The organism is Myxococcus sp. AB056, from assembly GCF_006547365.1.
GTDB classification, from domain to species: domain Bacteria; phylum Myxococcota; class Myxococcia; order Myxococcales; family Myxococcaceae; genus Myxococcus; species Myxococcus virescens.
The window spans coordinates 56,591-112,955 of the sequence record NZ_VHLB01000019.1 but is presented as its reverse complement, the minus strand read 5'-3'; the positions used below and the strand labels follow the sequence as shown (position 1 = coordinate 112,955).

General features: G+C 66.5%; 51 protein-coding genes and 1 pseudogene (2 of these 52 cut by a window edge). 30 read left to right on the top strand and 22 right to left on the bottom strand.

From position 1 onward, the window contains the following. On the top strand, positions 1-1,987 hold the 3' portion of the coding sequence (locus tag FMP39_RS11660; protein WP_194858360.1) for a kelch repeat-containing protein. It extends 593 nt beyond the left edge of the window; 1,987 of the gene's 2,580 nt are visible here — the last part of the coding sequence; the start codon falls outside the window, past its left edge; it ends in the stop codon at positions 1,985-1,987. 700 nt (positions 1,988-2,687) lie between these two features. After that, positions 2,688-3,245 (top strand): dihydrofolate reductase family protein, encoded by a 558-nt coding sequence (locus FMP39_RS11655; protein ID WP_141589980.1) that lies wholly within the window; start codon positions 2,688-2,690, stop codon positions 3,243-3,245. Between the two features lie 374 nt (positions 3,246-3,619). Here FMP39_RS11655 and FMP39_RS11650 read toward each other — a convergent pair whose 3' ends face one another. From FMP39_RS11650 to FMP39_RS11640, 3 genes are all read right to left on the bottom strand, one after another. Continuing rightward, positions 3,620-4,870, bottom strand: coding sequence for an MFS transporter (locus FMP39_RS11650; RefSeq protein ID WP_141589979.1), 1,251 nt, complete (start codon positions 4,868-4,870; stop codon positions 3,620-3,622). After that, on the bottom strand, positions 4,860-5,051 hold the full coding sequence (locus FMP39_RS11645) for a hypothetical protein (protein WP_141589978.1): 192 nt from the start codon (positions 5,049-5,051) through the stop codon (positions 4,860-4,862). Before FMP39_RS11645 ends, FMP39_RS11650 begins: the two co-directional genes overlap by 11 nt. Positions 5,052-5,241: 190 nt before the next feature. Then, positions 5,242-6,756, bottom strand: a complete 1,515-nt coding sequence (locus FMP39_RS11640; RefSeq protein ID WP_141589977.1) for an FAD-dependent oxidoreductase — start codon at positions 6,754-6,756, stop codon at positions 5,242-5,244. Between the two features lie 44 nt (positions 6,757-6,800). Here FMP39_RS11640 and FMP39_RS11635 point away from each other — a divergent pair, with 44 nt between their 5' ends. The 4 genes from FMP39_RS11635 (at position 6,801) to FMP39_RS11620 (ending at position 10,587) form a co-directional block, all read left to right on the top strand. Then, positions 6,801-7,289 (top strand): MarR family winged helix-turn-helix transcriptional regulator, encoded by a 489-nt coding sequence (locus FMP39_RS11635; protein ID WP_141589976.1) that lies wholly within the window; start codon positions 6,801-6,803, stop codon positions 7,287-7,289. A 413-nt stretch (positions 7,290-7,702) separates the two neighbouring features. Next, the gene (locus FMP39_RS11630) at positions 7,703-7,849 is read left to right on the top strand and encodes a hypothetical protein (RefSeq protein ID WP_194858359.1); all 147 of its coding nucleotides are present in this window, start codon (positions 7,703-7,705) and stop codon (positions 7,847-7,849) included. 83 nt (positions 7,850-7,932) lie between these two features. Then, a complete protein-coding gene (locus tag FMP39_RS11625) occupies positions 7,933-8,628 on the top strand; it encodes a hypothetical protein (protein ID WP_141589975.1) in 696 nt (231 codons plus the stop codon). A 516-nt stretch (positions 8,629-9,144) separates the two neighbouring features. Then, positions 9,145-10,587 (top strand): DUF2079 domain-containing protein, encoded by a 1,443-nt coding sequence (locus FMP39_RS11620; RefSeq protein ID WP_194858358.1) that lies wholly within the window; start codon positions 9,145-9,147, stop codon positions 10,585-10,587. Positions 10,588-10,965: 378 nt separating this feature from the next. Here the strand turns inward: FMP39_RS11620 and FMP39_RS11615 are convergent, their stop codons facing one another. After that, on the bottom strand, positions 10,966-11,907 hold the full coding sequence (locus tag FMP39_RS11615) for a hypothetical protein (protein WP_141589973.1): 942 nt from the start codon (positions 11,905-11,907) through the stop codon (positions 10,966-10,968). Between the two features lie 945 nt (positions 11,908-12,852). On the opposite strand from FMP39_RS11615, the gene FMP39_RS11610 reads away from it, so the two are divergent. Continuing rightward, positions 12,853-14,106, top strand: coding sequence for a hypothetical protein (locus FMP39_RS11610; protein WP_228557899.1), 1,254 nt, complete (start codon positions 12,853-12,855; stop codon positions 14,104-14,106). Between the two features lie 18 nt (positions 14,107-14,124). On the opposite strand, the gene FMP39_RS38410 is transcribed toward FMP39_RS11610, so the two are convergent. From FMP39_RS38410 to FMP39_RS11595, 4 genes are all read right to left on the bottom strand, one after another. Beyond that, the gene (locus FMP39_RS38410; RefSeq protein WP_255508478.1) at positions 14,125-14,259 is read right to left on the bottom strand and encodes a hypothetical protein; all 135 of its coding nucleotides are present in this window, start codon (positions 14,257-14,259) and stop codon (positions 14,125-14,127) included. Between the two features lie 135 nt (positions 14,260-14,394). Beyond that, the gene (locus tag FMP39_RS11605) at positions 14,395-15,420 is read right to left on the bottom strand and encodes a zinc-dependent alcohol dehydrogenase family protein (protein ID WP_141589972.1); all 1,026 of its coding nucleotides are present in this window, start codon (positions 15,418-15,420) and stop codon (positions 14,395-14,397) included. A gap of 43 nt (positions 15,421-15,463) precedes the next feature. Continuing rightward, entirely contained in the window at positions 15,464-16,546 is a 1,083-nt protein-coding gene (locus FMP39_RS11600) for an alpha/beta hydrolase (RefSeq protein WP_194858357.1), read from the bottom strand. Between the two features lie 110 nt (positions 16,547-16,656). Further along, positions 16,657-17,913 (bottom strand): MFS transporter, encoded by a 1,257-nt coding sequence (locus FMP39_RS11595; RefSeq protein ID WP_141589970.1) that lies wholly within the window; start codon positions 17,911-17,913, stop codon positions 16,657-16,659. A 193-nt stretch (positions 17,914-18,106) separates the two neighbouring features. Between FMP39_RS11595 and FMP39_RS11590 the strand changes: the two genes are divergently transcribed. Further along, positions 18,107-19,012 carry a LysR family transcriptional regulator gene (locus FMP39_RS11590; protein WP_141589969.1) on the top strand — a complete coding sequence of 302 codons (906 nt, stop codon included), beginning with the start codon at positions 18,107-18,109 and terminating at the stop codon, positions 19,010-19,012. A 42-nt stretch (positions 19,013-19,054) separates the two neighbouring features. Then, on the top strand, positions 19,055-19,231 hold the full coding sequence (locus tag FMP39_RS37915) for a hypothetical protein (protein WP_228557898.1): 177 nt from the start codon (positions 19,055-19,057) through the stop codon (positions 19,229-19,231). On the opposite strand, the gene FMP39_RS11580 is transcribed toward FMP39_RS37915, so the two are convergent. Together FMP39_RS11580 and FMP39_RS11575 are read right to left on the bottom strand one after the other, a co-directional pair. Next, on the bottom strand, positions 19,216-19,734 hold the full coding sequence (locus FMP39_RS11580; protein ID WP_141589968.1) for a hypothetical protein: 519 nt from the start codon (positions 19,732-19,734) through the stop codon (positions 19,216-19,218). The genes FMP39_RS37915 and FMP39_RS11580 overlap by 16 nt on opposite strands. A gap of 503 nt (positions 19,735-20,237) precedes the next feature. Further along, positions 20,238-21,200, bottom strand: a complete 963-nt coding sequence (locus FMP39_RS11575; RefSeq protein ID WP_141589967.1) for a WD40 repeat domain-containing protein — start codon at positions 21,198-21,200, stop codon at positions 20,238-20,240. Between the two features lie 636 nt (positions 21,201-21,836). Between FMP39_RS11575 and FMP39_RS11570 the strand changes: the two genes are divergently transcribed. Continuing rightward, positions 21,837-23,192, top strand: coding sequence for an SH3 domain-containing protein (locus FMP39_RS11570; RefSeq protein ID WP_228557897.1), 1,356 nt, complete (start codon positions 21,837-21,839; stop codon positions 23,190-23,192). 452 nt (positions 23,193-23,644) lie between these two features. On the opposite strand, the gene FMP39_RS11565 is transcribed toward FMP39_RS11570, so the two are convergent. Next, a complete protein-coding gene (locus FMP39_RS11565) occupies positions 23,645-25,390 on the bottom strand; it encodes a collagenase (RefSeq protein WP_228557896.1) in 1,746 nt (581 codons plus the stop codon). Positions 25,391-26,195: 805 nt separating this feature from the next. Here FMP39_RS11565 and FMP39_RS11560 point away from each other — a divergent pair. After that, the gene (locus FMP39_RS11560; protein WP_141589966.1) at positions 26,196-27,644 is read left to right on the top strand and encodes an FAD-binding protein; all 1,449 of its coding nucleotides are present in this window, start codon (positions 26,196-26,198) and stop codon (positions 27,642-27,644) included. A 70-nt stretch (positions 27,645-27,714) separates the two neighbouring features. Continuing rightward, a pseudogene (locus FMP39_RS37910) lies at positions 27,715-28,049 on the top strand (hypothetical protein); the annotation flags it as partial. A 33-nt stretch (positions 28,050-28,082) separates the two neighbouring features. Here the strand turns inward: FMP39_RS37910 and FMP39_RS11555 are convergent. Next, complete coding sequence (locus FMP39_RS11555; RefSeq protein ID WP_228557895.1) at positions 28,083-28,931, bottom strand: LppY/LpqO family protein; 849 nt, start codon at positions 28,929-28,931, stop codon at positions 28,083-28,085. Positions 28,932-29,264: 333 nt separating this feature from the next. Continuing rightward, complete coding sequence (locus FMP39_RS11550) at positions 29,265-29,906, bottom strand: TetR/AcrR family transcriptional regulator C-terminal domain-containing protein (protein WP_141589965.1); 642 nt, start codon at positions 29,904-29,906, stop codon at positions 29,265-29,267. Between the two features lie 87 nt (positions 29,907-29,993). Here FMP39_RS11550 and FMP39_RS11545 point away from each other — a divergent pair, with 87 nt between their 5' ends. After that, on the top strand, positions 29,994-31,475 hold the full coding sequence (locus tag FMP39_RS11545) for an FAD-dependent monooxygenase (RefSeq protein WP_141589964.1): 1,482 nt from the start codon (positions 29,994-29,996) through the stop codon (positions 31,473-31,475). 334 nt (positions 31,476-31,809) lie between these two features. On the opposite strand, the gene FMP39_RS11540 is transcribed toward FMP39_RS11545, so the two are convergent. After that, the gene (locus tag FMP39_RS11540) at positions 31,810-32,121 is read right to left on the bottom strand and encodes a DUF378 domain-containing protein (RefSeq protein ID WP_141589963.1); all 312 of its coding nucleotides are present in this window, start codon (positions 32,119-32,121) and stop codon (positions 31,810-31,812) included. 187 nt (positions 32,122-32,308) lie between these two features. Between FMP39_RS11540 and FMP39_RS11535 the strand changes: the two genes are divergently transcribed. The 3 genes from FMP39_RS11535 (at position 32,309) to FMP39_RS11530 (ending at position 35,377) form a co-directional block, all read left to right on the top strand. Continuing rightward, complete coding sequence (locus FMP39_RS11535; protein ID WP_255508476.1) at positions 32,309-33,124, top strand: YihY/virulence factor BrkB family protein; 816 nt, start codon at positions 32,309-32,311, stop codon at positions 33,122-33,124. Beyond that, on the top strand, positions 33,124-33,216 hold the full coding sequence (locus FMP39_RS38405; protein ID WP_255508475.1) for a YihY/virulence factor BrkB family protein: 93 nt from the start codon (positions 33,124-33,126) through the stop codon (positions 33,214-33,216). The genes FMP39_RS11535 and FMP39_RS38405 overlap by 1 nt, the downstream gene beginning before the upstream one ends. Before the next feature lie 154 nt (positions 33,217-33,370). After that, the gene (locus tag FMP39_RS11530; protein ID WP_141589962.1) at positions 33,371-35,377 is read left to right on the top strand and encodes an AsmA-like C-terminal region-containing protein; all 2,007 of its coding nucleotides are present in this window, start codon (positions 33,371-33,373) and stop codon (positions 35,375-35,377) included. A 62-nt stretch (positions 35,378-35,439) separates the two neighbouring features. Here the strand turns inward: FMP39_RS11530 and FMP39_RS11525 are convergent, their stop codons facing one another. Both FMP39_RS11525 and FMP39_RS11520 read right to left on the bottom strand, forming a co-directional pair. Next, positions 35,440-35,877 carry a phosphate-starvation-inducible PsiE family protein gene (locus FMP39_RS11525; RefSeq protein WP_141589961.1) on the bottom strand — a complete coding sequence of 146 codons (438 nt, stop codon included), beginning with the start codon at positions 35,875-35,877 and terminating at the stop codon, positions 35,440-35,442. A gap of 261 nt (positions 35,878-36,138) precedes the next feature. Next, positions 36,139-36,363 (bottom strand): hypothetical protein, encoded by a 225-nt coding sequence (locus FMP39_RS11520; RefSeq protein ID WP_141589960.1) that lies wholly within the window; start codon positions 36,361-36,363, stop codon positions 36,139-36,141. Positions 36,364-36,657: 294 nt separating this feature from the next. On the opposite strand from FMP39_RS11520, the gene FMP39_RS11515 reads away from it, so the two are divergent. From FMP39_RS11515 to FMP39_RS37905, 3 genes are all read left to right on the top strand, one after another. Further along, complete coding sequence (locus tag FMP39_RS11515) at positions 36,658-38,370, top strand: GAF domain-containing sensor histidine kinase (RefSeq protein ID WP_228557894.1); 1,713 nt, start codon at positions 36,658-36,660, stop codon at positions 38,368-38,370. 68 nt (positions 38,371-38,438) lie between these two features. Then, on the top strand, positions 38,439-39,311 hold the full coding sequence (locus tag FMP39_RS11510) for an acyl-CoA desaturase (RefSeq protein WP_228557893.1): 873 nt from the start codon (positions 38,439-38,441) through the stop codon (positions 39,309-39,311). A 710-nt stretch (positions 39,312-40,021) separates the two neighbouring features. Next, the gene (locus FMP39_RS37905; protein ID WP_228557892.1) at positions 40,022-40,600 is read left to right on the top strand and encodes a transposase; all 579 of its coding nucleotides are present in this window, start codon (positions 40,022-40,024) and stop codon (positions 40,598-40,600) included. Positions 40,601-41,228: 628 nt separating this feature from the next. Here the strand turns inward: FMP39_RS37905 and FMP39_RS11500 are convergent. Continuing rightward, complete coding sequence (locus FMP39_RS11500) at positions 41,229-42,713, bottom strand: hypothetical protein (protein ID WP_141589958.1); 1,485 nt, start codon at positions 42,711-42,713, stop codon at positions 41,229-41,231. A gap of 337 nt (positions 42,714-43,050) precedes the next feature. On the opposite strand from FMP39_RS11500, the gene FMP39_RS11495 reads away from it, so the two are divergent. Then, positions 43,051-44,097, top strand: a complete 1,047-nt coding sequence (locus FMP39_RS11495) for a hypothetical protein (RefSeq protein WP_141589957.1) — start codon at positions 43,051-43,053, stop codon at positions 44,095-44,097. A gap of 194 nt (positions 44,098-44,291) precedes the next feature. After that, entirely contained in the window at positions 44,292-45,311 is a 1,020-nt protein-coding gene (locus FMP39_RS11490) for a peptidylprolyl isomerase (RefSeq protein ID WP_228557891.1), read from the top strand. 25 nt (positions 45,312-45,336) lie between these two features. Here the strand turns inward: FMP39_RS11490 and FMP39_RS11485 are convergent, their stop codons facing one another. Together FMP39_RS11485 and FMP39_RS11480 are read right to left on the bottom strand one after the other, a co-directional pair. Beyond that, positions 45,337-45,738: a hypothetical protein gene (locus tag FMP39_RS11485; protein WP_141589956.1), complete on the bottom strand. Its 402-nt coding sequence runs from the start codon at positions 45,736-45,738 to the stop codon at positions 45,337-45,339. Positions 45,739-45,849: 111 nt separating this feature from the next. Continuing rightward, positions 45,850-46,191: a zinc ribbon domain-containing protein YjdM gene (locus FMP39_RS11480; protein ID WP_141589955.1), complete on the bottom strand. Its 342-nt coding sequence runs from the start codon at positions 46,189-46,191 to the stop codon at positions 45,850-45,852. Positions 46,192-46,532: 341 nt separating this feature from the next. Between FMP39_RS11480 and FMP39_RS11475 the strand changes: the two genes are divergently transcribed. Next, positions 46,533-47,036, top strand: coding sequence for a TlpA disulfide reductase family protein (locus FMP39_RS11475; RefSeq protein ID WP_141589954.1), 504 nt, complete (start codon positions 46,533-46,535; stop codon positions 47,034-47,036). Positions 47,037-47,046: 10 nt separating this feature from the next. On the opposite strand, the gene FMP39_RS11470 is transcribed toward FMP39_RS11475, so the two are convergent. Together FMP39_RS11470 and gcvA are read right to left on the bottom strand one after the other, a co-directional pair. Beyond that, complete coding sequence (locus FMP39_RS11470) at positions 47,047-48,213, bottom strand: cytochrome c biogenesis protein CcdA (RefSeq protein WP_141589953.1); 1,167 nt, start codon at positions 48,211-48,213, stop codon at positions 47,047-47,049. A 165-nt stretch (positions 48,214-48,378) separates the two neighbouring features. Beyond that, positions 48,379-49,287, bottom strand: coding sequence for a transcriptional regulator GcvA (gene gcvA, locus FMP39_RS11465; protein WP_141589952.1), 909 nt, complete (start codon positions 49,285-49,287; stop codon positions 48,379-48,381). Between the two features lie 209 nt (positions 49,288-49,496). On the opposite strand from gcvA, the gene FMP39_RS11460 reads away from it, so the two are divergent. The 7 genes from FMP39_RS11460 (at position 49,497) to FMP39_RS11430 (ending at position 54,158) form a co-directional block, all read left to right on the top strand. Continuing rightward, positions 49,497-49,778, top strand: coding sequence for a hypothetical protein (locus FMP39_RS11460; RefSeq protein ID WP_194858356.1), 282 nt, complete (start codon positions 49,497-49,499; stop codon positions 49,776-49,778). 75 nt (positions 49,779-49,853) lie between these two features. Continuing rightward, entirely contained in the window at positions 49,854-50,636 is a 783-nt protein-coding gene (locus FMP39_RS11455; RefSeq protein ID WP_141589950.1) for an SDR family NAD(P)-dependent oxidoreductase, read from the top strand. A gap of 99 nt (positions 50,637-50,735) precedes the next feature. Beyond that, on the top strand, positions 50,736-50,963 hold the full coding sequence (locus tag FMP39_RS11450) for a cupin domain-containing protein (RefSeq protein ID WP_368667062.1): 228 nt from the start codon (positions 50,736-50,738) through the stop codon (positions 50,961-50,963). Positions 50,964-51,015: 52 nt separating this feature from the next. After that, positions 51,016-51,996, top strand: coding sequence for a homocysteine S-methyltransferase family protein (locus FMP39_RS11445; protein ID WP_141589948.1), 981 nt, complete (start codon positions 51,016-51,018; stop codon positions 51,994-51,996). A 219-nt stretch (positions 51,997-52,215) separates the two neighbouring features. Next, the gene (locus FMP39_RS11440; protein WP_228557890.1) at positions 52,216-52,962 is read left to right on the top strand and encodes a GntR family transcriptional regulator; all 747 of its coding nucleotides are present in this window, start codon (positions 52,216-52,218) and stop codon (positions 52,960-52,962) included. A gap of 15 nt (positions 52,963-52,977) precedes the next feature. Beyond that, positions 52,978-53,844: a sulfite exporter TauE/SafE family protein gene (locus FMP39_RS11435; RefSeq protein ID WP_141589947.1), complete on the top strand. Its 867-nt coding sequence runs from the start codon at positions 52,978-52,980 to the stop codon at positions 53,842-53,844. Continuing rightward, complete coding sequence (locus FMP39_RS11430; RefSeq protein ID WP_141589946.1) at positions 53,841-54,158, top strand: DUF1634 domain-containing protein; 318 nt, start codon at positions 53,841-53,843, stop codon at positions 54,156-54,158. The genes FMP39_RS11435 and FMP39_RS11430 overlap by 4 nt, the downstream gene beginning before the upstream one ends. A 93-nt stretch (positions 54,159-54,251) precedes the next feature. Here FMP39_RS11430 and FMP39_RS11425 read toward each other — a convergent pair whose 3' ends face one another. Beyond that, positions 54,252-54,827, bottom strand: coding sequence for a class I SAM-dependent methyltransferase (locus FMP39_RS11425; protein WP_141589945.1), 576 nt, complete (start codon positions 54,825-54,827; stop codon positions 54,252-54,254). A gap of 487 nt (positions 54,828-55,314) precedes the next feature. Here FMP39_RS11425 and FMP39_RS11420 point away from each other — a divergent pair, with 487 nt between their 5' ends. Beyond that, on the top strand, positions 55,315-56,365 hold the 5' portion of the coding sequence (locus FMP39_RS11420; protein WP_228557889.1) for a hypothetical protein. It continues 125 nt past the right edge of the window; only the first 1,051 of its 1,176 coding nucleotides appear in the window; the start codon lies at positions 55,315-55,317; its stop codon lies off the right edge, out of view.

Here is a 56,365-nt window from a genome sequence, read left to right as displayed (position 1 = left end):
GACCGCCAACGGCGCGGGGCTCTCCAACGCCACGATGGCGCGGGTGAATGCCTCGCTGGTGACGCTGCTCGTCCCCAGCTACCCGGTGCCCCTGCCGCGCGGCAGCGCGAGCGCCACCTGGGATGCGCAAGCGGGAGGCTTCATCATGACAGGCGGACGGGGCTCGGGTGTAAACCAGCCCATGGGGTGTCTCAATGACACGGTGGCGCTCACCTCCGTCGCGACCGGGACCTGGGAGGAGTGGGGTGTCCCGGGACTCTCGGCGCCCGCGGCGCCTCCGGCGCGGGTCGGTGGCGCCTTCCAGTATCGGGAGAGCGGCATCAGCGTGCTCTTCGGTGGAGAGAGCTGCACGGGGTCGAAGCTGTCGGACACGTGGCAGTTCAACTCGGCCACTCGGACCTGGCAGCAAGTGGGGGCGCCGGGGCCCTCCGCGCGTTCGGGCGCAGCGGTGACGGCCTCCCCGGTCTCGGGCAGCATCTTGCTGTTCGGAGGTACCTCCGGGACGGGCTCGCAGGGAGGCCTGTTCGTCAACAACGAGCTTTGGAGCTATGCCCAGGGGTGGGCCAAGTTGTCTCCCACCGGGACGTTGCCGGCCGCCCGCGCCTTCGCCGCCGCCGCGCTCGACACGAGCTCCGGGCTCATGTGGATCTGCGGCGGTGCGAGCGGCGCGCCCATCGGCGCCGACCTGGCGACGTGCTCCACGTACAACCGCTCGACCAATGCCTGGGCGAGCGCGCCCTCGCTGCCGGCGGTCCGTCGCGGTGGATTGATGGCTTATCGGCCCGGCGCGGGGATGTACCTCTTCGGAGGAACGTCCAACGGTGCCGCGCGCAACGATCTGCTCCGGTTCAGCGCGGGGGCGTGGACCACGGTCACCGCGCAGGGCGCAGCGGGGAGTCCTCCGAGCAGTGGTGGGGTGAAGCTCGAGACGGACCCCACGACAGGCGACCTCGTCCTCCTCACGGGGACCGGGGCGGTGTGGACCTTCGACGGAACGGCGTGGCAGCGGGCCACTCCGTCGTCCGCGGCGGAGACCGTCACGCTGTCGGGGACGATTTCGGGCGGAGTGACGAGCGGCTTCAGTGGCGCCACCATCTGGGTGGTCGCGCCCACCGGCTTCAGCGCGACCACGTTCTACGTCGGTCTGACGGGTGGGGTCGCCAGCTACAAGCTCGCGGGGGTGCCGGCGGGCGTTCCGCTCTCCGTCTATGCCTACTACGAGTCGGGAGGCCTTTATTCTCACAAGGACGTGGGGGATGTGGGGCCGCTGGTCGCGGACACGACGTTGGACATCGCGCTGGAACCAGGCCCCCTGGCGACCACGACGACGACAGGCACCCTCGTGCCTCCCGCGGATTGGCCCGCCTTCATCAATGCCCGCTATGCGCGAGGGGTTCGCCTCCAGTCAGGACTTCCCGCGCAGCCCAATGGCCCCCCAGAGAGCACGGGCGGCACGTCGAGGACGTTCTCCGCGACCTACATCCCTGCGTCCGCACCCGCCACTCAGGCCGTCTCGCTCGAGGCGACGGTCGTGGAGGCAGCGCTCTGCGAGACGTTGACGACCCGGGTCTACAATCCTCCCGCGGGTGCTGTCGGCGCGGTGGCGCTACCGGATGGCGTCCGGGGCGTGGCGCCGGGGCTGAGTGAATGCAGCACCGGGACGGTGCCGACGGTCGCGGAGGGGGCGTATCAGCTCACCGCGCCCGCGGGCACGGAGTTGCTCTCCGTGCGTCGAGGCGCGCGAGGGATGTCGTGGGACTGGGTGTATCTTTCGCAGGCACAGGCGGGCGCGCAGGCCTTCGACTTCCCGCAGCCCAGCACGCTGGCTCCGAGCAGGCCCGCCCCCAGCGGTCAAGGCACGGCCTGGGAGGTAACCGCCAACGTCTTCGAGCCGGGCTCCGGCTTCCGCTACGAGCAGTTCGAGTCCGCGAATCTGCGGCCCACGAGCACCGCGCGCAGCCACCCGCGCGGCTTCGTGCGTCAGTAGCCGACGCGTCTATCATGCGGTTCATGGCCTACGAGGACTGGGGAACGAGACGCAGCGTCATCGCACAGCGTGGCAACGAGTGGGAACGCACCATCACCTCACGTTCGCTGTTCGCCAGCACGCCAGCGTGTTCGCGACTTCAATACCCGGCGCACCTGGGCCCGTAGCTGGTCAGGCGCAACGCATTGCGAGAGACGCTCGTAGAGGAACGCGCGGGGCTTGTTACGCACGCCCCGCGCGGCTCCGGATTTCGCGCTGCGAACCGATGGGCTTCGACACGCATCGCACATCCCCCAACTGAGTGCGCGATACTCAATCCCCACCACTCTGGCACTCGAGTTTGCCCACAAGCTCGCGGCACTCGACGCGCTCAACCAGCAGCTCGGACAGCCCGCTGCGTCCGCGCCGGCGGATCCAACCGAGACGGGCCGGGCGCGCCCGCCTGGCGGCAAGCGCAAGCCGACTGGGCGTCGCGACCTACGCGAGGCCGACCTCCCGGAGGAACGCATCGAGCTGAACGCCCCGCTGCTTGAGGGCTCCGCCCCGAGGATCGGCGCCGACGATTGTGACCGCACCGCTGCCGCCGCAGATCCTTCCGCGCGCGCTCGCGACACCTTCGCTCCTGGCGCACATCCTCAGCGACAAGTTCTGCGACGGCCTGCCGTTCCATCGCCAGGAGTGAATGGCTTAGACTCGCCGCATGGGACTCTTGACCTTCAGCATCAACGTCACCTTGGACGGCTGCGTCGACCACCAGGAGGGAATCGCCGACAACGAGACACACGCCTTCTTCACCCGCCTCATGGACGAGTGCGGGGCGATGCTGTGGGGCCGCGTCACCTACGAGATGATGGAGAGAGACTGGCCAGCGGTCGCCCGCGGCGACCAGGAGGCGCCGCCGGCGATGCGCGAGTGGGCGGTCAGGCTGGAGGCCAAGCCGAAGTACGTCGTGTCGTCGACGCGAAAGGACTTCCCGTGGACCAACAGCCACCACATCGCCGGCGACCTGCGCACGGGCGTGCAGAAGCTCAAGGACGCGACCCCGGCCGGCGTGCTCCTCGGTAGCGGAAAGCTCGCGACCGAGCTGGACCGGCTGGATCTGATCGACGAGTACAAGTTCCTCGTCCACCCCAGGATCGTCGGCCACGGCCCGACCCTGTACCAGAGCGGGCTTCCCAGCACGCGACGGCTCGAGCTGGTCTCGGCGAAGCCGCTCCGCAGCGGCGCGGTCGCCATGCACTACCGGCCCGCGCGCTGAGACGCCTGGCCCCGTCCGCCGGGAGCAGATCTTGACGAACGGCTCTCGGACTGTCTCGGCCGCGCTTCTCGACCGGCACAGCCCTTTGCCCTCGTCTCTCTGCTCATGCCGGCTCGGGTCATCTGGGTAGGGAAGACAGCGCCCCGGAGCCCCCCAAATCCTCGGCAGGGCGCGGGCGTTCGCCCACGTCGGTCTCCTCCCGCTTCAAGCGCCAGGGCCCCAGGAGCGCGGAAGGCTGCCGCCTGGCGCTCCGCGGCAGCCGCTCCACTCGGGCGAATGATTCGCCTGACAACCAGCCGAACATCTTGGGCGCATCGCCAAGCTGCCGCACCAAGTAGTGGATGTCGAAAGCAATAGGAACATCACCGCCTTTCCTACGGCGCTTCGGGCTTCGCTATCAACTCCGGATCGCTCTTCGGGAGTCGGGCAATGGTCACCGCAACTCCGGCAAGGGCGACAGCCATGGCGACGCCGATCCAGACGCCGTAAAGCGCATACCCCAGAATGAAGCCACCGAGGACGGGGGACAAGATGTCCGTTACCGCGATCAGTGCTTGTGCCGCTCCCATGACGACGCCTTGCCGCTCGGGAGGGACTTGGACGGAGAGCGCCGCAAGGTAGGTGGGCTTTGCAAGGGCGTCGCCGGTGCTGACGCAAAGCACTGCAAAAGCGAGAACGGGCAAGGTGTTGGCCAGGCCAGCGGTCAGGAATCCGGCGCAGACAAGGGCGAAGATCAAGATGATCAAGTTCCGCTCGGTGAAATACTTGCCCAGCCAACCCAATAGGAAAAGTTGGACAAGGACATTGATCACACCATCGGCCATCATGATGTAGCTCAGTTCCTTCGGTCCGAAAGCATGGCCGTTCCAGATGAATGTATCCGCCAGAAATACGGGCATCTGCGAGGTGTACATGCCATAGGCGAAGAAATGGCACACCATCACGATGACAAGTATTCGGAGCACGGGTGCTCCCAGGATCGCGCGGAACGAGCGCTTCTCTCCGTTGGCTTGACCCTCAAGGCGAGGCGTCGCCTGTCCGTCTTCCAGCCGGAAGAAGGTCACGGCGACGGTAAGGAGCGTCAACACGAGGGCGGCGTAAATCGGCGCGGTCAATGAGGTGTCGGACAAAAGGCCAGAAAGGCCCGCGCCGACAATCCCTCCCAAACCTACCCCGCCTGTCAAAATGCCGATGGATTGCCGTCGACTCTTGGCGTCCGAATGATCCGCGACGTAGGCTGCGGCGGCCGAGAGGTTCCCCGCAGTCATTCCGAAAAGCGCTCGGGCAAGCAGTATGAAGAAGATGTTCGGCGCGCTTGCGAGCAACAGCAGGCTCACTGCTGCGGCGAACTGGCTCGCAAGGAGAATCCGTTTCCGGCCGAATCGGTCGGAAAGCTGGCCGAGGACTGGGGCGGAGGAGAACTGGCTGAAAGCCTCCGTCGCAACGACGATGCCCAGGACCAGCGGAGAACCCCCCATCTCCCGTATATAGAAGGGCAGCACGGGCATAACAGCAGCCATACCGGCGGCATACATGCTGACGATCACAAAGACCGGCAGGAGCAACCGCCAGTCAAGCGTCTTCGGACTACCGGTCGCATCTTTCGGTAAGGAATCAGTTGTCATTTCCCATTCCTCCGGCATTCATGACAAAGACTGTGCGGCGGGTGCCGTCATCCTGCGGCCATGCTTTGTCGCAAGCGGCGAAAGGCACCCGCTTGAAGACGCTCTCCAGGCCGCTGCCCATCAGCTCGATCGCCGAGGCGCTCAGGACGGGGCTTGGCAGGGTGATGTCCTGCGCAGACACCAAGCCCACCTGGCCCCCCCCAACGGGAACGACTCGTCCGCGCTGTCATGTGCGTCCGGCGCACGGGCCTTGACGACATGGCTGATGGCGGCGGTGCTTACCCGAATCAGCTTCTCGCCTTCGGATGCCACAGGGGAGCCAAGCACGCCCAGCGCAGGTACCAGTCCCGCAGCGGTAACGGTCGCGGCTTTCATTTCGATTCTTCTTCAAGTCGAGCCACGCCCATGCGGGCCAAATAGACCTCAAGCTCCGCGGTCTGGTCCGCGTTCAGGATTGCGCCGACATATCCGTCCGGACGAATCAGCACGCACTCGCCTGGTGCCAATGCGTAGGCGTCACGGATGTGCTCCCACGCGTCGACGACCTCGCTCTGCGCGCCGACGTGGTGGACATGCAGGCCCGGACGTGCCTCGATCAATGCACCGTCGGCCTCATGGACCAGCAGTGTCCAGTGCGGCCCCTGGAACAGTTGGAACAGCCTTGCAGGCTGGCCTGCCGCGCCACGAATCGGAGCGTCCGGCGCGCGGTCTCCCGCACGCAGGCCGCCCTTGCGTTCGGGCAGTTCCTTGGCGAGCGGTGAGCCCGGATAACCGATATCGAGCTGACGCACCTCGCGTCCTCGCCGCATCCCGCCTTGTTTCTGGGCATCGAGCAACCGGGTCGAGAGGCCGAGCATGGCCTCGGCCACCGGGCGCCGTTCGACCTCATAGCTGTCGAGAAGGTCTTCCCGCGCACCCCGTAGCGAGGCCGCGAGCTTCCAGCCCAGGTTGTAGGCATCCTGTACGCTGGTGTTCAGCCCCTGTCCGCCGGTCGGCGGATGCACGTGGGCGGCGTCACCCACGAGGAACACTCGGCCCACGCGGTAGCGCTCGGCCAGCCGCGCGTTCATCTGGTAATCCGAGGCCCAGGACACCGAGCGCACGATGATGTCTGCGCGCCCCGTGCGTCCGGCGATCAGGGCGTTCAGCCCGTCGGCCGAGAGGTCGGCCTGTGCATCCGGCGGGATCGGCGCCTGGATCTGGAAGAGATCGGTTCCGGCCAGCGAGCAGATCGCGACCATCCGCTCCATGTCGCCGTCGTTGAATTGGTGCCACGCATCGGGGGCCAGCCCCGTCAGCACGACATCCGCCACCAGGGCGTGCACGCCCAGCGTCTTGCCGGGGAAGTCCACGCCGAGCGTTTTCCTCACGAAGCTGCGCCCGCCATCTGCGCCGACCAGATAGCGGGCGTGAAGGGTTTCCTCGCCGTTCGGTCCCGCAAAGCGCGCAATGACGCCACTGCCATCCTGCTCGAAGCCGAGCAACTCGCAGCCGAATTCCACCCGATGGCCCAGCTCGTTCAGCCGCTCGCGCATGATGCGTTCGGTCACGAACTGCGGGACCATCAAGGGCAAGTGGTAAGGCTCGGCAGGGGTCGGATCGGCGTCCTCGGCCATGTCCGTATCGAGATAGCTGCCGTCATCGCGATAGATACGCTGCCGCGGATAGAGTCCGCCGGCCGCCACCGCCCTGTCGAGGATGCCAAGGTCCTCGAAGATTTCCTGCGTTCGCGGCTGGATGCCCTTACCGCGCGAACCCGGGAACGGCCTGGACATCTTCTCGATCAGCCGGAACGCGACGCCGCGGCGCGCCAGCTCGATGGCGAGGGTGAGGCCAGCCGCGCCGGCACCGCAGATTAGAACGTCGGTCGTCGAATGGTTTGCCATGCCAACTCCAATATGTGCAATATGCACCCAATAGGAGCCACGCTATGCCCATCAGAAAAAATGTGCAAGATGCACACATTTCCGAACAGATGAAGGTGCTACACGGGGCGCTGGTCAGCATCGTCAGTGCGCTGAATCGGCCGCGGAACGACGAGAAGATGATCGAGGAAGCCGGCATCCGGCTCGATCGGGCACTGTTCTCCGTGCTCGTGGGCATCGAGCGGCTGGGGCCCATTGGTGTGGTGGACCTGGCCGAGCGTGCGGGACGCGACTACACCACTGTCAGCCGGCAGGTGGCCAAGCTCGAAAGCCTCGGCTTGGTGAAGCGCCGCGAGAATCCCCTTGATCGCCGCGTGCGTGAGGCGGTCATATCGGTGAGGGGGAAGGCGATGACGGACCGCATCGACGCGGCGCGCGAGCGGATGGGCCACGCTATTTTCAAAGACTGGGACAAGGACGAAATAGAAGTTTTCGTGAGACTGATGCGGAAGTTTGCCGATGCCCTGGAGAAAGAGCCGCCGGTTGGTTCGTAGGCGAGATCGTCAACCGCAAACCCGCGTCCCGGTTTCGGCCGAGGCGAGGGATTTCAAGGAGCGCCCGCGCATAGCGGCAGTCTAGCCACCACGCGCCAGCGCTGGTACGGCAATGTCATCCAATGACATTCAGCTTGTTAGACCAAGGAGCCGGATTCTCCGGGCCTGTCTGCCCATGCACGGGCTGGGGGCGCTCGCCGTCAGGCGCGGGGGCGATGGGCCTCGAAAATGCTGCTGGGAGGGCTGATGCTCGTCCTGCTTCAGGCGCTTCACATCCAACCTTCTGCCCTCTCCACCGGGGGGCCAAGCCCATCGGTTTCAACCTTGGGGCGAGGAACACCGTAAACGCCGCCTTCGCCCGGCTCACCCGCAAGCCCCTGCCCACCAATGTCCTCCAGGATGCCTTCTCCCGCATGGAGCCCAGCCTGGCCCCGGTGCCCTCCGCGCTCGCCACCGCCGCGGCCCACGCGAAGGCGCCGGGCTTCATCCCCGACGCCGGCCTCCAGGACCTGGTCGACCTGAGCGTCCTGGACGAGGTGCGCGGCGCGGCGAAGCAATAGGCGCGTGCTACCATTGGTGGATGACAAGCCACCACGCCTGCATCGGACTCCGCCCCAAAGACAAGGCGGCCTTTGGGCACGTCATGGATTCCCTGCTGGAGCACACCACGACCGCGGGCACGACGCGCGACCACGAGTTGAAGGTGTGGTCCGACGATTCGGGTGCGAGTTACAGCTTCGTCTTCAACCACGCGGGCAAGGTGCAGTGCGCCACCCCGGGCTTCCGGGCGGAGTCGCGCCTGCGGGTCCGCGCCACCGGATTTGCCGCCGACAAGAGCTGCCGCTTCTGCGACTCGCTGGCGGCCGAGTTGGTGGACCTCGAAGGCGACGTCCTCTACCCATTCGCCACGCAGCTCGATGACCTCGTGCTGGTGCGCGAGCGCATCCAGACCGACATCGTGCTGGAGCTGGCCCAGTGCGCCTTCGCCGAGTCGCTGCAGGCTTGGCCGGACAAGGCGGCCTACGAGGCCTCGCGCAAGCCGGGGAAGGCGCTGCTGGGCTCGCAGTTCTTCATCCCCGACCCTGCCTCGCTCATGTCGAAGGGCAGCCCTCCTCGGCCCGTCGAGCCCCGAGCCCACTTCACCGGGCACGTCGAGGCCGCGGACGTGCGCACCAACGGCGTCACCGGCCACCCGTTCCAGCACGCCCTCGTGCGGACCTATGGAGGCACTTATGACGTCCTCGCGGCGGCCGACGAGGCGACACCCCGGCTGCGGCCCGGCAACATCGTGAGGGGGACCTTCTGGCTGGTGGCGCGCGTGACGGCGGGGCTGGGCTGAACCCGGCCGCGAGAGCGGCCATGACCTTGCGCAGGAAGGGCACCAGTCCCTTGTCGATGGGAAGCAGGTCCCGCCTGGCAGCCCCTGGTCATGTCGCTCGCGTGAAACCGAACCGCCACGAGGGTGCCCGCAGTGAGGTCCACGTCCGACTTGGGGAGCTGTGCCTACCCGAAATTCAGTGGCTGCGCGAAGTTCGCGGTGAGCGTCAAGGTAGTTGTCGCGTGAGAGGGTTCAGCCGATGCGCGTCATCTCCTGCTCAGTCGACGTTCATTTCACCCAACTTCAATTTTTGGGCCCCGCGACTATCACTGGACGCACCGCGGAGTCGCCAAACGCCCAGTCCGGGTTCTGCTGTTGCGCAACAACGTCCCGCGCAGTTTGACAAGGACGCATGGCTCTGTTCCGGCGGCCCCCTTCGTCCAAAGCCGTGACACGGCCTGTAGGACCTGACACCGTAGGAGAGCGATAATCGGCACGAGCCCACGACCGTTGCCAGCATCGCCTCGACTTGGCGCCATGGTTCCTTCCATTAGTGATTCGAGCCCCGAACGCATGCGGCACGGGTTGGGGGCCTTGGCCCTGCTTCTCGTGGTCCTCATCTGGGGGGTGTTCGTCGTAGTCCCTGTCTGGCTTCAAGCCGCGCAGGCATGCTTCCCAAACTTCGACCTGGGTATCTATTCCCAGGCAGTGGCGCGCTTGTCGTTGGCGGAGCCCAACCCGTGGATCAGCGCGCGGCAGGTCTTCATCTTCAACGACCACTTCGACCCCATCCTCTGGGTGGCACATCCTCTGGCGCGGATAATCCCACCCATGTGGGCCGCGTTGGTCGTCGAGGCACTCTTCGTGCTGCTCACTGTGGCCCCCCTGCTTTGGCTCCACTTGAAGGGGTTGCTGAGCCGCAATGCCTTGGTTCTGCTCGCGGCACTCCTGCTGCTGAGTCCCAGCATGGTGGAGGCCATGAAGTTCCCCGTCCACCCGACGACGTGGTCCGTGCTGCCCTGGGTGCTGACGGGATTGGCCTTCCATCTGCGCCGCCAAGGATTTCTCCTAGCGTCACTGGTCCTCCTGTTTGCCTGCAAGGAGGAGTTCGCTTTCGGAGGCGTCATGCTGACCCTCGCGCTGTTCCTGCGTGGGGAGCGACGCCTGGCGACATTCGTGGGGGCGCTGTCCCTCGCCTGGCTCACATGGGTCTATGGGCTGCGCCCTTGGCTCCTGGGCTCCACCGTGGACTACACCTTCCGCCTCCGACAGGGGATGGAGGGAGGCTGGTTCCACTATCTCTCGCTCCGTCTGGCTCCGCCTCATGTGTCGCGCATCGGCACCTTGACGCTGCTGTTCGTCCCACTGGGGGTCTGGGCATGGCGTGAACGGCTGCGGCCCGACTGGACCTGGCTGCTGGTCCTGCTCCCGATGCTGGGCATCCGCTTCCTCGCCATGGCCTGGCGGTTTCACTATGGCGTATCGGTTGTCGCCGCGGCGCTCGTGGGCTTCCTGCCTGTCCTCCGCACCCGGAGCCCGCCCTGGTGGGTCATCGCCTCCACCAGCGTGGTGCTCCTCGCCAGCAACGAGCCGAACCTGCGGAAGCTCACGAGCACGCTTGTCTCTCCCCAGACCTCCCCGCGTCATTGTCCCAGGACACCGGAGCGACTGGCGAGCCTCTCTCGGGGCGTGGACATGCTCACCCAGCACAGCGAGGGCTCGGCGCTGCTGAGCAGCAACCTTGTCGCCTTGCTGGCGGACCGCAGCGAAGTCTACGCCGTGGGTGGCCCACAGCCGGACGAGGGGCGCGTCCATGAGTGGGTGCTCGTCGAGAAGCCTCCGCATGGTGACGTCTGGCCCCTCACCTCCACGCGAGTGCAGGAACTCATCGACATCTGGCGCACAGATGCAAGCACGCAAGTCATTATCGATGACGAGAACGTTTTCATGGCGCGAGGGCGCTTTACTGCGCACCGCTGACCCTACAAATCATTGAGCGTCGTTCCACTGACCGCAGGGGCATGCCCTGCGATGCCGAGGCTCCAGTCCTCTGACCGGGAGAAGATTGGTGAGTTGTAGCCGAACTTCGCCCGGGCCTTTGGGACAGTGAACCGCCAGCGGATTCGCAGCCTCTGGCGGTTGGCCCACCGCTCCCATGCGCCCGTTTCCTGGTCGAGCTTGTCGAGGGTGCGGCCGTCCCCCGCGCAGAACGTCCATCGGGCGCTTCCCGAGGACGGCGTCGCGACCGGCTTGGACGGGCCCGTCATGGATCACCGGAGGGCTCCACCCAAGGCGGTCGTCTCGAAGGCGGCCCGTCCTCGAGGGGCCTCGGCATGGTGAGCGGCGCCTTCCTCCAGTTCACTGCCGGGAGGAGCACTCGCTCGCGGGCTGCTCGGCGACGTATCGCTGCTTGACCCAACCCTCCCGTCCATTGAATTTCACCCGGACCCACCCCTTCAGCTCCTGAGCCCTGGAGGGAGGAGTGAAAACCAATGGAACACAGGTCGCCGTCGCTGGCAGCTTGTCGAGCTTCGCGCCCAGAGCACTTGACTGAGGCCTCCCGCGCAGCCAGAGCACATCGTCTGCCGCCACATCGACAACCTTGAGGAAGTGCCTGAATCGAGCCTCATCGACCAAGGGTGCTCGCTTTCGACCTTCCGCGTCGAGCAGGTAGCTCCAGCCACTGTGAGTGCCTGCCACGCCCACGACCCCCGTCTCCCGGAATGGCTTGCCCACCTTCAGGAGCTCCGACCTCACGGACTGAAGCGCCTTTACGTGCGGAAGGCTGATGTCACATCCGTACCAGAGTGAGAACACCACCTCCTCCGTCCAGGACACATCCAGGAAACACCAGCTGATCGCCCCCTCGGATAGAGAGGCATTTTCACCGCCGTACCGCTCGAGAGCCGTGTCCTTGGCGGACTGGCCTCGTTCCGTCGAAGTGAACCTCCGCACCTCGAGGTTCGCGCTGACGCGCTGCCCGCCATCCGCACGGAGGTTCTGCAACGTCCACCGCCCGACCAGCGTGGTCGCGTCGCAGAGGAAGTCCCGGTTCCAAGCTCCCGGCTCTCGCGGGGTCGCACTGCAGAGGGTACCTCCCATCCTCTCGGTCGACGACCGGCTCGCGTCCACACGCCTGGCCCCGGCTGGGGCAAGAACCGCGTCGATTGCGGCAAGGGTGGTCGCGACTTCGTCCGGAGTCTCGGCGTGCGCGCCCCCCGCCACGGGCTGACTCACGAGCATCACGAAGCCAAGGAGACCCACCCGACGGAACGCCCTCGGCCCAAGACTCCGCATCATCACGACCTCCCCTTTTCACCCAGGTACGCCCTGACACCGCAAAGCCCACTCGGGAGAATCAAGCACGGGGGATGACGCGGCTTCAACGTCTGCCTCTCTGCCTTGATGCGGATGCTCCCTGATGCAACCAGACAAAGGCAGCTGCCTGCCCTTCGTCGCCAGAGCCAGTGGGTGTCACCGTCGGCGCCTTGATGTCCATTGTCAGGGTTTGTCCATGGTGGAAATGGGCAAACGGCCCGTGGCCCCGAAAGGACAGACAATGCGAATGGCGTCCAAGGCTCTCGTTGGCCGTGTGTTCCTGAGGTGTGGTGGCTCCCTCGAGGAGGAGAACCTTCCGGTGGAGACGAGCGAGGAGGTCGAGCAGTCCGTGGTGAGCTGCGCGGCCGGCGACTCGCCTTCCACTCACTGGGAATGCGAGTGGGGGCGCGGGGCGCGCCAACGTCGCGTACCTGTGGTGCACTTCAACTACGAAACCCCTCGAGGGCAACCTGGATGAGTTCTTCGGTGCTTCCCTCGTCGCCATGTTCTGGACGACTCATGATGTCCCTGTGTACTCCGAGACCGCTGAACACGCACGCCAGCGCCGCATCACCCACGGCTGGGCTACCACATGCGCTCGCCCAATCGGCTCCTTGGGTCATGAGCGCGTCAAGGCCACCATCGCCAGTGCGGCATTGCGAGCGAGGTGCGCACGTAGGAGAACACCTCGTCTCCCAGCCGAGCGGCGCGGCCTTCCCAGGAGCCGCGACTGCGTGGCGCAAGTCCGCGCGGTGCTGGGGCAGATGCTCCTCGTGGGTTGCAGCAGAGGCCAGGTCCTATACTGTCGACCCAACAATGGAGGGCGGATTGAGACTCGTTCGACGGGTGAGACTCGCGCGGGTGGCTGTGGCGGCGACTATCTTCTCAAGCTTCGGCTCGGCCGCGGCCGAGCCCGAGGTGAAAACAGTGCCCGAGGTTCTGGAGGTGGGGGCACTCACCTCGACCTTCGCCGAATTCCAACGGACGTGTGACGCCGAGGGACGGCGACTGTGGGGCCAGTCGCTGTGTGCCCCTCTCCTCGTCGTCCATCCCGTCACGCGCGTCTTCGTCGCGAGCACCTGGCCGAAGGGGGCGGGGACAGGGCCCTGGGTGGGAGTGCTCCCCTCGGAACTCACCATCGCCAACACGGCCCTGACTTGGGCGGGAACCACCTGGGTCCAGCTCCAAGCTCCGTTGCCCGACGCCCCCGCGCGTCGCCGTGCTCTGCTTGCCCACGAGGCTTTTCATCGGCTCCGCACCACCTTGGGCCACCCTGGGCGGGAGAAGGACAATGCCCACCTCGATGGCCTCGAGGGCCGCACGCTGCTGCAACTCGAGTGGCGTGCCCTCGAGGCCGCCCTGCGCGCGACGACACCCTCGGTCCGCAGCCGCGCCGTCGAGGACGCACTGGTGTTCCGTCGCGAGCGCCGAGCGCTCTTCCCTGAATCAGCGGTTGCGGAAAGGCTCCTCGAGGAGCACGAAGGCCTCGCCGAATACACGGGCGTGGCGCTGGCGGTGGCCGACGCACGTGGCAGGCGAGCCCTAGCGCTGGAGAACCTCGCCAATGCCGTCAAGCGAAGCTCCTTCGTGCGCTCCTTCGCATATGCATCAGGTCCCGCCTACGGCCTCCTGCTGGACGAGGCGGGCCCCCGCGCCCAGGGGTGGCGTGCCCGAGCGCTCGCCGGAGCGGACCTGGGAACGCTGCTCCAGGACGCACTGCGGCTGGGCACGCCCGAGCCCTCACCCGAGCGCGAAGCACGCTACGGAGGCGCCGCTTTGCGAGAGACCGAACGCGAGCGGGCTCGCCTCGCCCAAGCCCGGGCCGAGGCGCTGCGCAAGAAGTTGGTGGAGGGCCCAGTGCTACACCTTCCCCTGGTTCGCATGCGCATCCAATTCAACCCCGGTGAGCTCATCCCGCTCGCCGAGCACGGCACGGTGTATCCCGGCGCTCGCATCGTCGATGCATGGGGCTCGCTCACTGCGACCTCCGACGTGCTCCTCTCCTCGGACTGGAAGACGGCCACGGTGAACGCCCCCCACTCGGAGCCCCGAGATGCTCGCTGGGAAGGCGAGGGCTGGGTGTTGGAGTTGGCCCCCGGCTGGCGCGCCAACGCGGGGCCCCGACCAGGAGACCTGGTTCTCCAGGCCCCCGAGGCTCGCGCACCGACACCTCAACCCTGAGAGGGTGTTGTCGAACCCTCATGCAGGAGCGAGTCGGCGCAGCAGGAGCGCTGTCATGGCCAGCCCGATGAAGGCCTCGCTGGAAGCGGGCTTCTGCTCGTAGTCTTTGCCGAGGCGGCGAAAGAGGTTCACCCAGCGGCGCTCCACCACCATGAATCCGCGAGGAAGCGGTGGCCGCTCAATCTCGGGAGGCAGGCCGTACCAACGCTGCCGCCCCTCGTTGGGGCGATGGGTAGCGCTTCCCCATGTTCTCCCGGTGCTCACCGCGCCGAGGTTCGACAACACCCTCTAAAGGGTGAGCAGCACCTTGATGGCGCGGCGCTCGTGCATCGCCTTGTAGCCCTCGCTCGCTTCCGCGAGCGGCAAGGTGAGGTCGAAGACCTTGCCAGGGTTGATCTTCCGGTCCCAGATGAGCTGGATGAGTTCGGGCAGGAACCGGCGCACCGGGGCAGGGCCTCCGTGCAGGTGCACCTCGGAAAAGAACAACTCGTCCGCCGGGAGGGAGACGCCCTCGTGGGAGACGCCGACGTAGCCGATGTGCCCGCCGGGGCGGGTGGCGCGAATGGCCTGCATCATCGACTCCTGGGTGCCGACTGCTTCAATCACGCTGTGCGCGCCGAGCCCATTCGTCATCTCCTTGATTCTCGCCACGCCCTCGTCGCCCCGCTCCTCGACGATGTCGGTGGCTCCGAACTCGCGGGCCAGCGCCTGCCGCTTGGCGTGACGGGACATGGCGATGATGCGCTCGGCTCCCAGTTGCTTGGCGGCCAGGACGCCCATCAGCCCGACCGCGCCGTCACCGACCACCGCCACCGTCTTGCCCGGGCCAGCCTCGGCGGCGACAGCGGCGAACCAGCCCGTGCCGAGCACGTCGGAGGCGGCGAGCAACGACGGAATCAGCTCCGGCGGGGGCTGCGCGGGCGTGGCCACGAGCGTCCCGTCCGCGAGGGGGATGCGGGCCCGCTCGGCCTGGGTGCCAATCGTCTGCGACACGAACTCGCCGCGCACGCACCGCGACGGGTAGCCGGACTGGCAAATCTCGCACGTGTTGTCCGAAATCACGAACGAGCCGACGACGAAGTCACCGACCTTCAGCGTCTTCACCTCGTCGCCAATCTCCTCGACGACGCCGACGTACTCATGGCCCATGGGCGTGCGGTCGACGCGCTCGACGCCGCGGTAGGGCCACAAGTCGGACCCGCATATGCAGGTCGCCGAGAGCCGGATGATGGCGTCGGTCGGCTCGAGAATCTTCGGGTCCTCGCGCTCCTCGACGCGAACGTCGCCGGGCTTTTCCATCACCACTCCACGCATGGTCGTCTCCTTGTCTCGTGTGCACTGCCGGGCGACCCGCGGCTCACCCCAGGTTCGTCCGGAAGAACGTGGTCAACCTGTCGAAGGGAATGAGCTGGACGCGGTCGTAGAGGTCCACGTGGCCCGCGCCGGGCACGATGACCAGCGCCTTGGGCTCACCGGCGAGCCGGTAGGCCTCGTCGCTGAACTCCCGGGAGTGGGCGTTCTCACCCGCGATGAAGAGCATCGGCCGGGGAGAAATCGTCTCGATGTCCGTGAACGGGTAGAAGTTCATGAACTTCGTGTTGGTGCTCAGCCTCGGATGCGTCGTGGTGTTCGGGCGATGCCCCCGCGCGGTGCGGTAGAAGTCGTAGAACTCGCGGTCAATCGCGGTGGACGTGTCGCTCAGCACCTCGGGCGTCCCGCTGGTGTACCGGGCCTCGCCGCCCGCGAACTCCACGTCGCGCTGCAGCGCCGCCTCCTCGATGAGCTTCTTGCGCTGCTCGAGGGACACCGAATGATTGAGCCCGTTCCGGTTGGCGGCGCCCATGTCGTACATGCTGACCGTCGCGATGGCCTTGATGCGTGGATCAATCTTCGCCGCGCTGATGACGAAGCTCCCGCTGCCGCAGATACCGATGGCGCCAATGCGCTCCTTGTCGACGAACGGCTGGGCGCGCAGGAAGTCCACCGCGGCGCTGAAGTCCTCGGCATAGATGTCCGGCGCCACGGCGTTGCGGGGCTGGCCGGCACTCTCGCCCCAGAAGGACAGGTCCAGGGAGAGGGTGACGAAGCCCTGCTCCGCCATCTTCGTGGCGTACAGGTTCGCGCTCTGCTCCTTGACCGCCCCCATGGGATGACCGACGACGACCGCCGGATGCCTCTCGCTTCGTTTCAGGTCCTTGGGAACGAACAGAGTCCCCACGGTATCCATCGCGTATTGGTTCCTGAAGACGACCCGCTGAACGGTGACGCTGTCGCTCGTGTAGAAGTTGTCCGCCCCCTGGGACGTGTCCCCGGCTTCGAGGCCCGGCGTCGGACGCGCCACCGAGGCCGCGGGCGCCGCGCAGGCCAGCAACGCGGAGGAGGCGCCGAGAAGGAGCGCACCGCGCCAGATGCGTCGGTGTGTCGTGAGGAATCGTTTCATCGTCTTCATCTCTTCGTCCTCGTGGGTGGAAGGTGAGGTTCGACAGCGCCCTGTCCAACGGATACCGCCCGGCTCGGGTGGGAACCACGCGTCGGACGTGAATGGGCCGTTCAGCGCTCGTTGACGGTGGGCCTTCGCGCCTCCGTCCAGGCGAGGTTCTCCGGTGCCGCCGTAGGGGCCTCGGCCGCTCCCGCGCGGACGTCCCTCGACGCCCGGACCGCGACGAGGGCCGCGGCCCCGAGCAGCGCTGCGCTCGCCGCGAAGGTGCCCTGGTAGCCCCCCCGGTCGAACAGCAGCCCTCCGAGTGAGGCCCCCGCCGTGATGGCGAGCTGGATGGCCGCGACCATGAGGCCGCCGCCCGCCTCCGCGTCGCGAGGCAGCGCGCGGCTGAGCCACGTCCACCAGGCGACAGGCGCCGCCGTGCCGATGAGCCCCCACCCCATGAGGAGGACGGCCGTTGGCGCCAGGGAGCGGCCGACGACGGCGAGCGCGACCGCGATGACGGCCATCACCACCGGCGCGGCGATGAGCACGGTGGACAGTCGCCGGGCCAGGAGGAACCCAATGAGGTACGTGCCCAGAAGCCCCGCGAGTCCCATCCCCAGGAGGACCAGCGAGAGCGGGGACACGCCCACCCGGGTGACGGTCTCCAGGAAGGGACGCAGGTATGTGAAGAGGGCGAACTGCCCCATGAAGAAGAGCGTGACCGCCAGGAGTCCCCACCGCGCCTCGGGGCGTCGGAGGACGGCGAGCGCGCTCGGAGGCGGAGCGGCCCGCTGCGGGGGCATCGGGGGCAAGGTGAAGAACTGCCACGCGAAGGTGATGGCGGCCAGGGGGACGACGGCGAAGAACGCTCCCCGCCACCCGATGTACTGCCCCAGGAAGCTGCCGAGCGGCGCCGCGATGGTGGTGGCCAGCGCGTTGCCTCCATTCAGGAGCGAGAGCGCCCGAGGCACGTCCTTCTCGGGGACCAGCCTCATGACGGTGGCCGCGGACAACGACCAGAAGCCGCCGATGACGACGCCGATGAACGCGCGGCCCACCATGAGCACGGTGAAGCTCGGCGCCAGGGCGGTCACGACGCCCGACACCAGCATCACGCTGGTGAGGCCGAGCAGCAGCTTCCGGCGGTCCACGCTCCTCGCCACGGACGCGATGAAGAGGCTCGTCAGTACGGCGAAGAGGCCGGACACGGCGATGGCCTGGCCGGCACGGCCCTCGGTCAGGTGGAGGTCCGACGCGATGGGCGTCAGCAGGCTCACCGGCATGAACTCGGACGCGATGAGCGTCGAGACGCACAGGGTGAGCGCGAACACGGCGCTCCAGGACGTGGAGCGGGGGGCCGGCGCGAGGGGTGCGATGGACATGATTCTCTCTCTCGAGTCTTCGGGCGCGCACACGAGGGCCGCGCAGTCCCTGGAAGGACTATGCGGCGCCCCCCCGTGGGGACCAGCCGAAGGGGCGCGAACGGGCCGTTAAGCAGGGGTTGACGGCGGCCCGGCGCCCTGGCGAAAGGGGCCTCCAGGGAACTCCCCTCAGCGCCTCCAAGGAGCCACTGCAATGAAGACGGCCCTCTTCCAGCAGCTCCACGTCTTCCTGGCCGTCGCGCGGCTGCAAAGCTTCCGAGGCGCGGCGCGCGAGCTCGGCGTCTCCACAGCCGCCGTGAGCCAGTCAGTGCGGCACCTGGAGGAGCATCTGCATGTAGTCCTGCTCAACCGCACCTCGCGCAGCGTGGCCCTGACGGACGCGGGGCGGCGCCTGGTGGAGGAGGCCGGCCCGGGCCTGGCCCAGGCCGCTGCCGCCCTCCACGGGGCTTCCGCCCAACCTGGAGAGGCCGTCGGAAGGCTGAAGCTGTCCGTGCCCCGTGCGGCAGTGCCCCTCCTCATCACGCCCGTGCTCCCCACCTTCCGCGCCCGCCACCCCCGCGTGGAGGTGGACGTCATCGTCGAGCAGCGCCTCGTCGATATCGTCGCGGAGGGATACGACGCCGGCGTGCGCCTGAACGAAACCATCGAGCGCGACATGGTGCAGGTCCGGCTGACGGACGCCTTCCGCTTCGTGGTGGTAGGGGCACCGGCCTACCTCGAGAAGCACGGCCACCCGGAGCGCCCCGAGGACCTCCGCCGGCATGAGTGCATCGTCCTCCGCTCCCAGACGACCGGAACGCCCTATGCCTGGGAACTGGAGCGCGGAAACAGGACGTGGCGCGTCCCAGTGCAAGGCAGCGTCGCCACCAACGACGAGCTGACCAGCGCGGCGCTCGCCGCCGAGGGGCTGGGGCTGGCGTATGCCCTGGAGCCCGCCATCCAAGCGAAGCTGGATTCCGGCCGCCTCGTGCGGGTGCTGGAGGACTACGCACCTACCGTGCCGGGCTTCTTCCTGTACTACCCCAGCCGCGCACAGCGCTCGACGCCCCTGCGCCTCTTCGTCGAGGCAGCCAGGGAGCTGGCGACCAGGGCGGGTTGACGCAGTACCCAACCCGCCACGCAATGTCCTCACGGCGAGGCCATGGAGTGCCTCTTCAACCCCACGCAGCTCACCGAGAAGCTCCAGGTGAATTGGAACCGACTGGCGGAGCTGCCGCGCGTGTACGTCCGTGACGCTCTCGCTCGCTGGCTGCCTGGCGCTCCAATCCCACGCACATGGGCAGACTTCATCCGGGACGAGGACTACTTCGAATGTTGAGTCGCGTATGCGAGCGCGTATCCCAAGAAGGAGTCGAGCCAATCGGCCACGTTGTCGGCGACGTGTTCAAACTGGTATTCGTCGCGCCAGAAGAACCAGAACGCGCTGTTCTCGCGGCGTGTCTTGTTCGCGATAACGAATGAATAGCCCACCGACGCCGCATCCGTCGTGCCCACGATGACGGCGACCGCGTCTCCCGAGTGAAGGGGAGCCAGGAACGGGTACTTCTGCGGGCGGAACCTCGGCGATGACGTGAGCGTCCGCGTCAGCGATTGCGATTCGGCAACCAATGATTGGAGGTCGAACGTAGCGGCGACGCCCCACGCATCGACGCGGCCGAAGCGAGACAAGTAATCGAAGAGTTCGATGGGGAGCAAGGCGCCCAGGTTCGCTTCGACGGCCTCGATTTCGGTCATGCCGAACGCAGGCCCCACCGTGAGAGGAGAAAGCCCATTGCCGGAAGCGACTTGATTAATGGCCGCTAGCACATCAAGGATGCTCATTCGGCCAGACTACCCCATGCAGACATCGAGGCGAGCCTCGATTCGCGCCGGTGACTGAGACACCGGCGAGTCGCCCTGGTGGAGAACCTCCGAGACAGGACTCGCACTTGGGTGCGCGACGCCAACCGCCACTGAGCCCCCATTCTCTGAGTATTCACTCTGGCCAGAGCCCGCCGCACCGTCCCCTCCCAAACGGCGGACTTCATCCGGCTAGAGGACGAGAGGGTAATGCGGAGGAACTCACCGCCGCAGACCCATGGGCGGACAAGGCCTCGGCGGCCCATGGGGATTGCCGGACATCATCGGCGTATACCGGCCAACAGCGGGGGACTCCATCTCATCCACTGACCGTGTCCGAGCTGACGGGGAAAATCCACCCGCTGCATGCCCCAGACGAACGCCCCGCCCAGCAACAAGGCCACGACCAGCATGCCACCAACGAGCCATTTCAGACTGCGCACCGAGAACCGCTCCTCTTCGACCGCCAATGGGAAAGCGCTGTGCTAGTCCAGAGGCACCGACAACAGCTCCCGCTGACACGTCACGTAGAGCGTCCGGTCATGCACCAGCAGGCCGCCCAGGTCGGCGTGGCCGACGTCGTACACGGCGAGGCAGTCGGTGGAGTCCAGCGACCAGACGCGCACGGTGCCATCGGAGCTCCCGGTGCACAGCAGCCCGCGCACGGGCTCCACCGCAACGTACTCCACCCAGTGCGCATGGCCCTGCCATTGCCGCACGACGCGGCCGGTGTGGCTGTGGAACATGCGGGCCACGAAGTCCCAGGACCCGCAGAGGAGGTGCTCTCCGTCGGGGTGCCAGGCCAGCGCCCGGAGGGTGTTTGACGGGCGGTTCCACACGATGCCGAGCTGGTTCTTGCGCTCGGCGCCGAGGGGCTCATGGCGCACGGTGGCCATGCGTAGGTGGAAGAAGGCGCGGACGTTGAGCGTGAGACCTTCGAGCAGGTGCACGGCGCCGTTGCTTCCGCCCACTGCGACGAGGCCCCGGGTGGGCGCATTCGCAATCGCGTAGAGCGGTCCGGTCTCCAGCGTGCGCAGGTTCTCGCCCGTCCATGCGTCCCACAGCCGCACACTGCTGTCGCCGCTGACGGAGACGACGCGGTCCCCACTGACGAACGCGGCGGCCTGGACCTCCTCGCCGTGGCCCTCGAAGGTCTGCACGCGTCGCCAATCCATGGAGTCCCAGACGGCCAGGCCGCGGATCTTGTGCGCCTCGAGCACGCGGCCCAGCTCGGCTTCACCCGCCAGCCGGAACCAGGGCTCTCCATTCCGACAGATGGCGCCCGACTTCAGGACCCGCGTGCTCTCACCAGTCGCCAGACTCCAGAGGAAGATGCGCCCGCGCCCGTTCGCGGCGATGTGACGCCCGTCGGGCCACAGCATCGGCGCCCCGAGCGGATCTCCGTCGGGTTCGCCCACATCGAGCCACTGGGGATACCGGCGCCACATCGCTACAGTCTAGGTGATCGCCTGGGCCAGAATCCATGCTGCAGGAATCCACCCAACCTCAGGCCGCAGGGCTTCCTCGCGGGCGGTCGTTCCGAACTCGAACAGCCCACGCAAGTCCCATCCGACAAGCTGTCTTCACACCAAAGCTCGATTGCCAGGCGGAAGCATCTGCCCGCTCGCCCGAGCGACCACGCGAAGTGTAGGCGAGCTACCGAACTGGCTCACGCCCCAGGACTGACGCTCGTTCCCGAGGGCATTGCCTGTGCCTACCCAAAACTCGGTCGCAGCGTCATGCGTGCGTCGCGGCCACATTCGGCATTGCGTCAATGCGAGTGAGCGAGGCGCGCACGCCGAGACGACAAGTTCCCTGACACAGGGGCCGGGGTGCCTCCCGGAGAAACGCCGCGCGCATGCGAAATAGCTCGCGTTGAGAGTTCGTTGTGCTTGAGGGTGAGCAACCGGCCACGAGAGGGGCGATCTGCTCGCCCCCGCACGCACAGTCACATGGAGCCGTCTTGCCCTCAGGGAGTTGAACACATGAGCCGCCTGGCATCCCCCTCCACTCAGCCACGTGCGACGACGTGCCGGGCTGGCGCACACACCTGGCGCATTCGGATTCTCTCGCTTGTTGCGGTGATGGGAACCACCGCCTGCGCCGCGCCGTCCGCGCTCGCCGTGTCTCCGGCCGGGGTGCCCGCGTTCAGCGAAGACATGCTGTCGCCCGAGTTCTGGATTCGCCGCGCGCCGTCTCCCGACGAGGTGCTGCTCGATGCCGACCAGGTGGCGGCGAAGCGCATGCGCGCCTTCGGTCCGGATGGCGGCCTCGTCGACTTGAAACGCATCCCAGCCACGCTGACGCGGGCGCAAGTCGCCGGCTGGGTCAAGGATGCGCAGCAGACGCCCATCCAGGCAGCCATCGACGAACAGGGCCGGCTGGTGACGGAGGCGATGCTCGAAGAACTGCGCCAGAACACCGCGGCCGAGCAGATCCCCGAAGCATTCGCCGCGCGCTACGGCCTCAGCGTGCGGCGCACGCCCCTGCGGTCACTCCCGTCCGAGCGGCAATTCTTCGCGGCGGAGGACCTGCGCGACTACGAGAGCCTTCAGGCCGGCATCCTGTTTCCGGGCGAGCCGGTCGTCATCGCGCACCACAGCGCGGACCAGCAATGGCTGTTCGTCCTGACGACGCAGGGGCCCGCATGGGTCCGGCGCGGAGATGTCGCGGAAGGCACGGCGGACACGGTGTTCTCCTACGTGGCGAAGGCGCCCGGACGTGTCGTCACGGGCGACCAGGTGCGCACGGTCTTCACGCCGGAAGCACCCGGGGTGTCCGAGCTCGAGCTCGACATGGGGGTCGCGCTGCCGCGGGCCGACGTGGCGCCCGGCGAGCCCGTCAACGGCGCCAGCAGCTATGCGTCGTGGCCGGTGGTGCTTCCGGTGCGTGAGCAGGACGGCACGCTGGCCTTCCAGAGCGCGCTGCTGCGCCGTACCGCCGACACCGCGCCGGGCTATCTGCCGCTGACACGTGCCAACATCCTCCGCCAGGCGTTCAAGTTCCTCGGCGAGCGCTACGGCTGGGGGCACCAGTTCAATGCGCGCGACTGCAGCGGCCTGACCAGCGAGGTGTACCGCAGCATGGGGCTGTTCCTGCCGCCCAACTCCGGGATGCAAGGGAAGAGCGCGGCGCTGAACCACCGCCTCTTCACGGCCCAGGACTCACACACCGAGCGGCTGCGCGCGTTGGCCCAGGCGCAGGTGGGCGACCTCATCGTCGTTCCCGGTCATGTGTTGATGCTCATTGGCCACGTGAATGGCGAGCCCTACGTCATCCAGGATGTGCCGTACGCCGTGTTCAAGGATCCGGCCACGCAGCAGCTCCGGAAGACGAAGCTGAACCAGGTGTCGGTCACCCCGCTGCTGCAGCTGTACGCCGACGACACGACCCTGTACGTGGACGCGATGACGAGCCTCGTGCACGTCACGCAGCCATAGCCCGCCCGCCGAGCGCGTCGGGTCCCTCACCGCGGCCCGCGCGGACGCCTCATCTCCCGGACATCATCACGCGGGGCGACACCATCGCGGCACGCCGCTCCGGCAGCCAGGTCACTGGCACCAGCGGCGCGGCCAGGAAGGCCAGGGGCTTCCCGTCTCCGCTTCACTTCTCGCGCAGCGCATTGACGAGTTGCTGGGCTGACTTGGGGTCGTCGCAGGAGTTGCTCAGCGGAAACCACCTGCACCCCGTCAGGCGCCTGCAGGTATGGGTCTGCCCCCATTTTCGGACCCGTTGAAGCGTGAGAGCGTCCTCGCGTCCGCGGTGGATGCGCATCCTGACGCAACATTGAGCGGACTCAAACGAAGCTGAAATAACGCCAGTCACCAATGGCGAGCGCCCCTCGGTGGCGGCAGCTGCCGAGCACCGGGGGGCGGAGCCGTTCAGGGGAGGCTCAGGGAGAACTGGCGCAGGTGCTCGGGTTGCTCGCGGTCGCGACGCAGTCGATCCACTGGTGGAACTCCGCGTCATACGAAGTACCCAGACCGCCAAGGGAATTGTAATACGTATTATAGTTACCCGCGCGGAAATGGCCGGCAAAGAGGTCCACCTGACTGGCGTGCCGCTCGAACATGAAACGCGCGGCGAGATAGCCCCACGAGTACACGCGCTCTGAGCCGCTATCGAGGGTGTTCCGGAAGATCTGGCTGAGCTGGTAGCTCTTGCTTCTGCCCACTTGAACCGCAGCGGCGTTGTCTCTCTTCTTGGAGATGTACTCGGCAAGCCCCTCTGACCACCAGGTGGTGCTCCAGTAGTAGGATTCGCCGAAGTCGCCCTTCAGGTTGAAGCGGCCATCGAGGTAATGGACGTACTCGTGGCGCAGGTTCCAGATTTCAAAGGTGGGCCGCACCCATTCCGCCTCATAGGCGAAGAAGCGAGCCTGATTGTTCGGGGCGGCGGGATTTCCCTCCATGTAGATTCCACCGTTGTTGGTGCTGATGCCGAACAGCACGCCAGCGTACATCTCGTAGTCCTTGCTGCTGTCGAAGATGACCATTTCCAGCGACGTGTTGTTGTCGTTGGCCACAGGCACACGGTTCGTCTTCAGGGTGTCGTGGAAGTAGGTCTCCTGGAGGGCGAGCTGGTCGCAGCTCTGGGTGAACTGCGCGGTCGTCATATCCTGGGCGCGCATCCGCAACGTCGCGCTGCAGGTGTGCGTGAACTGGAACAACGCTTGCTCCACGTCCCGCCGGTAGTTACAGGTGCCGTAGTAGGCACAGTTGGCGCCGTCGTAAGCCTCCACGAACTCCGCCGCAGCCAGCCAGACGCCCGCGGTGGGCCCCACCATGGAGTGGTTGGTGAGGAGCGCCTTCACCTTGGGACGCGCCTTGTTCTGAAGGGTCCCGGGGTACTTGAGGAAGCGGGACATCTCTCGCGCCGCATTGATGGTGAGAAACTGGAGGCTGGTGCCCAGCAGGTGATCATTGCGCACGCCGAAGTTGTCCAGCGAGTCGATGATGGACGAGTCCAACTGCGCGGCCGCTATGAAGGCGCTGTTGAAACTGCCTCGGTACAGGTTCACGAAGACTCTGTTGGCGGCTTCACGCATCGGCGGGGAGGCCAGGGCGTTGTTGTTGAAGCCATCCAGGAGGCGCTTGAAGGTGCCCAGGTGCTGGGCATACTCTTCCGCGTTGTCGATGAGGGTGACGAACTCCAGCAGCACCTCGCCATGGGCATCCGTGGTGTCCATGAAATGGAGGTTGGCGATGAAGGTGGTCATGGCCAGGCGGGTGGAGACGCGCAGCAATTCGCCGTAATTGCCCACCGACTGCGGGTAGTAGTAGTGCACGTAGTAGCCTGCGCGCAGGAACAGGATGAGCTGGAGCGTCTGGGTGTTGTTGTTCCCTGGGTATGTCAGGGCGTTGGTGGTGAGCGCGGTGGCAACCGTGTTCATCTTGCCCTCGTTGAATATCTGACCGGCGAGGGCGCCGGAAACATCGAAGAGCGCGTAGAGACACTCGAACGCGGATCCCTTCACCAGCGTGACGAGCGCGCTCCCGCTCGCCGATGCAAATGCACCCGTGTTACAGGCCAGCAGCGTCTGCATCTGCGCGGCTGGGGCGGGGAGCTGGCGCAGCAGCGCCGGGTCCACGTTCGGAGTGCGCTCGTCGGCGGTGATGCGCTTGTGGATGTGTTCCACGCCATGGAGCCGCGAGGCCCCCACGGGCGGGGGGCCTTGGGGACGGGCATCCGCGCCCGCGGCGACAAGGGAAAGACAAGCTACGAGTACCAGTCTACAGCAAGACCAATCATTGACGAGACGGCGCATGCGGTTTGCTCCTCGACTACGGCATTGCCCCGGGCCCGCGGTGTCCACGGCTCCAAGTGGCACTGCAGTGAGCGACATACTGCTTCAACGAATTGCATTGACTGACTTCGAATCCCTACACCTCTCCGTGAGGTGGACCTTCAGAAACGACAAGACGCACAAGGAATTGACTCCCTGGAGCACCGGCGCAAGGGGTCCACACGACGGATGGCCAGTCCACCGTTCGCGAAAACGCTGGTCGACCGGATGAGCACTCTCCCTACCCGTGAACAAGTTGACTAGGGCTGCCCATGGCAGCCAATGACTGCCAGAACCAAGCAGAGGGCAAGAAGCGATCTGGATATGTCTTTCATACGAAGTGGCCCTGGGTTGGTGGTGAGGAAGGCCCGGAGTCACGTCAGCACTGCCACTTCTACGCTGCTTGTCAGTTCATGGATATTGGACCTAGGGCCTACACAGCACGGGCTCACCCCTGGCCCAACCCGTCCACGAACCGCACCAACTCCGCCACCGAGCCCACGCCCAGAACTTCTGGAAGCCCGGCGCAGGGCGGCTCCCGCTCGTCCCATGCTCGGGACTGACGCGTTGCACACATGCGATGGAGCCCGAGGGGAGAGAGCAATTGTTGGGGGGTGCGGCCTCGGGATAGAAATCTCCGACGCAAAAGGAGGAGTGAATGTCGAGTCGAACCGTCTCCCGGAGGACGTTGCTCCAAGGTGCGTTGGTAGCAGTCGCATTCAATCCCATGAGCCGGAGCTGGGCCTCCACGCTGGAGGCTGGCGCGGTCCCCCTGCCGCCGCTCGATGGCGAGTTGCGGATGGACACAGCGTCGCGGACCGCGGCCGCGGAGGACTTCGGTCACATCCTCCACCGCACGCCGTGGGCGGTGCTCGTTCCCGGCTCGGTGAAGGACATCGTGGCCATGGTCCGCTTCGCGCGGCGCCAGGGGGTGAAGATCGCCGCCGCTCGGGGCCTCGGTGAGAGCCACAGCACCTTCGGCCAGTCCCAGGTGGCGGCGGGCATCGTCATCGACATGTCCACGCTGTCGACCATCCACGAGATTGGCGAGGACAGCGCCTGGGTGGATGCGGGCGTCCGGTGGCACGAGCTGCTCCAGGCCTCGCTTCCCCACGGCAAGAGCCCGCCGGTGCTGACCGACTACATCGAGCTGAGCGTCGGTGGGACGCTGTCTGCGGGGGGCATCGGCGGGCAGGCGTTTCGCTGGGGCCTCCAGGTGGACAACGTCCTGGAAATGGACGTCGTCACGGGTCGGGGTGAGCTCGTGCGGTGCTCGCGCTGGCGTGAGCGGCCCCTGTTCGACGCCGTGCGCTCGGGCCTGGGCCAGTTCGGCATCATCGTGCGGGCGAGGGTGCGGCTCGTCGAAGTGCCGCCCCGCGCGCGGACGTACATCGCGCTGTACAACGACCTCCACCGCTTCATGGAGGACCAGCGGCGGCTCATCGAGGACGGCCGCTTCGACTACGTCGAAGGCTCCGCTGTCGCTTCCAACGGGGGCTGGGCGTATCAGCTCGAGGTGGTGAAGTACTTCACGCCGGGCTCGGAGCCGAACGATGCGAGACTGCTCGCGGGCCTGGGCTTCCAGCCGGGAACGCTCCAGGTGAGCGACGGCAGCTACTTCGACTTCGCCAACCGGCTCGCGCCGCTGGTCGAACTGCTCAAGCAACTCGGCGTCTGGGGCTTCCCCCATCCGTGGCTGGACATGTTCGTCCCCGCCCGGTCCGCCGAGTCCTTCGTCCAGGAGGTCCTCTCGCAGACCACCGAGGCCGACATGGGGCAGGGGCCCATCCTCCTCTACCCCTTCCGCTCCTCGGAGCTGACCACGCCCTTCCTACGCACCCCCAACGACAGACACGTCTTCCTCTTCTCGCTGCTGCGCACCGCCATTCCACCGACGCCGGAGAACGTCGCATCCCTCCTGCAGAAGAACCGCGCCATCTTCGACCGGCTCACGGCCATCGGCGGGAAGATGTATCCCGTGGATGCCTTGCCCTTGAGCCCCGCCGACTGGCGCCGCCACTTCCACCCAGCCTGGGAGCGGTTCGAGCACGCGAAGCGGCGCTACGACCCGGACCGCATCCTCACGCCTGGACAGGGCATCTTCTGATCGACGCCTCCCGAAGTGAAATTGCCCCGGTTTCGCGGGGTCCCACTCGCTGTGCGACAAGGACCCCACGATGCCGAAGACACGTCCTCCCTACGGCTCGGAATTCCGGCAACGCATTGTTGAGCTGCACCGGACTGGCCGGTCCGCGAAGAGTCTGGCGGCCGAGTTCGGTTGTACCAAGCAGAGCATCCGCAACCGGAGCAAGCAGGCGGGTGGTGCGCCCAGCAGCGCTCCCAAGCCGTTTCCACCCGCTACCGCGTGCTGGGTGTCTCCGAGGGCGGCTATCATGCCTGGCGCACGCGGCGGCCATCGAAGCGGTCCGTGGCAGACGCTCAGCTGAACGAGCGCATCCGCGCCATTCATGCCATGAGCGTCAGACGTACGGGGCCCCGCATCCATGCGGAAAACGAAGTACCGGGCACGGCTGGACGGCGCGCGCTACCCCACCCGGTTGAAGTGCTCGCTGCTCACCAACTTCGCTCCTGCGACGAACGCATGGCGAATCATCGCAATCTGGGCACCAGGGGCGCCCCAACGCGCAAGAAGAGATGATCTCGGGGCTCGCACGGGACTCGAAGGCAGTCGGCCGTGGCGGCAGGGACAGGGGCACGCATTCCTCTGCGGGCTCACGGCCGAGTAGGCGCGGTGGTGAGGTCCAGTGCCGAGCGAACTCCGCGCGCGAGTGCTTCCGGCAGGCCCCACTCCCCAGTAGTGCAGGAACATCATCCGCGGCGCTTCGCCCGTCATGTGGTTATGGATGGCGACGACGTCGATGTTCGCCGCCCGCAGGGCCCTGAGCACGGGATGCAGTTCGCTCTCCAGCATGGCGAAATCCCCATCCACGACGGCCTGCTGTGAGGTGCCAGCGAACGCCGCCCAGGTGTTGACACCCATCGCCTTGCCCATTTCATGCCCATGCATGCGCACGGTGCGGCCCACGGTGACCTTGTAGACACCGTCCTTGTAGGTGCCCTTCTGGCCCACCAGCGCATCGAGTTGCGCGGCATCGAGCTTCGAGCGGGCGGGGTCGATGGACGCGCGTGGCACCCGGCCCTTGCCGCCCCGCGTTTCGCGCAGCCGGGCGAACACCTTGCCCACCGTGTCGGCGAGCTGGCCGGCCTCACCCATGCCGCCCATGTGCATGAACATCACCTTGGGGCTGTCCCAGAAGAAGTGATTGTGCAGGGCCGTGACCTCCAGCCCGTTCTGGAGCGCCACGTCCATCACCGGGTTCACCTGGTCCTCAAGCAGAACGATGTCGCCCATCACCATGGTGGCGTCCCCCACGCACTTGAAGGCTGTGCCTACCCAAAATTCAGTCGCTGCGTCATAAGTGCGTCAAGGATGCGTCAAAACGCGCGTCATGACGTGAGCGATGAGCATGACGAGCCGATGGGTCCTCTCTTCCGTTTGATAGAGGTCGGAATTACGCCCGGCTCCGACGCCTCAACACCTCTCGGCCTGCGTGTGGGCATGCCCCTCCCGTCCTACGAACGTAGGCAGGCTGGTGCAGCAGGGGCAGGTCTATGCGGATGTTGTTGGAAGGACCAAGGCTCTACGCAGCTCGGCGCTCGTACCGGTGTGCTTCCCCCAAACCCTTGTCACTGCGTCATGGGCGCGTCAACGTGAGTGAGCGCGGCGCGGGGGGCGATGGCCACCTAGTCCGGCCAGGAAGAGGTCCAGGCCGAACGCGAAGCGCGCGTCGAAGTCGGGATCGACCAGTGCGTCCACCGCCCGGGCCACATGCGGGAAGCGAGTCGTCGCCAAGGCCCGCATCCGCTGCGCAACAGGAGACCCTTCCATGTCTCGCGCGCAGAAGGCCTGCTCCTCGATGGTGAACCCGAGGACGTAGTCGAGCAGCGTAAAGGTGGCCCAGCCAGCCTCCCTCGGGGACAGGCCCGCTCGCGCCAGCGCTTCCATGAGCCATTCGCTGACGCGGAACGTGTTCTGCGACACCACCACAGTCCCGGCGAACACGCGGGCCGCGTCGCGGTGGCTCAAGAACGCGCGCCGCAACTGACCCGCCACGTTCCTCACCACCACCTCCCAGTCCTGCCCTTCGGGGCGCTCAAGCCCCACATCCTCCAGCAACGCGTCCGCCATCGTCTCCAGGAGCGACTGCTTGCTCGGGAAATGCCAGTAGAGCGACGGCGCCTGGATGGCGAGCGCCTGCGCCAACAACCGCATCGTCAGCCCCTCCACGCCCACCTCATCCACCAGCGCCCACGCCGCCCGGACCACCTGCTCCTTCTGGATGCGCATGTGACCTCCGCACCTCCGCTTGACGCGTCAATCTAACGTCGTTAGCTGAAATCTAACAACGTTAGATTCCTATCGAGGAGGCAGTTCATGGAGCAGGTCATCGACGTAGCGGTCGTCGGAGGCGGTCCCACGGGGCTGATGCTGGCGGGCGAGCTGGCGCTGGCGGGCGTGAAGGTATGCGTGTACGAGCGGCGCGCGGAGCCGGTACGAGAGTCGCGTGCCCTGACGATGCATCCGCGCTCCCTGGAGGTGCTCGCGCTGCGGGGCCTGGAGTCGCGAGTGCTCGAGCGGGGGCGCCCGCTGCCCACGGGCCACTTTGGCCTGTTGGACACCCGGCTGGACTTCTCCGGGCTCGACACGACGTTCCGCTACACGCTGTTCCTGCCCCAGGCCATCACCGAGGCCTTGCTGGCGGAGCACGCGCGGGGACTGGGCGTGGACATCCAGAGAGGCCATGTCGTGGAGTCCCTGCGCCAGGATGAAGAAGGCGTGGACCTGGCCGGAAACGCGAGGGGGGCCCACTTCCGCTGCCGGGCTCGATATGTAGTGGGTGCGGATGGCGCGCGCAGCGCCGTGCGACAACTGGCGGGTATCGGCTTTCCTGGGACGGAGACCACCCGCACCTCGATGCTGGGAGACGTCACGCTGGAGCTCCCTCCAGCCACGCCATTCCTGGCGCTCAACAACCCGCGCGGCAACGCCGTCATCGTCCCCCTGGGGAATGGCATGCACCGCGCCATCGTCACGGACGCGGAGCGCGAGCACACGCCGCTGCGCGAGCCCCTTTCACTGGATGAGCTGCGCGCGAGCCTCATACGCGTGGCCGGCTCCGACTTCGGCATGAGGGAGCCTCGCTGGCTCTCACGCTTCGGCGACGAGACGCGGCTGGCGGAGCAGTACCGCAAGGAGCGCGTGCTGCTCGCCGGAGACGCGGCGCATATGCACTATCCAGCCGGTGGCCAGGGCCTCAACGTCGGCCTCCAGGACGCGGTGAACCTGGGCTGGAAGCTCGCCGCCGTGCTGCGCGAGGGTGCGCCAGGGACGCTGCTGGACAGCTACCACCAGGAGCGGCACCCCGTGGGACGTGCCCTACTCAGCAACACGCAAGCCCAGTCCGCGCTCATGGGCTTCACGCCGGAGATCCTCGCCCTGCGGGAGTTGATGAACGGCATCCTGCGACTGCCCGCTGTCAATCGCCAGCTCGCCGAGCAGCTCGGCGGCCTGGACGTGGCTTTCCCGCAGGCCCCCGTCCCCATGCCCGCCGCAGAGGCCCTGCCGGGATGGACGGGACGCAGGCTTCCCGACTGGCCGCTGCGGCTCGCTGACGGAAACCAACGCTCGCTCTACTCTGCACTTCACGCCGGCCAGTGGCTGTGGCTCCACACGAAGTACGCCGCGCCGCCGCCCACTGGGTGGGAACCCGCACCGGGTTGGCGCCCCCGCTTGAATGTTCAGGCGATGAAGACTCCCGAGGACACCAGCCCCCTGCACGACGTGGACGGACTGCTTGTGCGTCCGGACGGACATGTCGCCTGGGCCTGGTCGGCGGCACGACGCTCCGTGGTTTGATGAGCGCGCCCGCTTCCGGCCCGGTAGCGCGTGCCCGCGTTGTGGACTGCTTGTCCCAGGAGAGTGGATCGGGAACAAGCTCGCGCAGGGCTTCCTGCGGGAAGAACGCGCATGGTGCCCGAGTGCGCCACCACGGAGTCGTCGCCCCCATCACGGTGCTGTACATCGAGGACGACATCACAGCTCTCGAAGAAAAGGCCCATCGTGTTGTGCCTACCCAAAATTCGGCCGCGACGTCATGGGTGCGTCGAGGCCAAGCTGCCTGACGTCCCAGAGACAGTCGCGCACGCTCACACCACGGTCGAGCCCTCCCTTGGCTCAACGGCTCTCCGCATCAGGCCCGCACGTCCGACCGTCGGTTCGACCCAGCACCCGTGATTCGGGTCGTCGTGGTCGTTGTCGTCGTTTCCAGCGGCCGACGCCATGGGAAGGTGAGCGCAAGCGCCACTCCCGCCAGTCCCACGACAGAGTAGATGAGACGCGCAAGAGCGCTGGTCTCCTCACGTGAGCCGCCACCGAAGACCGCCTCCACGAGGTTCCAATTGAAGAAGCCGATCAGGCCCCAGTTGATGGCGCCGATGATGGCCAGCACCGCCATCATCTTGGCCAACACAGCCTTCAGGCGGTCAGCATCCGTGCGTTCCATGGCTCGTTTCCTCGTCTGAAGGTGTCACCAGGCTGGTGGCGGGCGGTGCCTCCCAGTGAAAACCCCGCTGCCCCTTAAATGAACCTAGTGACTGCCCTGCGCTCGGGCCCGGATGCCTGGCTGTTCAGTGGCGTCTGTTGAAGCAGTCAGAGGCGGGGCAGGGCTACCTTTCGCCCAGGAGATGACCATGGAAAGCGTGCCCCGCAGCCTGACTCGCAAGGAAGCGCCCGGCGCGGAAAGGCGTCCTGCGAGGGCACACGGGGGCCTACCCGGCAGCGCAGCGGAGTGGGCGGACATCCTTGGAGGACTGCGACGGGCGTGGCAGCGCAACAAGCTGAGCGACGCGGCAGCCGCGCTCACGTTCTACGGCCTCCTCTCCCTCTTTCCCTTCCTGCTCCTCACCGTCGCTCTGGCGGGCCTCGTCATTCAGCCCTCGCAGGTAGAAGCGCTCATCGGCGCGCTGGGGCGCGAAGTTCCCCCGGCCTTCAGCCGGCTCCTCTATGAGCAGCTCGCGCAACTCACCTCCGGGCCAGGCAGGGGGCTGCTGACGATCAGCGCGCTGGCCGCCGCGGGGTCGGCGACCGCCGGGGTACGAAGTCTCATGATAGCCCTCAATACCGCCTACGATGTGACGGAGAGCCGTCCGCGCTGGAAGCGCCTGGGGATGGCGTTGGGAATGACGCTGGCGGGAGCCGTCCTGGCGCCGCTCGCCGGTTTCATCGCGGTGGGCGCCCCGGCTCTCGCCACCCGGCTCGGTGGGCCCTGGGCAACGCTGGCTGGCTGGCTGAGGTTTCCCCTCGCGGCGCTGCTGATGATGATCCTCTGGGCCGTCCTCTACTCCGTGCTCCCGGATACCCGTCAGAGGTTCAAGTTCATCACGCCCGGCTCCGTAGCGGGGGTGCTCGTCTGGCTTGCTGCTTCGCTGGGCTTCTCCTTCTATGTCTCCCGCTTCAGCACGTTCGGCATCACCTATATGGAGCCCTGGGAGGCATCATCGTCCTGATGTTGTGGATGTGGATCTCCTCGCTCGCGCTGCTGCTGGGCGCCGAGATCAACGCCGTCCTCGGTCGCCGTTCCTCTAAAGACAAACGCTGAGCCCGCTCCGGTTCGAGCAGACGGCGCGGCGGCGGTCGACAAAGGGGCAATGCACACGGGCGGCGAGACAGCCGTCTCTTGCGGGCGCGGCCCAAAAGGAGCCTGGTTGCCTGGGGCCTCCGCGGGGCCAGGGGCCGCTCATCTTAACAAGGGCATGAAGAGAACTGCGCACTCCGCCCGCCGTGGCTTGAAGGTCGCGCTCGGTGTCGCGGCCGCCGTGCTGGTGCTGGCTGCCAGTGCGCTGGCCCTGAAGCCGTCGTGGATCGCCGAGCGTCTGCGCGGGCAGCTCGAGGCCATCGCCACCAGCTCCCTCGGCCGCCCTGTGAGCGTCGAAAAGCTTGATGCCCACTGGCTTCCAAGGCCCGGCGCCACGATCACGAACCTGCGGGTCGAGGGTGACGGCAACGAGCCTCCGTTCCTGGAGGCCCCACGTGCGACTGCGACCGTTCAGCTCTGGCCGCTGATTCGGAGTCTCGGCAAGGATGTGCGCGTGAGCGTGCTGAAGCTCGATGCCACGAAGCTGAACCTGGTGCGGCGCGAAGACGGGACGTGGAACCACGAATCGCTCGGGAGCACCCGCCCCGAGTCCGAGCGAGGGGCGTTCGTCGAGGACCTTCGGATTCAAGATGGCGTCGTGAATGTGACCGACCTGCAGGCGGCCGGTGGCACCGCCGCGGTCGTACTCCGGGACATCGACGTGGAATTGAAGGGCCTCGGACCGGGACTGGCGTTCGAGGGCGCCATGCAGGCAGCGCTCGCCGCATCGGAGCAGAACGTGGCGATGGACTTCAAGGTCGACCCGCTCCCCGCCGGGAAGCTCCAGCCCGGCCAGCCGGTGCCCGAGGTGACGCTGCACCTGCGCGGAAAGGACCTCTCCGTGAACGCATTCCGGAACTTCCTGCCTCCGAGGGCGGCTGGTTATTTCACTGGCGGCCGGATGGACATCGGCGCGGACGTGAAGACCGACCAGGGCGAGTACGCGCTCGCGGGCCACGGCTCAGCGAGAGAGTTGAGGCTTCGCGGTGAGCCGGCGAGCGGCTCGTTCGCATTCACCTCGCGCATCGCCCCGGCCAATGCGAAGGCGGCGAAGGTGGACTTCACGCAGATTGCCCTCAAGGGCCCCGGCATCCAGCTCGGCGGCACGGCCTCGGCCTGGGTGGCGCCCGCGCGCGTGCGCTTCGCGCTGCAAGGGCAGGAACTCGACGTGAAGCACCTGCTCGGAGTGCTGCCACCGCAGCCGAAGGATGAAGAATCGGCCACCGCGCTGCCTGCCTCGGTGCGCGCGCAGCTTGGGGAGGTCGATGTGGGAGGAACACTCAAGCTGGCGAAGCTCCACCACGGTGCGCTCGTGACCACGGACGTGGACGCGCAGGCGAGGCTGGATGACGGCGTGCTCCTCGTGCAGCGTGGCGGCGCAACCATCTATGGCGGGCACGCTGACCTCACGGGGACCCGGGTGGACCTCACCAAGAAGCAGCCGGAGTGGACACTCAAGGTGGTCCTCGCCGGAATGGACACCGCGAAGGCCTTCCAGTCGCTTTCGGGACATCCGTCACTGAGGGGCAAGGCCAGCGGCGAGCTTCAACTCACCGGTACCGGAGTGGATTGGGCCCAAGCGCGGGACAGCGTCACCGGCGGCGGGAGCGTGCAGCTTCGCGACGGTGCCCTCACGACCGCAGACGTCGGTGCGGAGGTGGTTCCGGTACTGACGCGGGGCTTGGAGGCACTGGGGCTCAAGGACGCGACTGGCACGGTCCAGAAAGCGGTGCAGGGCACCCGACTGAACGACCTGAGCGCGCAGTTCCGGGTCCAGGGCGGATGGGTCGCGTTCACGAAGCCCATGGCGTTCCAGTCGGACATTGGCACCGGGACACTGGATGGCCGGGTGGGCCTCGATCAGCGCCTGGAGCTCAAGGGTACGATCAACGCTTCCGGGCAGTTCGTCTCGGCCATCACCCCCGGTGCGATTCCAATGAAGGCGCCGGTGACGATCCCACTCACGATCACGGGCACACTCAGAGCGCCTGAGGTGAAGCCTGGCAGCACGCTGGACGTCGCCAAGGGCCTGCTGCCAGGGGGGCTGCCGCAGAAAGGGAGCGAGAACCCGGTGAACCGAGCACGCAAGGGCATTGGAGACCTCTTCAAGCGGCCGCGGAAGTAGCGAAGGCGCTTTGCCTCGCGGCAGCGGCGGGCGCCATCATCATCGGGACGCGGCTTCACCGTCTATTCGCGGTTCGAAGCAGGGCCAACGCTGGCGTGGGACCGATGGACCAGGAACCAGGTGGCGCCGACGGACAGCAGGAGCAGCGAGAGGGGTAGGACCCTCGGAAAGGTTTCCGCGTCGAGTTCCATCACCACAATCTTTCTGACGACCGCGATCAGCGCGGCCTCCATCACCGTTGGCACGATGCTGCGGTTGCGCAGATGTGCGATTCCAATCTTGAAGAGCTCGAGCGCGATGAACACCACCAACCCGACATCGAGCAGGTGCCCGATGGCGGTAGCGTCGAGGGTTCCCCCCAAGAGCCCCCTGTGCACAATTGCCATGAGGAACGCTGCGAGCCCGAGCACGGCAACGACGGCCGTGCCAATGGTCACGCCTACGCTGAGGCTGGCTTCGATGCGCTCCAGCCATCGCTCGATAGTGCTTCGCGCGCCCATGTTTCCCCCGTGGTTGGCAGACTCCGCGCATCGGTGGGATGGCGGATGAAGTCCACCGGCAGTGGAGTGTACCTCCTGTGCCTACCCAAGACTCGGTCGCCGCGTCATGGGTGCGTCCAGGCCACATTTAGCAGTGCGTCACTGCGAGTGAGCGAGGCGCGCGCAAGACCGTCAGGATGACAGGGCCACGCCGGAATCCGTCCAGCAGCCCGCCTGCGGTGCCTGGCCCACCCTAGGGCCCGGCACACGCCCCCTTCCGGCTCAGGGCTCCGCGGGGCATGCCGGCATGGAGGCAATCCAGCCATCCACCAGCGTCGTGCCCTCCGTATCGAGGATGGCTGTGGCGAGCGGTGGCATGCGTGACGTCGAGAGGGAGTGCATGCGCCGCGACAGCACCGACTTCGAGGGGTCTCCCGGCGCGATGAGCGCCGCCTGGACGAGGAACAGGTAGTTCGCCGCGAGCCCGTTACATCTCACGTTAAACAAGATGCTTGTCCTTGAGGCAACCCACAACTCGTCAATGGCGGAGCGCTGACGATGGAGCACTGTGTTGAATCTGAAGACACCATGCTTCCACAATTCTTCCGCGACTTGCGTGGACCGCCAACCAGATGACCAACATCCGAATCGGGACGATGCTCGTGAGGCGCTGCTGAAGACGTTCCCCACAGCGCCTGCCTGGCTGGTAGCAGACGAAATCCGCCAGCACGATTTCTTACAAAGGCCAAGCCCGGCAGGGCATCCACTCTTTGATCACCAACAGTCCGACAAGCGCTACTCTTGCTCACACAGGAAGTACCAGGCGGCATCCATACCTTAGGAAAGCGAGGTATCGCGATGGCAAGTGTTGCGGAGACCATTCGTCGGAATCGAGGTGAAATCATCCGTAGATGGTCCGAGCAGGCCACCCGCGCGGCATCCGCCCGAAGGCTGGAGGGGCCCGAGTTCGAAAACGTCATACCTACGTATCTAGCGTCGCTTGCCGACGAAGAAGGGGCACCCGGTGCGCTCGCCAACGCCCGGAAAGCGCACATCGAAAGCCATGTAGCCGCCCGCCTCCGACAGGGCTTCAATGTCGCGGAAGTCATCGAGGAGTTCGCTATCCTGGGACGGTGCATTACCCACATGTGGGCGAACGCTTCGCCCGAGGCCCGCCCTAGCGCCCAGGACGTTGAGCGCCTCTTCACCGAGCTGCATGACGCATCAACCGCCGTGGCGGAAATCTTCAGTCAGCATCTGATGGAGGACGAGCAGACGGAGAAACGATACTTGCGGCTCCTCCAGCAGGGGGCCAGCGAAGCGCTCATGGAGGAGACGACGTCCCTGCATCACCACTTAAAGGGAGCCCTTGAGTTGATCGTCGAGGCCATGGGCGCTCAGAGCGCGGCCGTGCTTCTGTATGAAGTCGAGGGGGAAAGGCTCGTTACCGCAGCCGCTGCGGGGATAGCGAGCGAGCACCTGGAGAACTACGCGACCTCGATGAGTCCCGCATCCTTTCCCGGAATGATTGCCGCTGGGGGCGATGAGACCAGTTCGGTTCTAGATGCCGAGACGACGCCGCTCGAGCTGAGCCCTCCGCTTCGCCAGAGCGGACTGCGTTCGCTGCTCGGTGTTCGACTTCCCCCCCACCGTGCACTGGTGGGCATCATGTTTGTCGGCTTGACCGAGGTCCGGGAATTCACCGCACGGGAGAAGGCACGGCTGCTCTCGCTGGGACAACAGCTTGGCGTCCATCTGGACAACGCCAAGTTGTACGCGAAGCTGCGCGAGAAAATCGAAGCGCTGCAAGCCGAACGAGCGCTTCGCGAACGCTTCGTCTCGGTGCTCGCCCATGACCTTCGCGGACCGCTGTCGGCGGCGAAGTCAGGGGCGCAGCTTCTCATGCGGCATCCTGAACGATTGGACCAACGACGAGACCTGGCTCTGCGCATCGACCGGAACATCGAACGCACCGACCAGATGGTGCGGGACCTGCTCGACGCGAACCGCATCCAGGCAGGCCAGCGGCTCCCGCTTCGCCTCGACACCTGCGACCTAGGCGGCGTCGCCCAGGAGGTAGTCGAAGAGTTGATTGCGCTCCATGGGGACCGCTTCGTGCTCCATGCGGAGGAGCGCGTCCGGGGAGTCTGGAGCGCGGAGGAACTCCGCCGCGCGCTCTGGAACCTGGGGAGCAACGCCATCAAGTACGGCTCCGCCACCGAACCCATCACCTTCACAGTTACCCGGACCGGAGACACGGCACGAGCGTCAGTCCACAACCGAGGTCCTGTCATCGCACTCACGGACCAGGAACAGATTTTCAAGCCTTTCACCCGGACCCACTCCGCGCAGGAAGGGACGTCGAGGGGTTGGGGGCTTGGACTGACGCTCGTCTGGGGGTGTGCGCAAGCACATGGTGGAAGCGTCACAGTCCAGAGTGACGCCGCGACCGGAACGACCTTCACCGTTACGTTGCCGCTGGACTCGCGGCCCTACCAGCCGCGCGAGCCGTAAGCTGCCCATCCTGCCCTGGTATCGGGCGTGAGCTGACAGAGAGGTGACACTCCAGAAGTTGTACAGATATGCTCCCCTTCTTCGCCTCCCATTGGACGCTGAGTGTGCTCTTCCAAAGCCTCTTCCAGCACCGCTATGCCGCGCATCGGATGTTCACGATGACGCCGCGCTCAGAACGCGTGCTGCATCTGAGCACCGCGCTGGTGCAGGGCTCGAGCTACCTCGACCCACGCGCCTACGCCATCTTGCACCGTGAACACCATGCCTATGCGGACACCCCCTGTGACCCACACTCCCCTGCGCACCACAAGCACCTGCCGCGCATGATGCTGGAAACGGGGCGTCGCTACGGGGGGCTGCTCACAAGGCGCGTCCACGCAGAGGCACGATTCACTGGTGGCTACCCCGAGTGGCCCGCGGTGGACCGCTTCTTCAGCAGTTGGGCTTCCCGCCTGGGGTTTGGTGCGCTCTACACGCTCGTCTACAAGCGCTTCTCCACGCGCCGGTGGCACTGGGCGCTCCTCCCCTTGCATTTCGTGATGGGGCCTGTGCACGGCGCCATCGTGAACTGGTGCGGACACCGGTACGGCTACCGCAATTTCGCGACCCGAGACCAGTCGCGCAACACGCTGCCCCTGGACGTGGTGTGCATGGGCGAGCTGTTCCAAAACAACCACCACGCCCGGCCGGCGAGCCCCGATTTCGCCGCGAAGCGCTTCGAGCTAGACCCCACCTGGCAGGTCATGCGTCTGCTCGCCCGAATGAAGCTCATCCAGGTGATGCATGCCCCGCCGCCGCGTCCAGAGGCAGCGGGGAGGCGCAGCCAGCACTCGACGCTCCGTCCACTCGACGGTCGCAAAGCTCAAGGCGATGCGCAAGGGAAAGCCCGAAACAAAGGAATACTTCAGCCGGCGAGAAACTCCCGCCATGACTACTTTTAGATTGTTCCTTCAATCATATGGGCCCTGGGCGAAACACAAGCATGACAGGCCCATTCCCTCATCGCGGTGTCTCTCATGTCCTATTGCATCACTGTCGTCCCCGAGCTCTCGGAAGCGTACGAGCAGCTTCCTCCCTCTGAACGCCAACCCATCCAGGAGCGACTGGACATGCTCGCCGCGGCGGCCGAGGACGCCGCCCAATCCCCATCCAAGGTGAGGCGTCCTCATGCGAAGGAACTCGCGGTCGTCTCGCCAGGAATACACCGGGTATTCCTGGGCGACCAGTGGATCGAGTATCGCGTCCAGGCGGAGGACCGCTCCCTCCAGCTGCTAGACTTCGGAAGCTGGAGCATGACCCCACTGGCTCGCCAAGCGCCCCCTGCCGCAGAATGGCATGGCTCGGGACACCCGGAGAGTGGCTGGGACAACGAGGGAGGCGGCAGCCCCCCATCCCCCTCCTCTGAGTGATCCCCGCATTTGGGCGAGCGGATCACCAGCCGCCTACCTGACAGCTCCGTGCGAAGCGGAGTGGTGGGGTGCGGGAGGAGAGGCCATGCCGGTACGCAAGGTGGCAATCAACGAAGAGCAGGTGCGGGCGTTCCTGGAGAACTTGTTCGAGAAGGCTCTGCACGCCAAGCGGGTGCTGTCGCTGTCGCATGCGACGTTGGGCGTGGTACACGCCGCGTCCTTGCCGGTGCATGCCATTGGCAATGGCCCTCGCATGGGCCCGAGGCGACGTGCAGAAGCACGGCATCAAGCAGGTGGACCGGCTGCTGTCCAACGAGGCGGTGGACGCGTGGAAGCTGGCGGCCTCGTGGGTGCCGTACGTGCTGGCCAAGCGCACCGAGGCGGTGGTGGCGCTGGACTGGACGGACTTCGAGGCCGATGACCACACCACGCTGGTGGCCAGCCTCGTCATCTCGCACGGGCGCACCACGCTCCTGCTGTGGCTGACGCTCCAGAAGAGCGCCCTGGCGGGCAACCGCGCGCAAGCGGAGGATGAGCTGCTGTTGCGGTTGAAGGAGTGCGTGCCCGCGGAGGTGAAGGTGACGATACTGGCGGACCGGGGCTTCGCGGACCAGCGGCTGTATGCCTTGCTGGCACAGTCGGGCTTCGAGTACGTGGTGCGCTTCCGCAAGGACGTGCGGGTAGAGGTGGAAGGAGGCCATCAGCGTCCGGCGGCCGAGTGGATACCAGCCAGTGGGCAGGCCAAGAAGCTGGCGGGCGTGCACGTGACGGCGGACCGCCCCCCGTGCCCGCGGTGGTGCTGGTGCACCAGAAGGGCATGAAGGAGCCTGGGTGTCTGGCCACCAGACTGGACAGCGCCAACGCGCGCCAGGTGGTGGACCTCTACTCTCGGCGCTTCTTGTGCGAAGAGACGTTCCGGGACGTCAAGGATTTGAGATTCGGAATGGGGCTGTCCACGGCGCGCGTGAAGAGTCCAGAGCGCAGGGACAGGCTGCTGTTTGAATTGTGGGGCATGGCCGTTCCTTTGACGTTCACCAAGAGGGTGGAGGTCATCCGCCGCGCCGCTGCGACAGGGAGCAGGTGGAAGCGCACCTTCAAGCGATGCTCTCCAGCGACACACCGGACATGGCCCGCGCCATGACGGCAGCGGGCACCGCCTTCCGCTCGAGTGACTGTCACATCCCGTGTGCAAGTTCATGCACCGCTATCGACGACGCCGCTGCCCTGAGGAATGGTCATCGTCCTCAGCGTTGCTTTGTCGCCGCATCCATGGCGGCGCCGTCGGCGCCTCCGGTGCAACGCATTTCACATACACCTAAAGCAGCCAAGGCTTCTGCGCCGCCACGACCCGATGCGGCGCCTCATCGTGGCCACGGGCCACCTGCATGCCGCGCGGGTGGAGGGCGCCGCGCCCCGGAACCTCCTCTCGGGGCGCGGGCATGCGGGGGACTACTCCGCTTCAGCCAGTCCCGCGGGACAGGAGAAGGTGGCGGGCATGGACCACAGCTGGAAGGCGTTCGTGTCGTCGACGGCGCGGAAGTAGATGCGGTTGCCCAGGAGGGTGAACCCATCCGGGACGGAGGAGCCCGCTCCGGGGCGGATCTCCGCGAGCTGGCCAGTGGTCGCCGGGCTCCCCTGGGTGAACCAGGGCTCGGTGCCCGAGCCGCTCTTCGACGCGGCGAAGAGGACGGGGCCCGTGCCCGTGGGGAACAGCGGGGAGGCGTATTCGTCGCCCGTGCTCAGGGTGCGGGAGAGCTGGACCGCCGCCGCACCATTCAACGCCCACAGCGACACCTCCCGTGGCGCAGGGCCCGAGGTGCCAATGGCCACGGAGAAGTAGAGCTTCCCGCCGGAGGTCGCAGTCCGCTGCACGCTGGGGTACGCGTCCTCCTGGTCCGAATAGGGATTGGGGAGGGTCGTGACGGAGGTCTTGCCTCCGCCCCCCAGGGAGACACTTTCGATGCGCAGCCGCTTCGTGCTCGGGTTCATCGAATACAGATAGACAGACGTGTTCAGCGCACCGAGCAGGTTGACGAACTTGCCGAACGTCTCCAGGCGGACGGTGCCTCCCGGCGTGCCATCCGTCTTCCACACCTCGGTGTTGGGGCCGTCTCTCAACAGGAACAGGCCCAGGTTCCCGGCGAAGCCCGTCTGTCCAATGGGAACCGCCTGCGCATCCAGCTTCTTGACCCAGATGGTGCCGGCCGGTGTGCCGTCGGTGCGCCACAGCGAGGTGCCCTGACCGGGCGTGACCACGAAGAAGAGCAAGGCATTGCCCACCTCGAACGACGTGTATCGGTCGGTCGCGAGGGGACCGAAGTTCCCCAGATGCACCGTGCCCGCAGTGGTCCCGTCCGAGCGCCACAGCGAGGTGCCAGTGCCGGTGTCCAGGAAGAAGAGCAGGGTGTTGCCCAGCATCGTCGGGGCGACGAGCTCCCCGAGCGTGCCGAAGTTCGCCACCTCCACCGTGCCCGCCGCGGTCCCGTCCGAGCGCCACACCTCCACCTGGGGATTGCCGGGCGCGAACGCCCACTCGCGGATGAAGGTCAGCCGCCCGTTCTGCGCGGCGGTGAACGCGAACCGGGTGCCGGCGGGGCCGGGCGTCACGTCCTTGACGAGGTGGGTCCCTGCCCCGGTGCCGTCGCTGACCCACAACTCCTTCCCGGTGCCCGGATCATCGAACTGGAAGAAGACCTTGTTTCCCACCGGAACCAGGCTGCTCATCCGGGGGTCCGCCACGGAGGCGGGGGGAAACGACTTCACCTGGACGGTGCCGGCCTCCGTGCCATTGCTGCGCCACAAGACGGCGCGTCCGTCGAAGAAGTTGGTGGCGAAGTAGAGCTTCCCCTGCACGTCGACCAGGAACTCCGGGTAGGGCCCGTTGACGGAGGAGCCGGACCCCGGTGGAACGACGACTTTGACGCGCGAGGCCACCCCGGCGGGACAGGCCTGCGCGGTGACCTCGCCAGTTTCGACTGTTTCGACTGGGAGTCCCCCACATCCCGCCAGTCCAAGCCACACCAGAGCACATCCACTCCTTGCTCGCATGTCCTCTCCTCCCCGGCTCGAAGCCTTGGGACGGTGGGACGCGCGTCGGAGTTCGCCAAGAGGACCCGGAGAGCATGGTTCAGCTTCGGGACAGCGGCTCCCCGGCGCCGCCATGGGCGCTGCCCTTGAGGTATCTTCGGGATTGTCGGTCCCGACGCAACTCCGGCGGGGTGATCGCGATAATCCCTACGATTTCGTCCATTTCAATTTCGAGAGGCCCACCATGGGTTTCGATATCCGCAAGACCTTCAACTCTGCCCGCGCCAACGTCCAGAAGGTAGCCAAGGACGTCCAGAAGACCGTCGAGGACAACAAGGGGCTCATCAAGGGCGCCACGGCCGTTGCCACCCAGAGCGCGAAGGCCTTCGGGTACGGCAAGGATGCCTTCCAGCAGATCAAGAACATCAAGAACGGCGCCGAGGGCCTGCTGACCGGCGCCAACCGGGCGTTCGTCAGCAACCCCACCTACGCCGCGGGCGAGTTCAAGGGCCTGACCAAGCTGGGCGCCGGCATGAAGGCCGCCGCGCGCTACGCGGGCATCCCTGGCGCGGTGATGTCGGGCGCCACGGCCGTCAAGGACATCCGCCAGGCCATCCGCACTGGTAGCAAGGACGACATCATCACCGCCACGCGCTCGACGCTCGACGCGACCAAGGCGGGCCTGTCCGCCGCGACGGGCGGCATCGTCGGCGGCAAGGTAATGGGCGGCGTGCTCGGCGGTACCGTCTTCAAGGAGAAGCTGGAGGCCGGCAAGAAGGCCGTCGACGCCTTCAAGAAGGCGCTCCCCAACGCCAGCGACGACGTGCTCAAGGCCGTCAAGGACACCGCCACCAAGGGCATCTTCGAGGGTGGCACCGCCAGGGGCGTGAGCCGGGCCGTCAAGTCCGCCGCGGCCGAGACGGCGAAGGCGACCAGCACCCTGGCCCAGGGCCTGACTGGCAGCGGCACGCGCCAGGCCGCCAAGGCCGCGCTGAAGACGGCGGGCAAGGAGGCCGGTGAGGCGGCCCTCAAGCAGGGCGCGAAGGCCGCCGCCGGCACCGCCGCCAAGGCGCTGGGCCGGTTCGCCCCGGGCGTCAACGTGGCCATCGCCGCGGTCGACGTGGCCAACGCTGGCGCGACGCTGATGGACAAGAACGCGAGCACGGGCAAGAAGGTGACGTCCGTCATCACGGCGGTGGGCTCGGTCGCCGCGGCCACCAACATCCCGATTGTCAGCCAGGTGGGCGCCGCGGTCTCCACGGTGTCCAGCATCGTGGGCGCCTTCTTCTAGAGCAGCGCCCCACCCTTCGGGGTTTGTCAGAGCGGCTCGGCTGGACTATGCCTTGGTCCATGCCGAGCCGTCGCTTTTCCCCCCATTGGCGCGGGCGCTGGCAAGCCTATCTCCCGGGAGCATTCGTGAGCCGCAAGCAAGGGACGCAAGGACCAGGTCGTGGAGTCGAGCGCCTCCTGAAGATGAGCCCGGTGGTGAGCCTCGCCTCCGCCAAGGCCCTCGAGCTTCCCACCGTGAAGGCGCCCTCCCTGGAGGGAATCTCGGTGCGGGTCCCCACCCCGGACGACCTGACCGAGGAAGACCTGCTGCGCGCCTTCCACGAGAAGCGCCGCGCCCTGGCGACCTCGCGCGAGCGTCAACCCGGCGAGTCGCTGGAGCTGGGCGACGAGGTGCGGCTCAACATCGTGGGCTACTGCGACGGAAAGCTCATCCCCTTCTCCGCGCGCTTCGGCATGACGACGGAGCTTGCCCCCATCGAGGCCCTGCCCGGCTTCAGCGAGTCCGTAGCCGAGGGTGCCAAGGTGGGCGAGTCCCTGCAGATTGCCCTGGAGCTGCCGGAGACGTACCCCGTGGAGGCACTCCAGGGGAAGCCCGCGCGCTTCCTGGTGGACGTCCTGGCCGCCCACGAGGTGACGCTGCCTCCGGAGAGCGCCCCCGAGTTCCTCGAGAAGCTCGGGCTGGGCGGCACGCTGGGCGAGGTGATGACCCACCTGCGCGACGAGCTGGAGGACGCGGCGGCGGCACAGCTCTGGGTCCAGGCGCGGGACATGGTGCTGGACGAGCTGGCCCGGCGTGCTCCGGTGGAGCTGCCTCGCGCGCTGGTGGACGAGGAGCTGCGCCGCCGCTGGGTCCAGGCCGAGGGCCAGGGCATGCTTGAGCACCAGTTCGACGTCGACGAGCAGCGGGAAGCGCTCGAGGGCTGGCTCACGGACCCCACCACGCGCGCGGACGTCGAGCGTCGGCTGCACATCGGCATCGTGCTGAAGGCCATCACCGAGGAGCAGAAGCTTCAGCTCACCCCGGAGAAGCTCGAGCAGTTGGTGCGCGACCAGTTGGAGCCCTTCGGGCTCACCGCCGCGGATGCGCACGCCGCCCTGCGCGAGTCGCCCGAGACGACGAAGCAACTCGCCGAGATGGGTTGGTACCTACTCGCGGTGGAGCACGTCATGAACAAGGCGAAGGTCACCTTCGAGGGCGCCGAGCAGGAGGGCTGAGGGCGCCCTCGCAAGGAGCGCGCGCTCAGCCTTCGCTGAACCAGAGCCCCGCGCCACCCGCGAGGCCCATGCCCAGGAACAGCGCGGCGAGCCCCCACGTCTGGGCGCGCGACCACCGGAGCGACTCACCATACCGGTAGCCGCACACCAGGATGAGCAGGGCGAACCCCAGACAGATTGACGCGGGCCCCAGCGCGACCAGCACCTTGCGCGGCGTCCCGCTCACGTCGAGGACAGCCAGCAGCAGCAGCGGCCAGAAGCCGATGACGAGCAGGCTGAGCACGAGCCCCAGCCCCCAGCGCCCTTCGGGAGAGGACAGCTCCATGAAGTCCAGGAAGCGCGTCCACCAGGAGCGGGGCGGCTCTCGATGACGTTGGGGGGCTGAAGGCTGCACGTGGGGCGGCTCCAGGGACGGGGTGCGGTGCACCTAGTAGCCTCTTCTAGTGCAGCCCGGGGCGGTTCGCGGCTACTTTCCTTCCGCCAAGTCGGACTCCACCCTGCCTCGTCCAGGGTATCCACGGAAGCGGCGCAAGCCCACTTACGCCTTCTTCACGAACTCCGACTTGAGCCCCATCGCGCCGATGCCGTCGATCTTGCAGTCGATGTCGTGGTCGCCGTCGACGAGGCGGATGCTCCGGACCTTGGTGCCGACCTTGACCACCGTCGACGAGCCCTTGACCTTCAAATCCTTGATGACGGTGACGCTATCGCCGTCCTGAAGCAGGTTGCCGTAGGCGTCGCGCACCTCGCGCTTCTCTTCCCCCGGCGCCGCGGCAGCGACGGTCGACCACTCATGCGCGCACTCCGGGCAGACGAAGAGGCTGCCGTCTTCGTACGTGTAGGCGGAGTTGCACTTCGGGCACGCGGGCAGGGCGCTCATATCGGCTCCAGAGGAAGGAGGAGCGGAGGCATATACACGAGCGGCGAGCCGAAGGGCTCCCGTTCCACCAACAGCGCTCCTGATGGAACGGAAGACCTGCGTGTACCGCACCGGGTTGTAGAGCCACCAAACTCGGCGGCCATCAGGGCACCCTCGCGGCGCTCCTGGAGGTAGCGCGGCCAGTCGCGCGCGGCGTTGAAGCCGAGTCCGTGGAGGACACCACTGTCCCCTGGTGGAACTTTTGTGGGCAGCCGAGGTGTCCTTCCGGAACACCCCGACCGCCGGAACTCCCGCACGGAAAGAAGATGCGCGGGCGTGCTTCCGTGTGCATAGAGAAACCCATGCGCCGTCTCCTTGGCTTCCCGCTCCTGATTGCGCTCGCCCTGGTTCAGGGAGCGTGTGACCGCAATGACCGCTATGACCGCCCCGGCACGCCGGTGCCGGAGACCCTGCGGGCCGAGACGCTGGCGGGAGAGCGCATCGACCGGGCAGCGCTGCTGGGCCGTCCCTGGGTCATCAACGTGTGGGCCCCAGGCTGACACGCCTGTGCTCGGGAGTTGCCCGAGCTCGAAGCCCTGAGGAGTGAGTACGAGGCGCGCGGCGTCGGCTTCCTCGCGCTCTCGCTCAATCCCAGTGAGGCGCGAAACCGCCAGACTGCGGCCGAGCTGGGAGTGCGCATGACCGTGGCCACGGCGAAGGGGGAGGTGCTGGGCCCGCTGCGCATCTCCACCGTGCCCGCCACCGTCTTCATCAACCGAGAGGGCGTGGTGGTGGCAGCCGTCAACGGCGAGCGCTCGCGTGGGTTCTACGCGCGGCGTCTGGAGGCGCTGCTCGCTGCGCCGTAGCGACTGGCGTCTACGGGAGGAGCCCCGCACAGCGGCCACCCGCGATGACCTCCAGTCCCTGCAAGAGGGAGGTCAGGGATTGCTCACCCACGCGGCGCGCCACTTCCTTGCCCGCGGCGTCCAGGAAGAGGAACGTGGGAACGCCGCGAACGCCATATTGGGCCGCGGCCCGCCGGCCCTCCGCTGTCCCCACATCGAGGCGGAGAACCTCAACGCCCTTTCCCGAGCAGTGTTGCTCGGCCAGGGCCACCGTGGGCTCCATCCGCTGGCAGACGGGGCAGCTCTGGCTCACGAACTCCACCATCGTCGGGCGTTCAACCCGGGCCAGCGCGGACGGACCGATGAAGGATGGGACGCTCCCCTCCTCCGGGAGCGCGCACGTGCCATCGCCACCTTCCTCGGAAGTGCACGCCGTCTCCGAGGCGGCCGGCGCGGACGAGGCGCGACGCTCCATCACGGGGGCGGAAGCCTCTCCCCCCTCCGCCGAGGGCACGAGCAACGCCAACGAGTCGGTGAAGAGCAGCACCCCCAACCCGGCGAGCAGCACCCCTGTGGCGACCTCGAACTTGCGCAGGTGCCGCTTCGCGCGCTCCATCCACCGCAGCGCAACCGGAGCGGCGGCGGCCACCAGTAGCAGTGGAACGGAGAGACCCGCGGCATAGGTGCCGAGGTAGAGCGCCCCCATGAGGGGCTCCGACGTGGAAGAGGCGGTATAGGTGAGCACCCCACCGAGCACTGGCCCGATGCACGGCGTCCACCCCAGGGCGAAGGCGGCCCCGAAGAGGAAAGCGCCCAGCAGGCTGCCACCCCGCCGCACCCGTCCGAGCAGGGGCCGCACCTCACCGTCCATCCAGGGAATCTGGATGAACCCAAGCTGCTTGAGCCCCACCAGGAAGAGCGCGAGCCCTCCGAACTGGAGGAGCCCGCTCCGATGCTCCGCGAGCAGCCCGCCCATGGCGGTGGCCGCCATGCCGAGCGCGACGAACACGGAGCCGAGCCCCAACGAGAACGCCAGCGCCACACCCCATGGCCGCCGCACGCCGCTGCCCGCCTCCCGCAGCTGCGACAGGGACACACCCGCGAGGAAGGACAGGTAGAGCGGGACGAGTGGAAGGACACAGGGCGACAGGAATGTCAGCAGGCCCGCGAGGAAGATGCCGGGGAGGCCAAGACTCATGTCATCGAGGACACGGCCTCGAACCTCGAAAGTTCCCGGCTTCGCGCCTTCAAGGAGCCAGGCGGGTCAGGGCGTCGACGAGTATCGGCGCCTCCATTTCGGAGACGGCCCATGCGGCCTGACGGCCCCTGCTCGATGCAACGCCAATGCGCTCACCGACAGGGGCTAGGACGCTTCGCGAACGAGCCATTCACGAAACGCCACCAACTTCGCGAGAGTGGCGCACTCGGGTCGGTAGACGACGTAGTAGGCGAGTCTGGAAGGGAACTCGACCTCCGGGAACAGGCGCACCAGCCGTCCGGCCGCGACGTCGTCATGCGCCATGATGCTGCGAGCCAGCGCCACTCCCTGCCCGTCGATTGCTGCCTGAAGTACCGCAGCGGAGTTGTTGATACGAAGGCCTCGCTTCGTCTCGACGTCCTTTACCCCCGCCTTCTCAAGCCAGGCATCCCACGTGGCGAATCCCGCCCGGGAATCCACGGAGCGGTCGTGGATGAGTCGTACGCCGCCCAGGTCCGAAGGCCGACGCAGACGGCGGCCCTGCCGAAGGAGCGCAGGGGAACAGACGGGATAGACCTCTTCGTCGAAAAGCTTCTCCGAGACCAACCCGGGCCAGTCCCCCGCTCCGTAGCGCACGCCGATATCCACACCGCGCGCGGCGAAGTCGAGCAGGTCGATGGACGCATCGAGCCGAACGTCCAGCTCTGGCCATGCGGATTGGAAACGCTCCAGGCGCGGCAGTAGCCACTTGGCCGCGAAGGCGGGGCTGACCGTCACCGTCAGCACCCCGACCGGCGAGCCTTCTTTCAGCCTCGCGACTCCGACGCTCAGCCGCTCGAACCCCGCGCGGATATCCGGCAGCGCCCGCTGGGCCGCTTCGGTGAGGACCAGCCGCTTGCGCCCACTCGTGCTCCGATGGAAGAGCGGCGTGCCGAGCGCCTCCTCGAGGCTTCGCACGAGTTGTCCAACCGCCGCCGGAGTCACGTGAAGCTCGGCGGCCGCGGCAGAGAAGCTCTCGTGCCTGGCACTCGCCTCGAAGGCGCGCAGGGCGTTGAGGTGTTCGGGCACATTCATGGGTGGTAAAGATTTCCTTTGCTGGATGCCAAGAACATCTCGATTGCCGCGACGAGGCCCCGGGAGCATGAATCCTTCGTCGCCCCACTGTGAGGAGCGTCTGACGCGCCGACGTTGGCTCGGAGTGGAGCCCAGAGTCGACGTCGAGGCAACCCCACAATGGATAGTTGTTCTTTCACGTAACACAGACATCAAGACGGAGGAAACCGATGGTCTACCTGCAGATCACCCTGCAAATTTCTCCCACCAACCGGCCCGCGGCCGCCGACGTGTACAAGCGCTACAAGGCGCCATTCCTCGAGAAGGTCGTCGGCGCAAAGTTGAAGGAGTTGCTCGTGCGTGACGAGGACGTGCAGGTGCTCCATGGGTTCGACACTGCGCAGCAGGCCAACGCCTACCTCCAAAGCGACTTGTTCACCGCCGACGTTGTGAGCGCGCTGAAGCCACTCCTCGACGCCGCCCCGGAAGTCCGCATCTACCAGGCCGCCTGACGCCTTCCGTGTCGGGCCGCCGCCGACCGCGGCGGCCCGACATTCACCCAGGACCAGCAAAGGAGCACATTTCCAATGAGCGCGCGATTCACCAATCAGAAGCTCATCGTTGTGGGTGGTACCAGTGGGATGGGGAAGGCCGTGGCTCGTCTCCTCCTTGAGGAGGGCGGTCGAGCCGTCGTCATCGGGCATCGAGACGACAAGCTCCAGGCCGCCGTCGCGGAGTTGGCTTCGTCCGGCCCTGTGGAGGGCCTGCGCGCGGACATCACATCCGGCACGGAGAGACAGGCCCTGGTGGCCCAGTTGCAGAAGGACCACGCCGACGCGACGCTGCTGGTCAACGCAGCGGGTGTCTTCCTGCCGAAGGCATTCCTGGAGCACGAGGAGCGCGATTACGACCTGTACCTCGACATCAACAAGGCGCTCTTCTTCATCACGCAGGCCGTCGCCCGCTCCATGGTCGCGCTGCGCAAGGGGGGCACGATCGTCAACGTCGGCTCCATGTGGGCCAGGCAGGCCATCCAGGCCACGCCATCCTCGGCCTATTCGATGGCCAAGGCAGGACTCCACTCGCTGACGCAGCACCTGGCGATGGAGCTGGCCGGACATGGCATCCGCGTCAACGCTGTTTCGCCCGCTGTCGTCGAGACCCCCATCTACGAAGGCTTCATCCCAAAGGAGCAGGTTCACGGTGCGCTCCAGGGGTTCAACGGATTCCACCCACTCGGCCGCGTGGGCCGCGCAGAGGATGTTGCGCAGACCATCGTCCATCTGCTGTCGAACGAGACTTCTTGGGTCACCGGCGCAATCTGGGATGTCGACGGCGGCGTCATGGCAGGACGCAACAAGTACAACTGACCTCTGGAGGGGCCCCCAGGCCCAGACTTCTCGAAACGTGTGGTCATCACGCCAGCCCCATATCGATGGGTGGCGTCACCCCAGGGCAGTGTCGAGCGGATGATGCTCGACCGCCTGGGGGGAGAACAGGCGCGTGCAACCAGCATCGTGCGGTACGCCAAACGCTCGGGGTTTCCACGGCATACGCCCCCGGGCGGCGCGGAGATTCTCGTCATGCCGGGGACGTTCTCGGAAGAGGAGCACGGCAATCCAGCGTCCTCGACGACGTCCGGCCGCTCTTCGAAACGATGCCACTCGAGAAGGCAGGCGAGGCATATTCCCGAATGAGGTCCGGCGAGGCGAGGTTTCGGATGGTGCTGACGATGAAGGGGGCCCGCTAATGGGTGGCCTGGCGAAGCACGCGGCGTTCCTTGATGCCCTGCACAACGCACCGCGGATACTCACCGAGGGCTCCGTGGTCGAGCGCCTGCGCCGCCACCCCGCGGGCCTGCTGGACCCGCACGTGGCCAACGCGAGCCTCCTCTTTGAGCCAGAGGGACGCGAGGCGCTCGCAGCCATCTACCGTGACTACCGCGACATCGGCCTGCGTCATGGCCTGCCCACCCTCCTCCTCACGCCCACCTGGCGCGCGAACGCGGAACGACTCGCGCGCGCGGGCCTCGCTGGCCGGGACGTCTTCACCGAGGCGGTGAGGCTGCTGGCGGGCCTGCGCGATGAGCTCGGCGAGCGGGAGACGCGTGTCTTCATCGGCGGGCTCGTCGGGTGCCGCGGGGATGCCTATCAGCCCGCGGAAGCACTGCCCCGCCGGGAGGCGGCAGCCTTCCATGCCCCCCACGTGGAGGCGCTCTCGCGTGCTGGAGTGGACTTCCTCGTGGCCCAGGCGCTGCCGGCCCTCTCGGAGGCAGAGGGCCTCGCCCTGGCGATGGCGCGCACCGGGGCGCCGTTCCTGCTGAGCTTCGTCCTCCGCCCCACCGGGACGCTGCTCGACGGGACCCCGCTGGCCGAGGCCGTCGCGCGCATCGACGCCCTGCCCGACGCGCGCCCAACCGCGTACATGGTGAATTGCGTCCACCCCTCCGTCTTCCGCGAGGGCCTATCGCACCAACTGGCCGCCTCGCCCTCCCTCCGCGCGCGGGTGGTGGGCCTGCAGGCCAACACCTCTCGACTCTCGCCCGAGGAGCTCGACGGGCGCGCGGAGCTCGACTGCGCGCCCCCGGACGCCTTTGCGCGGGAGATGGCTCGCGTCCATGCGGAACTCGGCACACGCGTGCTCGGCGGGTGTTGTGGCACCGACGAGCGGCACATCGCCGCGCTCGCTGGCATCCTGGCAGAAGGCACGCCAGGCGCTCTGCCCCCATGACAACAAGCTCGCTGTGAACTGCCTGGCCCCGGGCGGCCAGTGGTGCCATGGGCCGCCCTGAGCTCGCCCCTCTGCTCCCCGCTCAGCTCCAGACAACGCACACAGGGTGAACCCGAGAAGGACTCGTCGAGTCCTGAATCAGGAAGCGACCATGCACATCAGGGCGTCTTCTCGCTTGAGAGGAGCATTGACATCACGACATCATGATGTCGTGATGTCATGATGGGTGCCACGCGTGAATCCAACCCCCTTTATGCGAAAGTCGAACTGACGCTTGCGTCTGAAATCGCAGCTGGCGTCCTCCCTCCTCGCAGCCAACTTCCCACAGAAGACCGCTTGATTGAGCGGTTCGGCGTTAGCCGAACGACAGTCCGAAAAGCGATCGAGAACCTCGTGGCTCGTGGCTTGGTGGAGATCCGACGCGGCGTAGGTACCTTCGTCGCGCAGCCCAAGATCATCCAAGAACTGACCGAGCTGACGGGCTTCGTCGAGGACATGCAGGCACTCGGCCGCACCCCGACCGCTCGGCTCCTGGATAGTCAAATCGTCCCAGCTGATGCTGACGTTGCCCGGCAACTCGCCGTGTCGCCCGGCAGCCTCGTCATGCGCATCCAACGCGTGCGGCTCGCCGACGGCTTGGCCATGTCCTTCGATGAAACCTATCTGCCGCGCGAGCTAGGGGAGAAGATCGTCACCCACGATCTGGAAACCGAGCCAATCTTCGCGCTGCTCGAAGAACGATACCACCTGCCACTGATTGAGGCCGAATACCGGCTGGAAGCCATCACAGCCACACCGACCGTTGCACAGGCCCTCGCCGTGGAGCCCGGCAACCCGGTCTTCCTGATCGAGCGCACGTCCTATACCGAAGGGTCTCGCCCCATCGACTACGAGAGGCTCCACTATCGTGGCGACCTCATCAGGTTCATCACTCGCTTGTCCCGGCGTCCACGCGTACGGTCATGAGCCGGAGACACGTCAATGAACTCCACGATGGTCTTCTGGCTGTTCGCGGCCGCATTTGGCGCGAGTGCCCTCGGCGGTGTGCTTGGCATGGCCAGCGGCATCTTCATCGTGCCAATCCTCACGCTGTTCTTCAGCGTCGACATTCACGTGGCGATCGGCGCGAGCATCATCTCGGTGATTGCCTGTTCGTGCGGCAGCGCTGCGCCGCTCCTGAAAAGGCGCCTGACCAATATTCGGCTTGCGATCGTCCTTGAGACAGCCACCACACTCGGCGCGCTGACAGGCGTGTTCCTGATCGGCATCGTCTCGAATTCGTTTCTGTACGGCCTCTTTGCTTTTATCTTGGCGCTATCCGCAAAGCAGATGCTAGCGCGGCGGCGCGAAGTGGAAGTGGTCGATACCAACGGGCCGAACGTGAAGAGTCTGGCCACGGTGCTACGCCTGCATTCGAGCTTTCCCGACCATGCATCGGGCCGCGACGTGCCTTATCAGGTTGGTCACGTGCCGATCAGCCTGGCGCTGATGTACGGGGCTGGCGTGATCTCGGCGCTGCTCGGTATCGGCTCCGGCGTGCTCAAAATCCCTGCCATGGATACCGCCTTGCGGCTGCCCATCAAGGTCTCGTCTGCCACATCGAACTTCATGATCGGCGTGACGGCCGCAGCGAGCGCTGGCGCCTACTTCGTGCGAGGCGATATCGACATCGGCATTGCGGGGCCTGTCGCACTTGGCTCAGTTGTCGGGGCGCTCGTCGGGGCGCGGTTGCTGATGAGGCTGCCCGCTGAGAAGATTCGCATCTCCTTCGTGGTGATCCTCACCCTGCTTGCGGTTCAAATGCTCCTGAGCGCCCTGGGTGTTCAGTTCATCGGAGGGTCGGCGTGAAGTCTACGACCAATCGCCTTGCTCGAAGCGAGCAGAGCATCGCCGGACTGCTTTGGAACGGCACTTGGCTTGCTTCAGCGCTCGTTGCCGCCGGGATGGCCTTGGGCGCGACACATGACTTCTGGAGTGTTCTCGCCCCCAGCCTCAGCGGCTACGACGTGATGAAAACCGGTGTGGCCGTGTTCATCATCTTGCCCATCGCGCGTGTGGCGCTGATGCTGGTCATGTCCTTGCGCGAGCGCGACTACATCTATACCGCGATTTCGGTGTTCGTCCTGGCTGTCATCGCGGCCGGGGTCATGGTCGAGCTGTGAGCCTGAGACATGCTCCCGAAAAATGGACCGGAATGAGAGTGGGCCCTCCACAGGGGGAACGTACGGGACGCAAGCAGGAAGCGAGAAGCCTCCTTATCCATTCTTGCGCGACAGGTAGTAGACGTTCGCGCCTGCGTCCGTGTGCGTCGCTTCCAGCGTGAGCCTGTGCGCGCGCAGCAGGTCGCGATACCCGTCGACGCTGTACGAGTGATAGCGGAACGGCACGCCATTCATCGGCTCGCCGTCGATGGAGCCGTGGACGTCGCCCGAGGTGAAGAGGAACGCGGCGCCAGGTTTCAATGCCCTCGCGATATTGGCGATCGCCTGTTCCTGCTCTTCGTGGCGCAGGTGGAACAGGACTCCCCACGCGATCGCGGCGTCGAACGCCTGCTCCTGAAGCTCACACGACTGGATGGGCGCACAGCTCACGGGCACGTGGGGGAAGTTCACTTGAAATCGCGCCAGCAACTCGCGGGAGCTATCCACGCCCATCACGTGGCAGCCGTGCTCCAGCAGCACCCGCGTCAGCGGCAGTCCAGTGCCGCAGCCGACGTCCAGCACCCAGGCACCGGCCGGAAGTGAGGCCGCGAGCGCGGTTACTTCCGGGACGCCCATGCGGCCTGCGCGTTGGGATGCATACCAGTCCGCGATCAAATCGTACTCGTGCACGCATCAACCTCGCCTTCGGCAACATGTTCTAGGGTGAACGGCCATCGCACCACGCCCTCCATCTCAGCACGTCGACGGGCGCACGGCTCTCGCGTCGTCACAGTTGGGTCACACCCTCAGGGCGAGACTCGCGAGCGGAGGTGACTCATGTCCCATTCGCTCTGAATGGTGGCTGCGAGGTCTCCTGGGAGTCTCGCCGGTGCCACTGTCCCCAGTGGGTTGCGAGCCCACGGCTCCGGCGACGCCCCCTCAAGGCCACGGCCGATGACCGCGCGTCCGATTTGGCGGGGGCGACTCCAACGTCCTCCTCGTCCGCCCCAGACCATCCCGATCCCGGAGCCGACACATGCACCGACTACTTCCGCTCATCGTGCTGTTCCTCGTGGCCTGCGGCGACAAACCTGGCAAGCCGCCACCTGCCGAGCCAGGACCATCGAACGCTCCCATCCAGGGCTCGCTGACAGTCCACTCGCGACTCTGGGAGGACATGGGCGACCCGAGCCAGCTCCTCGGCATCTATGTCCTGCTTGGGGATGGGAGCCGGTTCCGGCAGCCGCTGGGCCAGGATGGTGTCGCGCGCTTCGTGGACCCCGACATCCAGGGTCCACAGGATGTCACCCTGCTGGCGGTTTCCACGGAGAAGACCTTCGCCGACACCTACCTCGCCCTGGAGCAGCCAGAAGTCTGGCTCCAGCAATACACGAAAGAGGATACCGGAGGAGTAACGGGACAAGCCACCCTGAAGGGGCGCATCACCGGGAGGACCAGCGTCGTCCAAGATGTCATCGTCGCGAGCGCCGATCAGCAGGGCCATGGCAACTCCACGAGGGCCGCAATAGACGGCTCGTTCGAAATTGATATTTCGGGAAGCGGAGCCATGCCTGTGCATCTCTTTGCCATGGAGTACGTGAATTCGACACGTCGTTTCGGACTCAAGAGCAACATCACGCTCCAGGCCGGGCAGACACTTGACGACGTGGAGATCGCCCTGGACCGCGCCGAGGACCAGTTTCAGCAGGTCAACGTGGAGAACATCGAACCCTACGGCACGGAGGCCCTCGTCACGATGGATTACAAACTCGGCACCATGTACCTCTTCAGCAGTATGGCGACCGGCGCTCCGCCGCTCCAGCTTCCCTCGATGTCGCTCACCCCGCCATTCGACCTCCTCCGGGTGGTCACGACAGTGATCGTGGGTTCCGATGGAGCGACTGGAGTCACCTCCGCGAGCGCAACGGTCCTCACGGAGGGCGGCTCGTCCCCTGTCGTGACAATCCCCCCTCCCCTTCAACTCACCTCGATTCCACTCGGCACCATGGAGGCGCCGGCCGTCGCTCGGACCGAGGGATTCACGTTGGCGTGGAACGTGGTCCCCACCGCGCAGGTGGTGCATGCGTATCTCAACGCTCAAAGCAGTGACCACCAACTCATCTGGAGATTGACGGCCCCCAGCAACAGGACATCGTTCACGCCGTTCGAGCTACCCGCGGAGCTGTCGCCTGTAACCCGACTCCCTCCAGGGCTGGCATCCCTCTCGA

Excerpts from the sequence above, each read along its gene's own strand:
- FMP39_RS11620 (WP_194858358.1), top strand. The coding sequence starts at position 9,145 with ATGGTTCCTTCCATTAGTGATTCGAGCCCCGAACGCATGCGGCACGGG.
- FMP39_RS11640 (WP_141589977.1), bottom strand. The coding sequence starts at position 6,756 with ATGGCAAACCATTCGACGACCGACGTTCTAATCTGCGGTGCCGGCGCG.
- FMP39_RS11445 (WP_141589948.1), top strand. The coding sequence starts at position 51,016 with ATGGGTGGCCTGGCGAAGCACGCGGCGTTCCTTGATGCCCTGCACAAC.
- FMP39_RS11655 (WP_141589980.1), top strand. The coding sequence starts at position 2,688 with ATGGGACTCTTGACCTTCAGCATCAACGTCACCTTGGACGGCTGCGTC.
- FMP39_RS11650 (WP_141589979.1), bottom strand. The coding sequence starts at position 4,870 with ATGACAACTGATTCCTTACCGAAAGATGCGACCGGTAGTCCGAAGACG.
- FMP39_RS11545 (WP_141589964.1), top strand. The coding sequence starts at position 29,994 with ATGGAGCAGGTCATCGACGTAGCGGTCGTCGGAGGCGGTCCCACGGGG.
- FMP39_RS11440 (WP_228557890.1), top strand. The coding sequence starts at position 52,216 with ATGATGGGTGCCACGCGTGAATCCAACCCCCTTTATGCGAAAGTCGAA.
- FMP39_RS11600 (WP_194858357.1), bottom strand. The coding sequence starts at position 16,546 with ATGAAACGATTCCTCACGACACACCGACGCATCTGGCGCGGTGCGCTC.
- FMP39_RS11625 (WP_141589975.1), top strand. The coding sequence starts at position 7,933 with ATGGATTCCCTGCTGGAGCACACCACGACCGCGGGCACGACGCGCGAC.
- FMP39_RS11595 (WP_141589970.1), bottom strand. The coding sequence starts at position 17,913 with ATGTCCATCGCACCCCTCGCGCCGGCCCCCCGCTCCACGTCCTGGAGC.
- FMP39_RS11560 (WP_141589966.1), top strand. The coding sequence starts at position 26,196 with ATGTCGAGTCGAACCGTCTCCCGGAGGACGTTGCTCCAAGGTGCGTTG.
- FMP39_RS11460 (WP_194858356.1), top strand. The coding sequence starts at position 49,497 with ATGGTCTACCTGCAGATCACCCTGCAAATTTCTCCCACCAACCGGCCC.
- FMP39_RS11525 (WP_141589961.1), bottom strand. The coding sequence starts at position 35,877 with ATGGGCGCGCGAAGCACTATCGAGCGATGGCTGGAGCGCATCGAAGCC.
- FMP39_RS11570 (WP_228557897.1), top strand. The coding sequence starts at position 21,837 with ATGGGAACCACCGCCTGCGCCGCGCCGTCCGCGCTCGCCGTGTCTCCG.
- gcvA (WP_141589952.1), bottom strand. The coding sequence starts at position 49,287 with ATGAATGTGCCCGAACACCTCAACGCCCTGCGCGCCTTCGAGGCGAGT.
- FMP39_RS37905 (WP_228557892.1), top strand. The coding sequence starts at position 40,022 with ATGGCCCTCGCATGGGCCCGAGGCGACGTGCAGAAGCACGGCATCAAG.
- FMP39_RS11435 (WP_141589947.1), top strand. The coding sequence starts at position 52,978 with ATGAACTCCACGATGGTCTTCTGGCTGTTCGCGGCCGCATTTGGCGCG.
- FMP39_RS11630 (WP_194858359.1), top strand. The coding sequence starts at position 7,703 with ATGGAGCCCAGCCTGGCCCCGGTGCCCTCCGCGCTCGCCACCGCCGCG.
- FMP39_RS11455 (WP_141589950.1), top strand. The coding sequence starts at position 49,854 with ATGAGCGCGCGATTCACCAATCAGAAGCTCATCGTTGTGGGTGGTACC.
- FMP39_RS11540 (WP_141589963.1), bottom strand. The coding sequence starts at position 32,121 with ATGGAACGCACGGATGCTGACCGCCTGAAGGCTGTGTTGGCCAAGATG.
- FMP39_RS11450 (WP_368667062.1), top strand. The coding sequence starts at position 50,736 with ATGATGCTCGACCGCCTGGGGGGAGAACAGGCGCGTGCAACCAGCATC.
- FMP39_RS11470 (WP_141589953.1), bottom strand. The coding sequence starts at position 48,213 with ATGAGTCTTGGCCTCCCCGGCATCTTCCTCGCGGGCCTGCTGACATTC.
- FMP39_RS37915 (WP_228557898.1), top strand. The coding sequence starts at position 19,055 with ATGGAGTGCCTCTTCAACCCCACGCAGCTCACCGAGAAGCTCCAGGTG.
- FMP39_RS11510 (WP_228557893.1), top strand. The coding sequence starts at position 38,439 with ATGCTCCCCTTCTTCGCCTCCCATTGGACGCTGAGTGTGCTCTTCCAA.
- FMP39_RS11495 (WP_141589957.1), top strand. The coding sequence starts at position 43,051 with ATGGGTTTCGATATCCGCAAGACCTTCAACTCTGCCCGCGCCAACGTC.
- FMP39_RS11590 (WP_141589969.1), top strand. The coding sequence starts at position 18,107 with ATGAAGACGGCCCTCTTCCAGCAGCTCCACGTCTTCCTGGCCGTCGCG.
- FMP39_RS38405 (WP_255508475.1), top strand. The coding sequence starts at position 33,124 with ATGTTGTGGATGTGGATCTCCTCGCTCGCGCTGCTGCTGGGCGCCGAG.
- FMP39_RS11615 (WP_141589973.1), bottom strand. The coding sequence starts at position 11,907 with ATGATGCGGAGTCTTGGGCCGAGGGCGTTCCGTCGGGTGGGTCTCCTT.
- FMP39_RS38410 (WP_255508478.1), bottom strand. The coding sequence starts at position 14,259 with ATGGTGGTGGAGCGCCGCTGGGTGAACCTCTTTCGCCGCCTCGGCAAA.
- FMP39_RS11635 (WP_141589976.1), top strand. The coding sequence starts at position 6,801 with ATGCCCATCAGAAAAAATGTGCAAGATGCACACATTTCCGAACAGATG.
- FMP39_RS11575 (WP_141589967.1), bottom strand. The coding sequence starts at position 21,200 with ATGTGGCGCCGGTATCCCCAGTGGCTCGATGTGGGCGAACCCGACGGA.
- FMP39_RS11550 (WP_141589965.1), bottom strand. The coding sequence starts at position 29,906 with ATGCGCATCCAGAAGGAGCAGGTGGTCCGGGCGGCGTGGGCGCTGGTG.
- FMP39_RS11530 (WP_141589962.1), top strand. The coding sequence starts at position 33,371 with ATGAAGAGAACTGCGCACTCCGCCCGCCGTGGCTTGAAGGTCGCGCTC.
- FMP39_RS11535 (WP_255508476.1), top strand. The coding sequence starts at position 32,309 with ATGGAAAGCGTGCCCCGCAGCCTGACTCGCAAGGAAGCGCCCGGCGCG.
- FMP39_RS11480 (WP_141589955.1), bottom strand. The coding sequence starts at position 46,191 with ATGAGCGCCCTGCCCGCGTGCCCGAAGTGCAACTCCGCCTACACGTAC.
- FMP39_RS11580 (WP_141589968.1), bottom strand. The coding sequence starts at position 19,734 with ATGAGCATCCTTGATGTGCTAGCGGCCATTAATCAAGTCGCTTCCGGC.
- FMP39_RS11605 (WP_141589972.1), bottom strand. The coding sequence starts at position 15,420 with ATGCGTGGAGTGGTGATGGAAAAGCCCGGCGACGTTCGCGTCGAGGAG.